The organism is Ruegeria sp. TASC047 (assembly GCF_059612445.1).
The window spans coordinates 281,590-339,260 of record NZ_JBXWQP010000029.1; the positions used below are offsets into that span (position 1 = coordinate 281,590).

Genomic DNA, 57,671 nt, shown 5'->3' on the forward strand with positions numbered 1-57,671 from the left:
GTCAGCGTCATCAAAGCGACATCGATATCACCATCAGAAAGTTTTTTCTTGAGATCCGACGCGCTTGCTTCATTGACTGACAACTCCAAGCCGCTGTGGTTTTTCTCGAATTGAGCCAGAAACCGTGCAAGGCGAACGTGCCCAATTGTTGAAAGGACACCTAAGCGCAACGGCACCTTTTCGAGCAAACGAAAATTCTGAGCCAGCGCTTGTGTAGCTTCTGCTTCGTCAACGATGTGCTGTAGATGCGGCAGCATTGACTTTCCAAAGTCGCTGACCAAAATTTTCCGGCCCTCCCGATGAAAAACCTGTGCGCCAAGTTCGGTCTCTAGTGACTTGACGCCCTTGGTAAGCGCTGGTTGGCTTACATTGCATTCTGCGGCAGCTTTGGTGAAATTCAGATGCTTTGCGGCAGATAAGACATATCTAATCTGAGACATCTCCATATTGGGGCACCTCGTCACTGATGGCGAAAGACAATCACAACGCAGGATACACCGTTTTATCCAAACCTGGAGTTATTAAGTCATAAGGTATCGATAGTTCCCCGAGCCGAAGCTCCATAGTGTAATAGATGCACTGGTTTTGATTGTTCGGAAAGGGAACGAGATGTCTGTTTTTATGGTCGAAAGAAACCTCAAGGGTATCACCATGGATGACTTGGGTGCTGCTCAAAAAGCCGCGATAGCAACAGCACAGAAAATGACAGCAGATGGCGACAAAATCAGCTATGTTCGTTCAACATTTGCTCCCGAAGACGGGCGCTGCATGTGCTTGTTTGATGGTGAAAGTGCCGATCAAGTTCGTCGATTGAATGATACCGCCGGACTTCCTTACGACAAGGTCGTGGCGGCAATGGATCTTACCCCGTGACGACTTCTGAGCTTTGGAGTTGAGATTGGGCCCTGAGTATATGCTCTAGGGCCCTCAGCAATGGTTGAACAGTTTGCAGAGAAATGCAGGTTCGTCCGCAGACCGTGAGTTCGATCATCTCCAGATTTTGCACGCGCGGTGAATGGCCTGTCTGGCGAGCCGCGGCGCAGCATCCAGACCAGACGGCCAAGGGCAGCAAAGGGCCGTCCTTGCGTCTCATAGCGACCCCTATCAAGAACGTGCTGCACCGCATCCGAGTTCAGTCTCGAGCCTTATCCACCATTTAATTGACCAGTAATCTTGTAGACGATTGTCAGTGTTCCATGGAAAACACTATGATGATCGCAATGACTTGGTGGCCGGCCTCCTGACAGGGTGGCCGGATAACTGAGCCTCCTCAACAGAACCGGCTGGACAGCGTGCGTTGATAAAAAAACCCAAAGCGGAAGTTTCGATGCCGCAAAAAGTTCAGCACTGATTAGTGCAGCTCAATGAATGTGACATCAACTGAAAACACCAACGGCTCAGTGTTGTCAGATCATTGCGTTATTCAAATAGCCTGAAAATTAGACACTTCTTCCCAAGGCAGCATCCAACCAAGCCTGAATGACTTGAAAATTCTGATTTATGCGTGAAACTCAAAGCATGAGTGAGTATTTTGATGAAATGTTCAACGGCGATGGATCGCTCAGAGGTCCATATGAAGAGATCGGCCGCTGGTTCAATGCTGAAGACGCATCAAGACTGCGGGCGAAACAGCGCGAAGCCGAAGAAGTTTTCAGGCTGACAGGGATCACTTTTAACGTTTACGGCAAAGCCGAGGCCGAGGAACGGTTGATACCGTTTGATATTGTGCCACGAGTGATTTCAGCGCGGGAATGGCAGCGGCTGGAACGCGGCATCGAACAGCGGGTCCGCGCAATCAATGCTTTTCTCCACGACATCTACCATCGTCAGGAAATTGTCCGTGCCGGGCGTGTGCCGGCTGAGATGATTGCCGGAAACGAAGCGTTCCTGCCGCAGATGCTTGGTGTCTCACCACCCGGTCAGGTTTATACGCACATTGTTGGTGTCGATTTGGTGCGTACCGGTCCGGATGAGTTTTTTGTGCTGGAAGACAATGCCCGCACGCCGTCAGGGGTGAGCTACATGCTCGAGAACCGGGAAACGATGCTGAAAATGTTTCCCGAACTCTTTGGCGCCACAAACGTTCGGAACGTTTCCGACTACCCGCGCAGTCTAAGGCGGTCTTTGGCGGCCTGCGCTCCAACCTGCGCAGAGGGTGAACCCACTGTCGCTGTCCTGACACCCGGCATATACAACTCGGCCTATTACGAGCACGCGTTTCTCGCGGATCAGATGGCTGTCGAGTTGGTCGAAGGGCATGATCTGCGAGTTGTAGACGGGCGCGTCTGTATGCGCACTACGAAAGGCTATAAGCCCATCGACGTTCTCTATCGAAGGGTGGATGACGACTTCTTAGATCCGCTGAATTTCAACCCGGACAGCGCGTTGGGCGTGCCGGGCATTCTGGACGTCTATCGCGCTGGCGGCATCACGATTGCAAACGCGCCCGGAACAGGCATTGCCGATGACAAGGCGATCTATTCATACATGCCTGAAATCGTTGAATTCTACACCGGCGAGAAGCCCCTGCTTCAAAATGTTCCCACGTGGCGTTGCAGCGATCCCGAGTCTCTATCCTATGTTCTCGACAATCTGTCCGAGCTTGTTGTGAAAGAAGTACACGGATCTGGCGGCTACGGAATGTTGATCGGACCGACCGCCAGCAAGAAAGAGATTTCGGCGTTCCGCGACAAGCTCAAATCGCGGCCCGGGAACTACATTGCTCAGCCGACTCTGTCGCTTTCGACGGTTCCGATCTTTGCGCGCTCGGGACTTGCGCCCAGACATGTTGACCTAAGGCCGTTCGTTTTGGTGTCACCCGAAGGGATCAAGATCACGGCTGGCGGTTTGACCCGCGTGGCGCTTAAGAAGGGATCTCTAGTCGTGAACTCAAGTCAGGGTGGCGGGACCAAAGACACCTGGGTTCTGGAGGACTGACCATGCTTGGAAAAACTGCTGGCGGGTTGTTCTGGATGTCCCGGTATCTTGAGCGAGCGGAAAACACGGCCAGGCTGCTTGAAACAGGTCAGCGGATGGCGTTGACCCGTACTAAGAATTCTGCCGAGGAATGGGGTTCAGTTCTGAAAACGGCCGGGGTTCTGGATGGGTACCACGCCAAGTACGATGAGATTTCAAAAGACAATGCGGTCGATTGGGTGTTGCGTGACGCTGAAAACCCATCCTCGATCAAGTCGGTCATCAAGCACGCCCGAGACAACGCGCGCCTTGTTCGGACGGCGCTGACCCATGATGTTTGGAGCGCGGTGAACTCCACCTGGATGCAGATCGATGAGGTGATGAAACGACGCGTGAATGAGCGGGACTTACCTGCAACGTTGGAACTCATTCGACAACAGGCGGCTCTGGTCCGTGGTGCCACTTTGGGGACCATGCTGCGCAACGACATTTTCGATTTCACCCGCATTGGGACGTTTGTCGAAAGGGCCGACAATACCGGGCGCATTCTAGACGTGAAATATTATGTTCTTCTGCCCACAGCCTTCTCGGTCGGCTCGTCACTGGACAACATCCAATGGGAAAGCATCCTGCGCTCTGTCGGCGCTGGCGGCGGGTATCGAATGACCCATGGGGAGAAAACGCGTCCGTCTGACATCGCGCAGTTTTTGATCCTGGATCAGCGGATGCCCCGCAGTTTGCACTTCTGCTGCAGAAAGATTCAGGAAAACCTGTCCTACTTAAAAAAAGACTACGGCTTTGCCGGGCCTTCGTGCGAGGCATCAAATGCTCTCTACGAGAAATATCTGGATCAGAAAATTTCCGATATCTTTGAATTCGGCCTGCATGAGTACATTCAGGATTTTCTGACCGATCTCGGCAACTTAAGCCGTCAGATCGAGATTGATTACCGGTTCTACGAGTAAATAATGAAACTGCACATTCGACACGAGACACGATACGATTTCGACGCACCAGTTTCCTTCGGGTTGCAACAACTGAGGAAGACACCAAAGTCATTTCGCAATCAAAGAATTGAAAGTTGGAACACCAAAATCAACGGCGGGCGCAAAGAGCTGACATTTGAAGACTACCATCGCAACACCGTGGAATTGATCAGTTTCGACGCGAACACCCAAAGTATCTCGTTGATCTCCGAAGGTGTTGTTGAGGTGGAAGACACCCACGGCGTCTTGGGGCGTCACGAAGGGTCGACACCTTTGTGGCTGTTCAAAAGGGGCACCGCGCAGACAACGCCGGGGAAAGGGGTTGCTGAACTGATAGGCGCGTTGCCCAAAGGCGAACCACTGGAACAGATGCATTCTCTATCCGAAAGAATTCGTACTCAGGTCGCGTACGAGATCGGAAGCTCGCACCCGGGCTGGAGCGCAGAAGATGCACTCAAAGCTGGGTGCGGAGTGTGTCAGGACCATACTCATATCTTCATTACCTGTGCACGACAGATTGGAGTGCCAGCACGCTATGTATCGGGTTACTTGATGATGAACGAAACGGAACTTCAGGATGCGACCCATGCCTGGGCCGAAGTGCATTTGGACGGGCTTGGCTGGGTAGGGTTTGACATCTCAAATGGGATTTCATCTGACGATCGATACGTACGCGTCGCAACCGGGCTGGACTATGCCCAAGCCGCACCGGTAATAGGGAATAGAATTGGGACAGCGGGCGAGCGATTGACAGTGCAATTGCAAGTCGCACAGCAGTAACGGAGAATTTGATGACCTATGCTGTGGGCATGCGGCTGAATCGCGGGCTGGTGTTCATGTCCGATACGCGCACGAATGCTGGCGTGGACAATGTTTCGACCTTCAACAAGATGTTCAACTGGACAGTCGAAGGGGACCGGTCAATCACAATCCTAACGGCCGGAAACCTGGCCACTACTCAGGCCACGATAAGCCTTCTGGAAGAACGAACAAAAGCGCTGGCAGATCGCTCGCCATCGATCTTAGAGGCACCGACGATGTTTCAAGTTGCGCAACTGGTCGCGGCTACGCTGAACGACGTCATCGAGGAGCATGCCCGGTCTGGTCAGCAAGCTGACAGCGCCTTTCACGCGACGCTCATTCTGGGTGGTCAGATCAAAGGCGGCCCGTCTCGCCTGTTTCTGATCTACCCCGAAGGCAACTTTATCGAGGCTGGCGATGATACCCCGTTCTTTCAGATCGGTGAGACAAAATATGGTCGCCCAATTCTGGTGCGGGCCTATGATCCGGAAATGAGTTTTTCGGAAACCGTAAAACTCCTGCTGGTCAGCTTCGACTCCACGATTAAGGCCAATCTGTCTGTCGGGGCTCCACTTGACCTACTTTTCTACGAAGAAGACAGCTTTGAAGGCGGTACGCGGTCAAGATTTGAACCCGACGATCAGTACTTTCGCATTGTTTCCAATAGATGGGGTGACGCGTTGAAATCGGCCTTGGCCAAACTTCCAGAATACAAATTGGGGCGAAAATCAAACGATTGAGCGTCCGCTTCCGTTCGCAGACTGTGATTTCGCAGCGGCAACGAAAGCCCGGTTCGGCGAAGCTGCAATGCAGCGTGGTCACTTCGATGACTGTCTCTTGTGGTTCGTCCTTCCATCGCATAGCGACCCCGATCACGAAAGTGCTGCACCGCATCCGACTTCAGTCTCGAGCCTTTTCCACCATTTGATTGACCAGTAATCTTGAAGCCGATAGTCAGTGTTCCATGGAAAACACTATGATGATCGCAACGACTTGGTGGCTGGCCTCCTGATAGGGTGGCCGGATGACCAAATGTATTCCGAGGCCGCCGCATGGGCGGCCTGTTGTTTTCCGAGCTTCCCGATGCGCTGCCTCCCGTTTCATGAGAAGACACAAATGAACAGACCGACCATTCTGACAGGTGACCGCACTACGGGGCCGCTTCACATCGGGCACTATGCAGGCTCGCTTGCAAACCGGCTGCGCTATCAGGACAGCCATGAACAATTTCTGCTGCTGGCGGATACTCAGGCCCTAACTGACAACGCCGATGACCCGCAGAAGGTGCGGCGCAGCGTGATGGAGGTCGCGCTGGATTATTTGGCCGTAGGCATTGATCCTTGTCGCACCACCATCTGCCTGCAATCGCATCTTCCGGCGTTGGCGGAGCTGTCGATGCTCTACCTGAACTTCGTCACGGTCGCGCGGCTCGAACGGAACCCGACGATCAAGGACGAAATTCGCGTGCGCGGGTTCGGACGTGATATTCCCGCCGGATTCCTGTGTTATCCGGCGGCGCAGGCGGCGGACATAACAGCTTTCAAGGCGACGGTCGTGCCGGTCGGCGAGGATCAGGCCCCGCTGATTGAGCAAACGAACGAGATCGTGCGGCGCATCAACGCAACCGCAGGTCACGCCGTCTTGCCCAAGGCACGGGCGATCATTCCACGGGCGGGCCGGTTGCCCGGTATAGACGGCAAAGCCAAAATGTCGAAATCCGGCGGCAACGCCATTGCACTTTCCGCGGCACCTGAGGAGATCCGAAATGCAGTCAGGGCGATGTTCACCGATCCGAACCACCTTCGCGCCGAAGACCCCGGCTGCATCGAGGGCAATGTCGTCTTTACGTATCTCGACGCCTTCGACCCGGACCAGGACGGGCTTGCCGAGCTCAAGGCCCAGTATCAGAGAGGCGGACTTGGCGACAGCAAGATCAAGGCGCGTCTGGAAGCTATCCTTCAGGAGCTCATCGCCCCAATTCGCGAGCGTAGGGCACAGCTCTCCGAGGACCGGGGACACGTCCTTGAGGTAATCAAAGAGGGCACGGAACGGGCGCGAGAGCGCACCGAGGCGACAAGGCGGGATGTTATGAGTGCCTTGGGTCTGTTCCAGTTGTAGGTGACCAGAGGCGGGCGAGCCGGATGAAGGACCGTTTCGCCCGCGACCATGCGTTCGACGGGCCTTCGTTTTTGCGTTTGCAGCGAATGGCCGGAGTGCGGGCTGCAGTGCAGTGACATTGACCAAGGTCGAACGGCAGGAATGCGACGCCCCAGAACGAAACTGATGCGGAAATTCGATCCGTTGCAGTTATTCCGGCACACCGGATTTCCTTAGTCCAGAGACATAAATCTCCATTGCTTCATGTACAAATGGGAGGTGATCGACGACGGAGTTACTGATGGAAAAATTCGGATCGATTTCAAGCAGTTTCGCGACCACCCGATCTGCATTTTCCTGTTCGCCGAGTTCAGCATAGGATGGAGCGAGATACATATAGCAGGACCGGCGTCGAGGTGAGCGTGTACGGCATAGTTCTAGCTCTGCAGCAGCTTGCTCATACCTGCCAGAAAAATACAAAGCCCTGCCGTAGTACATATTCTCCAAGGAAGGATAAAAGGGATTGAGACGCATGGCTGTTTTCATGATTTCGACGGCTTCTGCAGGGTGGTTCGAGAACGTCATAGCATCGGCCAAGCTCGCGTAGTGCTGAGACTCGTTCGGGTTGAGTTCAATCGCCTTGCGGATTTCCTCAATGGCTTCGCGATGCCGGTTCCTTCGCAAAAGCACCCGTCCAAGCAGTTCGTGTCCGGCAGATAACAGTGGATCGAGTTCTATTGATTTCCGCGCAGCCGCCTCGGCCAGGTCCAGCGAGTCCGCACCTCCCCATTGGCGGATATAGTCGTTGTTGAGAGTATTTCCGAGCATTGCATACGCGCGCGCGTAATTTGGATCGATGGCGATGGCTTGTTCAGCAAGCGCTCTGGCCTGCAACTGGGCCTTGCGTCCGCCCTCGTCGTAGAACTTGCGCGCCCGCAGCACATACTCGTAGGCTGTCAGATCATCGGGTCGCTTCAGAGCCGCCCCGGCCAGAACCGCCTTGCTGATATTTGCAAGCAGCGTCCCCGCGATTTCCCGGCTCAACTCGTCCTGAACATCGAACACACTTGCTGCTGGGCGGTCATAGCGCTTTGCCCAGATGTGGGCGCCGTTTCCCGCGTCGATCAACTGGGCTGTGATCCGGATATTGTCTCCAATGCGCCGTACAGAGCCTTCAAGAACATATCGGACACCCAGCTCCTCGGCGACTTTCGTGACGCTCACGGCCTGCCCTTTGTAGGTGAAGGTAGAGTTGCGGGAGATCACAAACAGTTCCCGAGATTGAGCGATATTCGTTATCAGATCCTCAGTGAAACCGTCCGCAAAATATTCCTGATCCCGATCTTCGGAAAGGTTCGCAAATGGCAGCACAGCAATCGACGGTTTATCCGGCAAGCTGTAGGCTGCTTTGTCCAAATCGGCCGGTTCTATGTCTCTACCAAGCGACCACCACCACGTACCGCCCCCGACAGTTATGGCCAACAGTAGAGCGACCACGATTGCATATCCAGAAATATGGAAGCGCCCCGAAAGCGTTTCGCCGATGACTTTTCCTGCCAGTTCGGGGTCGGTCAAAATTCGGTAAGCCCGCACGGGGTTCTGGATATTCTTGACCTTGATATGACCCAGAGATTCATAACCGACAGCCACATTCGACTTGAGCTGGTCATAAGCCGTACCCGAAATGAGAATACCGCCGGGTTTCGCCATTTGCTCCAGTCGCGCGGCTATGTTTACGCCATCCCCAAAAATGTCTTCGTTTTCGGTTATAATATCGCCAAGATTGATACCAATGCGGTAGCGGATTCGCTTGCCTTGTTCACTTGCTGCCTCTCGCTCTTCTATTCCCTTTTGAAGGGCAACAGCGCATTGCACGGCGTCTATGACGCTGGGAAACTCGGCAAGAACGCCATCCCCCATTTCTTTTACAATGCGTCCTCGAAAATCACGGAACTTCGGATCGAAGAGTTCAAGGCGATGGGCTTTCTGTCGTTGAAGTGTCCCAATCTCGTCAGCTTCGATCAGTCGACTGTAGCCGACCATATCGGCAGCAAGTATCGCACTCAGACGCCGTTCCAAAGCCGCTCTCCCAATGTTCCTCAAGCATAACAGAACTCTTTGCCCAAGCAACGATAGTCCTTTAGTTGCAACACCATTCACTTCAAGCGTACCGAAGGCGCGCCAACTGTCGGTTTTTGTCCGCAGACTGTGAGTTTGGTCATCTCCAAATTTTGCATGCGCGGCGAACGACCGCTAGGCGGGCTGCGATCGCAGAAATTTGGCTCTAGGCTCAGAGTCCGCTCTGGGCCGCCCTCATCGTTGGCCTGGCTTGATCGCAAGGAGATGCCGCGCCGCATCCTAGGTCGGGTGTGAGCCCAAACCGACACTTTAGGTTCAGTGATTTAGAGGTCATTGCGATGCACCTTTCCATCCTTCATGACAAAACGAATGACCGACGGGAATAACCTAGATTCGGTTAGGATTTACACACTCCAGAATTTTCTGAGCAGCTAACTGAACCGACTTTTTCAACTGCATGATCTCTGAGTTCGCAGCCAGCCGGGCCTTCATCTCCGCGTCCCCAAGGAGTTGGTTAATCGAATTATCCAACTGCTCCGGTGTCCAATCCCATCGATTTACTCTGAGTCCTACACTGGTCTCAACTGCCCGCTGGGCGTTATCGTGTCCGTCCCAGCAATAGGGAAGGATCAGCGACGGGACCCCGAAATACAGCGCTTCGCAAAAGCTGTTGTTGCCGCCGTGGTGAATAAACAGATCGCATTGTTCAACCACGGAAGGCTGCGGGAACCATTCCTGCAGATGAACATTGTCTGGGACTCTGGAATAGGCATCGATTTGGGCCCCGACATTGACCAGAAACCTCATGTCCATTGTCTTGAATACGTCGAACAGGCTCTCAAAGAATGGGACATCCATGGCACCCAGACTGCCAAAACTCACGTACACCAGAGGCCCGTCGTTGCGGGGCATTTGAGGTACACGGTAAGGACCTTCCTGGCGAACGCAGCCTTCGAGAAAGGTGAATTGGCCAGAGTCCAGCACCTGATCACGATCATGGCGAATGATAGATGGCGCTAAAAGAAGGTTTTGATGCGGTGATGTTTCTAGGAACTCACCTTCAGGCAATAGCTCAAGCCCCTTATCTTGGCGAAATTTGTTGTAGCGAGCATGAATTGGGCCAAGGGTCTCCAGGTACTGGTCTCGGAATGCCGCACACCCGGCAGCGTCAGATGCCGGCAGACCGGACAGGTACGGCGGTAGGCAGTTGTCTGGCAACTCGGTTTCCGCGCAAGAAATAACCCTGACCCATGGGCACTCGGATCGTACGATGGCCGGGAACATGATGACGTTGTCGAGGACGACGACATCTGGGTTGATCCGCTCTAGCGCCGTTTCCAACCCCTGTTCGACCGATTCCGCTGTCTCGACGATTGCGTTCCAAACGGGCTCTACATAGGTGGTCAGTTGGTCAGTTGGATGCATGTTAAAATGCGGCAGATGATGGCTCAGGAATTCCTGCCAGTAGGTCTGGGTTTCCTCTTCTGTCAACTCTGACTGAACAGGGACGGCGAACTCGTCAAAACCGTAATCCGCGAATACGCCACCAAAGCCACCGTGGGTGACGAAAACGGGGTGTGCACCCATTGCGCGAAGTTCCTGAGCGATCCCCACACAATTCAGTGCAGCCCCAAAACTAGCTTCGGGGAAAAACGCGATTACGGGTGCTTCCTTGCGGTTCATTATTTACTCACCGGATTGACCCGCGGGTTGCTTGGACTAGCGCCGGAGCGCCACGATTGGCGACGCTGGGCCTTTGGTGCATTGAAAGCCGCAAGTGCACCCTCATCTGATCCGCCGCAAGATCGAAATGATCCTGTTCGATGAAATCAAGTATACGCAGATGTTCATCGAGCGCCTGCCTCATCCGAAAGTCGATCATACCGAATGATCCGCCTGGCAGGTGGCGCAACCCATGATGGGCCATGAGAGCAGAAGCTAGATACTGGTTTCCGGACGATCGAGCGATGAGCTTGTGAAAGGCAAGATCCGCGTCTTGGAAATCCTGGCTATTGAAAGAGTTTTCCGCCTGCGCCAGAAGCGCTTCGGTCTGGCTCCGGACCAGATCGGCGCGCTTGGTGTCCAACTTGAAACCGTCGGACAGAATGGCCTGCGGTTCCAGTATCAGACGAAATTCGTAGCTCTCTATTCGTCCGGAGCGGTCTCCCGGCATGCGCGTGAAAACCCAGGATTGACCTTCGGCTTTCTGAATCACGCCTTGGGCCAGGAGGGCTTCGAGCGCACGCTGTGCAGCGCTGCGGGAAACCGAATATCTGCGGATCAGGTCTGTGACATTGATGGCACCGTCCAGGCGTCGGGCGCCGCGATCTCGTAGGATGGCACCAGCGAGATCCACACCTGCTCCGACCGCATGCTGGTTTAGTATCGAATGCCCCTTTTCGGGTTCGCATTCTAGGACATACCCGCCTTCTGCCGCTTTGCGTGCCATCCCCTCCTTTTCCAGCAGCCTCAATGCGGATCTAACCGGAGTGCGAGAGACGCTGCACGAATCAGCAAGGGTTTTTTCCACCAGTCTGTCGCCCTGATGCAAATCGAGATCCATCGCAACATCCAGTATTTTTTGAGCAAGTTTCAAGTATTTGCTTGGTGGCATAAGAAGACGGCTTTCGTCATACCCAGTTAATATACAATAAAAACGGTATCTTAAATGGCTTCTCCGGGCCATACATAAATGATTCAAAAAGTTGTTGAGTTTTATTTCATCAAAAAATACCGTGATTGCATCATATATCTCGCCCCAGAAGCGAGCGCGGATGTCAAGGGAGGAAGACATGACCAACAAGTTCACCAATTCGTTCCGTTTGCCATTTGCTTGGCTCACCGCCGGGGCGGCCTGCGCACTCAGCGTATTCGCCGGAGCGGCCCAAGCAGAAAAAATCGTGATCTCGAACTGGGACGGCTACATGCCGCCGGACCTGCTGGAGAATTTCACCAAGGAAACCGGTATCGAGGCCGAGCTCTCGGTGCATGGCACTAACGAAGAAATCATGGGCAAGGTCGTAGCCGGTGGAGGCAAGGGCTACGACGTTCTTTTTGTCTCGTCGCCTTTTGCCGAGGCGTTAAACAACCTGGGGCTGGTGGCTGCAATCGACCACGACAAGGTTCCGAATGCCTCTAACCTGTATGACGAAGCTAAAGAACTAGCCCATGATCCGGGCAACAACTATTCAATGCCATACGCTTGGGGCACGACGGGCTTATGCTACCGGTCAGACTTGATGGCAGAGCCAACTTCGTGGAACGATCTGCTCAAACCCTCTGACGACCTTAAGGGCAAAGTGACAATGCTTTCGACTGATCGTTGGCTGATGGGGGCTGCCGCGCTGGCCCTCGGAAAGTCGCTGAACGATACGTCGGATGAGACGTTGGCGGCTGCAAAGGACCTGCTGGTTGGGGCGAAGCAGGATCTGCTGGCCTACGACGACGCAACTTTTTATCTGAAGTTGGTATCGGGCGAGGCAACGATGGTTCACGCCTGGGATGGCTGGTGCAACTACGGCATCGGTGAAAACGCGGACATCAAGTACACGATACCATCAGAAGGATCGGATCTGTGGGTAGATGCGCTAGTCATCGCGGATGCATCTGAAAACAAAGATGCGGCGCATGCCTTTGTGAACTATGTCTTGGGCGCGGACGTCGGTGTCTGGGTTGCCAGCAATATCCTTTACAAAACGCCGAACAGGGCTGCGATGGAGGCGCTGGACCCGTCCTTGATCGAAACCTTCCCGAACATGGGAATGTCGCCTGCAGACCTTACCAAGTACGAGCAATTGCGCGATCTCGGCAATGGCCAGAAACCCTTTGCACGGACCGTGACCGAAATCATGGCCGCACAGTAAGTGATCAAACCCTGAGCAAAACCCGACCCGAACAAAGGGTCGGGCCTGTACGACATCACTCCACAGATTGCCAAGTATATGACCAATCGACTGAAATCGGTGATCTTGCTGGGGCCGGGCCTGGGCTGGCTTGCGCTTCTTATGGTGGTGCCGTGTGGCCTTATTTTTACCTATGCGTTCTTTGAACGCGGTATCTATGGCGGCATCGACCACGTCTTTACGTTTGAAAATTTTGTGCGGGCCGCCGATCCTCTTTACCTCGGGATCTTCTTACGCTCGGCCAAGATCGCATTTCTGGCCACGATAATCGCGATCCTGATCGCCTATCCGGCGGCCTATGCCATCACGCTGGCGCCGCGCCGTTGGCAGACCGGCTTGCTGATCTTGGTGCTCCTGCCGTTCTGGTCCAACTACCTAATCCGCACTTACGCCTGGATCGTGATGCTGAACCGCGAGGGGTTGGTCAACAATACCCTGCAGGGGGCAGGCTTGATCGATGAGCCGCTGTCTCTGCTTTATAACAATTTCGCGGTGATCGTTGGGCTTGTCTATAACTACACCCCCTTTGTGGTTCTGGCGATCTATTCATCGCTAAACCGGATAAATGTCGAAACCATAGAAGCCTCGGAAGATCTTGGAGCGCCCGCTTGGACCACTTTCTGCCGGGTGATACTGCCACAGACCGTTCCCGGTGTCGCGGCAGGTGGTGTTTTTGTGTTTGTGCTGTCGATCGGCAATTTCATTACGCCCGATTTGCTTGGTGGCGGGCGACTTCAGATGGTTGGAAACCTGATCTATGACCAGTTCCTGAGCGCCCGCGACTGGCCATTCGGAGCAACGCTTTCGATGTTCCTGATTGCGATTATGATGGGGCTTTTGTTCGCACAGGCGGTATTGGCCAATCGCGCAGCGGGACAGAGAGGGCAGGACTGATGCGGGACCGATCCAACATGGGCCTGAAGCTGCACCTGGTTTTGTTTTACACCTTTCTCTATGTGCCGATCCTTGTGCTCATGGCGCTAAGCTTTAATCGGGCCGGACTTCCAACTGTATGGACCGGGTTTTCGTTGGAATGGTACGGCAAGTTGTTTACCGCGGATCCAATACTGTCGGCGGCGCGCAACACGCTCATCGTGGCCTTAATCTCGACCGTTCTGGCGACAATAATAGGCACGCTTTTGGCGGTCGGTGTCGAGACACGGCGTAATTCTTCAGTTCTAGACGCGGTTCTGTTCGCACCGATGATCATCCCCGACATAGTTCTGGCCATCGCGCTCTTGTCCTTTTTCACCCTACTCAACATGACGCTGGGGCTTCATTCGATCATCCTCAGCCATGTCGTATTTAACATAGCCTTTGTTGTCGCCGTGGTGCGTACGCGGATGCGCAATTTCGACCATTCGATACTTGAGGCCAGTGCCGACCTTGGGGCCAGCGAATTCACCACCTTTCGCCGCATCCTGCTGCCCGCCATCGCGCCGGGGGTTATCGCCGGGGCGTTGTTGTCTTTCACCCTGTCTGTGGACGAATTCATTATTGCCTTCTTTACCGCCGGTGCTGGGCAATCCTCGACCACGTTGCCGATGCAGATTTACGCAATGATCCGATTTGGCGTCACACCGGAAATCAATGCGATGGCTACCATCGTCATGTTCGTTTCGTTCACGCTGGTCTTCTTCGCGCAGCGTGCCGACAAAGAGGTTTTCAGCCGATGAGCCAAGGGGTTCAACTCAGGAAAATAACCAAGCGATACGGGTTGGTTACTGCGATCGACAACGTTTCACTGGATATTCGCGACAACGAGTTCTTTGCACTTCTGGGCCCATCAGGCTGCGGCAAGACCACACTGTTGCGAACGCTGGCGGGATTCGAAACACCACAGGAAGGACAGGTAATCGTTGCCGGGCAGGACGTGACAAACATACGTCCCAGCAGGCGGCCCCTGAACCTGATGTTCCAATCCTATGCCTTGTTTCCGCACATGAGCGTCGAAAAAAACATCGCCTATGGGTTAGAAATGGAGAAATTGCCTAAGGACGAAATTGCCACGAGAGTGGCCGAGGTTCTGGAAAGTGCGAAACTTTCGGGATTTGCCGGGCGCAAGCCGGATCAGCTTTCTGGTGGGCAGCGACAGCGGGTTGCTTTGGCGCGCGCGCTGGTCAAAAGGCCAAAAGTCCTGTTGCTGGATGAGCCCCTTTCAGCTCTGGACAAGAAACTACGAGAAGAGATGCAGCTGGAGCTCAAACGGTTGCAGCACGAGGTGGGGATTACATTTCTTATTGTGACCCATGATCAGGAAGAGGCCCTCGTCATGGCCGACCGGATCGCGGTCTTGCATGATGGCAAGCTGGCGCAGGTCGGTACTCCTCACGAGCTCTACGAACACCCCGGATCGCGCTTTGTTGCAGATTTTATCGGCGTGATGAACTTTCTGGATGGTAACGCCGTCGACGGCGGTGTCGATGTCGAAGGGGCGGGAGTGCTGAGGGGCGTTTCCGAGCTGCGCGGTGCTGCCACTATTGCTGTGCGCCCGGAACGGGTCAGCCTGATGCAGACCGCCCCTCAAGATGGGCGCAATTGCCTTCCCGGCACTGTCGAGGAAGTCGCCTATCACGGATCAGACCTGGGTGTGCATGTGCGCGTTCGCGGTGGGAGGAGCACCCTTTCCGCCCGCGTTCCTGCCAGCCAAGCCGACCGTGAAAATATCCAGCCGGGTCAGGATGTCCACTGCGTATGGGACGCGAAACATTCCCGCATCCTTCCCAACTGCTAAGCCAAATCTAACCGGAGACCTACAATGTCACAGAAAACCATCGCCTTCTTCCCCGAAGCTGCCTTTGGCCCTGCGCTGAATTCGGTTGGCATCGCGCAGGCCTGCGAGAAACTGGGCCATAAGGCTGTATTTCTAAGCGATCCCGGCTTTGTCGAGGTATATGAAGGTTATGGGTTTGAGGCGCATCCTGTTGCCCTGTCCGAGCCGATGGAACCCGAGGCGATGGCAAAGTTCTGGGAGGATTTCATCAACGGTCACATCCCAAATTTTCGCAAAGCTCCGATTGACCAGATCGATAACTACGTCAAGGATTGTTGGGAGGCGATTGTCGACAGCGCAAAATGGGCGCAAAAAGATCTGCCCGAGGTATTGGCAAAAATCAAACCAGATATGATCTGCGTGGATAATGTCATTATGTTTCCAGCCATCAAGCAGTTCGGCGTACCGTGGGTGCGGATCATCTCATGTTCCGAAAATGAAATCCCTGACCCGATTGTGCCGCCACACTTATCGGGCTGCCGGGTGGATGACCGCGAGGGCATGGAGGCCTATGAGGCAAAGTTCCACGAGGTGATCAAGCCGATCCACGACGACTACAATGCGTTCCTGGCCAGATGCAACGAAGACGCCTATCCGATTGGAGAGTTTTTCGAAGCGTCGCCCACAATGAACTTTCTGCTTTATCCCGAGCCGGCAAAGTACGAACGGCAGAACCCACTGGACCCAAACCGGTTTCAGTATCTTGAAGGTTGCGTGCGCGAAGAAGAACCCTTTGAGGTGCCAACGTTTAAGTCCAACAATGACAAACCACTTCTCTATGTATCTTTCGGGTCGCTTGGCGCAGGCGACACCGACCTGCTAAAGAGGATCATTTCGACCATTTCTAGGTTGCCCTACCGGGCGCTCGTAAATGTCGGGGATTACATTGACGACTACACAGACATTCCCGACAACGTGCACATACAGAGTTGGTATCCCCAGCCTTCGGTAATTCCGCAGGTTGACGCGGTGATACATCATGGCGGTAACAACTCGTTCACAGAGTGCCTTTATTTCGGCAAAGCTGCAATCATTATGCCCTATGTCTGGGACGGCCACGATAACGCCACCCGTGTTCAGGAAACCGGCCACGGGTTCGGGTTTCACCGATACGACTGGACCGATGATGAATTGGCTATTGCCCTCGACAAATGTATCAACGATCCAGGAATGCAGGCGAAGATGGCGGCAACATCTGCTCACATGCAGTCACGGCATGGCCCGACCAAGGCAGCTGGCATTCTCGACGAAATCCTGAAAGCCGCGGAATGAGCAGCGCCCCGCATCTTTCGGAAATCTCGACCCGCACCGACCTCACGGACTGGGGGCTACAACCGGACATGATTGAAGGCCAGTCGCATTCATCGGGTATGCTGGTTCACAAGGGTCCTAACAACCGGCCGGAGATCGGCGCATGGGTCTGTACTCCAGGCCGCTGGCGCCTAACGATACCGCGTGACGAGTTCTGCTATTTTGTGCAGGGCCGCGCGGTCTATCGGTCGGATGCAGGCGAAAGCATCGAAGTTACGTCCGGAACGGCCGTACTATTCCTCGCCGGTTGGGTAGGGGAATGCACGGTCGAGGAAACATTGCGCAACACCTACTACCTAACGGATCGCGAACCTGAAACATGACCACGCCACGTATGCAAAACCCGCTCCAGCAGACTGATCTTGTCGATTGGGGGGTAATCCCGACGATGATTGAAGGGCAATCCCGCACCTCGGGAAAGCTGATCCACAAGGGGCCTGACGGCCAGTCCGAATGCGGCCTTTGGGTCTGCACTCCCGGTAAGTGGGAATGCCACGTCACCAAGGACGAGTTCTGCCACTTTCTGGAAGGCCGCTGTACTTATGTCCATGAAAGCGGCGAGGTAATTGAGATTGCGTCCGATACGGTGGCCTTTTTTCCGCAGGACTGGAAAGGCGTTTGCACTGTCCACGAGACGGTTAAGAAAGTGTACATGATCCGCTAACGGCGCAATGCCTGTCAAACAAGGGGGCTGCCCAATGCGTGACCCGTTCAAATCTACCTACTACCTCAACCCCAAGCATGTGCCATTGGAGGGTGGTGGGACCACTCTGGTCAACCCGTCTACCTTGCAGCCCGTCGGGGTTTTTGGTGAGCCGTCGCCGCAGATCGTGAACCAGGTCCTGGACCGGGTCAATGCGGCGCAAAGGAGGTGGTCTGCGATGGACTGCAAATCTCGCGCGCGGGTATTGCACCAGATCGCCAACGACATCGAAAGCGGCGACATGACTGAGATCGCCCGCTTGATGACATTGGAAACGGGCAAACCTTACCCTGAATCGATCGGCGAGATTGCGAACATCCCGCCGATTTTCCGCTACTATGCCGAGATGGCGCGCAATGACGCGGGCAAGATCGCCGGCACGATGCAAACTGGATCTTTTCAGTATCAGACATACGAGCCCTACGGCGTGTCCGTGCATGTGGTTCCGTACAATTTCCCCCTCATTCTTGGCTGCTGGTCGATGGCCGCATCACTTGCGGCAGGTAACGGTGTAGTGTTGAAAGCTTCACCCGCTGGAACTTTGTGCACGATGGCGTTCATGGAGTTTTTTCGGGCGTTACCCCAAGACCTGATTGCTTGCCTGCCGGGTGGTGCAGACGTGGGCAAACAGCTGATTGCCAGCCCCAAAACCCATGTGGTCGCTTTTACAGGGTCCGTGCCGACAGGTCGTGCAGTCGCAGTGGCCGCAGCGGAGAACCTGAAACCTGCAGTGATCGAGGCTGGGGGAAGCGATCCACTGATCGTCAGTAAACACGCCGACATCTCGGTCGCTGCTGCCGGGGCGGTTACCGCTGCATTTTTGCAGTCGGGCCAGGTTTGCACATCGTCTGAACGGATTTTTGTAGTGGATGACGTGTACGACGATTTTGTCGATGAGTTCGTGACCCGAACCCGGAAACTGCGCATCGGCGACGGAATGGGGGTGGCGGAAATCGGACCTTTGGCCTCCAAGGAGGCACGCGACAAGGTCGAGCGTCTGGTGCGCGATGCAACTGAGAAAGGCGCGGTGGTTGAGGTAGGAGGCGGTACCCCGGATCACGCCGGGCCGGGTTGGTTTTTCGAACCAACGATCCTGACCGGCGTGACGACGGACATGGCGCTAACTCAGGAAGAGGTTTTTGGGCCAGTCGCCTCGGTCATTCGGGTGAGCGACTTTGACCAAGCGCTTGAACTGGCAAACGCGTCACAGTTCGGTCTTGGCGGATGCCTGTTTACCGGCGACTTGGAGGAGGCATTTCAAGGGGTGAACAAGCTACAGGTGGGGATGGTCTGGGTCAACAACCCGCTCGTGGACAACGATGCCTTGCCTTTTGGCGGCGTCAAGAATTCTGGGCTTGGGCGCACACTAGGCCTTCAAGGCCTCGAGGCTTTCAGACGACCCAAGATGGTCGTGATTGATCCAAAGGCGAAGGAGGCGGACTGGTGGTATCCATATCCCGACGACTGGTTCTATTCAGATGACGTACAGGGCGGGAGAAAGCACACCGGCTAGGGTGATCGGTGCGACCTGATCGACTCTACAACTGAAGATGAGCTAACGGCAGGATTGTCCGCAAGGTCTTGTCAGAAGAACTTGTCTTGAGGCGGGCAGGGGTGTTGCGTAGCTTTTGCCCATGACCAAACCTGCCTCCTTCAAGTACTTCAAATCCAGCCCCGAGATCATCCACTTTGCGGTGATGCTGTGCATCCGATTCCCGCTCTCGCTTCGGAATGTCGAAGACTTGTTGCACGAGCGAGGCATCGACGTGAGTCACGAAACTGTCCGGTATTGGTGGAACAGGTTTGGCCCAATGTTTGCTGCTGAATTCCGAAGAAAGCGTGTTCAGCAGCTGCGCGCATTCTCGAATTGGAAGTGGCGCGTGGACGAGGTTTTTGTGAAGGTGAATGGCAAACGCCACTATCTATGGCGTGCGGTCGATCACGAAGGCGAGGTACTGGAAGCCGTTGTTACCAAACGCCGAAACAAAGCCGCAGCGCTGAAATTCCTAAAGAAATTGATGAAGCGATACGGTAAAGCGGAAACCGTCGTCACAGATCGCTTCGCCTCATACAGAGCCGCGCTCAGAGAGCTTGGCGCGCTCGAAAAACAACAGACGGGCAGGTGGGTCAACAATCGCGTCGAGAATTCGCACCTGCCGTTTCGACGACGCGAACGCGCGATGCAACGTTTCAGGCGCATGCAAGTTTGCAGAAGTTCGCCGCCGTCCATTCCTCCGTATACAACCACTTCAATCAGGAAAGATCGCCGACCCGCAGAGATACATTCAAGCTAACACGCGACGCCGCTCTCGCAGAGTGGTGTCAACTTTGTTCTGGATAGGTTCGCGGTTTCCGCGGCACACTGAGACCGGTTCGAATTCGTCTGACAGCACCGCCACTCATACCGTCTTTGTTCAGCGGTTTTTGCAGAGAATTGAACTGCCGTTCCGGTCAGATGCCGACAGCTTCCCGAGCAAAGATGACGCGATGCACGCGGGGTCCCAGTTATCCACTCAGTCCACGTGAAGTTCGGGTATGTTGGCCTGACTTCACCTTCAGTAAAACACATGGTCAGTGAAAACACATGGTCAGTGAAAACAAACAGAAATTGCAAATAAGTTATATTGCGCCTAGAGCTTTTGCCGGAGGCACGCATGAAACTGACATCCTATTCCAACTATGCGCTGCGATCTTTGCAGCTGGCAGCGCTCAAGGCTCCGGACCGCATTCGCGTTGACGATGTCGTGCGGGTGCACGGTCTTGCCCGGCCGCATATCGTAAAAATCGTGCACGAGTTGGGTCGGGCCGGGTATCTGGAAACAGCACGCGGCAGAGGCGGTGGTTTCCGGTTGGCTAAACCCGCGGAACAGATAAAGATCGGCGATGTAATTCGACTGACCGAAGGGCCCCTGGATGTGGTCGAATGCTTTAACCCTGAAAAAAACACCTGCCCTCTGATCGGCATATGTAAATTGTCCCAAGCGATCCAAAAAGCGACCGGGGCATTCATGGCTGTGCTTGATGATCTGACGCTGGCTGACATTGCCTCAAACAGAAACGAGTTGTTAAACCGTATCGCGCTGATTGAAGAGGGCATCTTGGCACCCATGCGCAACGTAAGATGACAATTTTGGACTGGACTGAGCGATTTCACGGGACAAGTCGCCTTCCGAAAGCTGTGCGTGAAAGGTTGCGTACAGCGGCCCGTATCGTGCGGTGCCCAAAAGGCGCTCAGGTATTCGGCCCTGACAACGTTCCCGACAGCCTATTGTTCTTGTACGACGGACGAATTCGCGTTTCTCAAAGTTCGGATTCGGGCCGCGAGATCGTGCTCTATCGGGTCGAGGCGGGGGAAAGCTGTGTACTGACGACGGCCTGTATGCTGGCAGAAGAAGCATATAACGCTGAAGGTATTGCCGAAACCGACGTAACGGCGGTGACCTTGCCGAAACATGCCTTCGATCGTCTGGTCTCGGAAGAAGACGCATTTCGCGAGTTTGTATTTGAGGCCTACTCGCGCCGGCTGATTGATCTGTTGCGGGTGGTCGATGACGTGGCATTCGGGCACCTGGATATTCGCCTTGCCGAACGTCTTCTGGTTCTGGCCGGGGGGCGGGAAGACATTCAGGCAACGCATCAGCAACTTGCCAGCGAACTGGGCACCGCGCGTGAAGTTGTCTCGCGGATTCTGCAGGACTTTCAAAAGCGCGAGATGATTACCCAATCGCGGGGGCGCATTACGATAACCGACAAGGCGGCATTGGAACGCTTGGCGCAAAGCACTTGACCATTTCGGGAAATTTTCCGGTTTCGTGACTTTGTCACTGAAGTCAGGATTTCAAAGTTATATCTACTCCTCAACTTTTCATGCCGCCAAGGTGATTGCAGGTCTCACGCGAAGGCCGGATATGGGCTGGCAGAAACGGAGGAGACAAAGATGGATGACCGCAAACACGCCCGGACGTTCGGCGGCATTGCCATTGCGTTGCTTGTTGCTGCTTTGGTCGGCGCGGCTGGCAGCTACATCTTTCTGATGTCTAGGCACGGGCATCGCCAGGGCATGGCCGGTGAACGGGCAGAGCATCGTCACGGTGCGGATGGGCAAGGCCACGACGAGGTCAACATGCCGGGGCTGCGGGGCGAGAACGCGACGCCCGAGGAAAGCGCCGAGCTGGCTGTGATGTTCCGCAATTTCGATACGATCACGCGCGAGGTTGAAAACCTTCCCAACGGTATTCGCACTGTCACACGATCTTCCGACCCGGATGTCATGGATGCTCTGATCTCCCATGTTGCCGGGATGATCGATCGGGTGGGCCGCAAGGATGATCCAATGATCATTATTCAGAGTCCGACCCTCGACATATTTTTTGACCATGGCGACAAGATCACCTCGGACATCGAAGTGACATCCGAAGGGATCGTAGTGATGCAAACATCCGACGATCCGGAAATAGCCAAAGCCATGCATATCCATGCGGCCGAAGTGAGCGCGATGGCGGATCGCGGCATGGACGCCGTCCACGAAATGATGATGACACGCGGCGGAAACGGGTAACGGATCCGCGCCAGTTAGGAGGCAAGATCATGAATGATCAGAAGTCTATCGAGATACACAACCAAAAGATGGCCGACGCGATAGCGACGCCGATTGACAGCTACCCGGTGGATCTGAGCGTGAAGCCCGATGTCCAGGGTTTTTACGACGAGGCGACCGCGACAATCAGTTATATCGTTGCAGACCCGACCTCGAATGCCTGTGCGATTATCGACAGTGTCATGGACATCGATTATGCCGCTGGCCGCATTACGTTTGGCCATGCCGACATGCTGATTGCCGAGGTTGAAAAGAGGGGGCTCAAGCTGGAATGGATCATTGAGACCCACGCCCATGCCGACCACCTGTCAGCCGCGCCTTACATCCAGCAAAAGCTGGGCGGTAAGATCGGCATCGGTGAAAACATTAAGATCGTGCAAGACGTGTTTGGCAAAATCTTCAATGAAGGCACCGAATTTCAGCGGGATGGCAGCCAGTTTGATGCCCTGTTCGTCGATGGCATGACCTATAAGATCGGCAACATGACCGCCTTTACCATGCATACACCGGGCCACACACCCGCCTGCATGGTTCATGTTGTCGGGGATGCAGCCTTTGTGGGCGACACGTTGTTCATGCCTGATGGTGGCTCGGCGCGGGCCGATTTCCCCGGTGGCGACGCGGGGACATTATTTGACTCGATCCACAAGGTGCTCAGCCTGCCGGACGAAACCCGGCTGTTCATGTGTCACGATTATGGTCCCAACGGGCGTGACATCCAGTGGGAAACCACGGTGGCCGAGGAGAAGGCCCACAACATTCACGTGGGCGGTGGCAAGACTAGGGACGAGTTCATCAAGATGCGGTCCGAGCGCGACGCGACGCTGGCGATGCCGACGCTGATCGTACCCTCTATTCAGGTCAATATCCGGGCGGGCGGCATTCCAACGGACCAGGATGGGAACCAGATGCTCAAAGTCCCAGTCAACAAGCTCTGAACGCAAGAGGCACCCATGGACATCAGAAAGATATCAGGCGCAGTTTCGGTGTCGCCGCAGGTTACGCCAAATGACATTGAGGCGATAAAAGGCGCGGGCTTTCGTGCCATCATTTGCAACCGCCCCGATGGAGAAGGTGCCGATCAGCCGACATTCGAGGAAATCGAAGTAGCAGCAGAGAAACTGGGTCTCGAGGTACGCTATGTTCCAGTGCAAACCGGGATCGTCAGGGACGAAGACGCCGAGGCCTTTGGCCACGCGCTGACCGAGTTGCCGGGTCCGGTTCTGGCCTATTGCCGGACCGGCACGCGTTCGGCCACTCTGTGGTCGCTAAACGAGGCGGCGCACAAGCGTCCGGTGACCGAGATCCTGTCAGCCACCAAGGTCGCCGGTTATGACATGAGCGGCGTTGCCCGCCGCATTGCCAATGGTGGGAAAACGCCGACCGACACGGGCGACGCATCTTTTGATGTGGTTATCGTGGGCGGTGGGGCTGGCGGTATTGCCACTGCGGCCAGCCTGCACGCGCGCAAATCCGACCTGTCGATCGCCATCATTGATCCGTCTGACGTGCATTATTATCAGCCCGGCTGGACGTTGGTGGGCGGGGGCGTCTTCTCGGCAGAACAGACCGCCAAGACGATGGGATCCCTGATTCCGCGCGGTGTTAAGTGGATCAAGGCGGCAGTTGCGGCCTTCGAGCCGCAAAACAACGCCGTCATTCTGGATGGCTGTCGCGTGGTGAAATACGACCGTCTTGTCGTGTCTCCGGGGCTCAAGCTGGATTGGGGCGCGGTCGAAGGGCTGGAAGAAACCTTGGGCCGCAACGGGGTGACCTCGAACTACCGCTATGATCTGGCGCCCTACACCTGGCAGCTTGTCGAAGGGCTTAAGGAAGGCCGGGCGCTGTTCACGCAGCCGCCGATGCCAATCAAATGCGCGGGTGCGCCACAAAAAGCGCTGTACCTGTCGGGTGATGCATGGTTCCGGCGCGGCGTTCTGAAGGATATCGACATCCAGTTCATGAACGCGGGCGGAGTGCTGTTCGGGGTCAAGGACTATGTCCCGGCGCTGATGGAATACGTCACAAAATACGACGCCTCACTGAATTTCTTTCACAATCTGGTGTCGGTAGATGGGGCGGCGAAAAAAGCGACCTTTAAGGTTGCAATGCCGGACGCCGAGCCCGAGTTGGTCACAGTCGAGTTTGACATGATGCATGTCTGCCCACCACAGGTCGCGCCGGACTTTATTCGCGTGTCGCCGCTGGCGGATGCGGGTGGCTGGGTCGATGTTGATCAGGCGACGCTGCGCCACAAGAGCTTTGACAATATCTGGTCGCTGGGCGACGTGATGAACGCGCCCAACGCCAAAACCGCAGCGGCGGCGCGTAAACAGGCACCGACCGTGGCCGATAATATTGTGGCCGATATTCAGGGCCGCGGCCCGGTTGCCGCCTATGACGGCTACGGTTCGTGCCCGTTGACGGTCGAGCGCGGCAAGATCGTGCTGGCCGAGTTCGCCTATGGTGGGGTGATGACGCCCAGTTTCCCGAAATTCCTGATCGACGGAACCAAACCCAGCCGGTTGGCGTGGCTGTTGAAGGAGAAGCTGCTGCCGCCGATCTACTGGTCTGCGATGCTGAAGGGCAAAGAGTGGTTGGCCAAGCCCGAACCATTGAAGGTGGCGACCGATTAACTCCTCTCGAAACTGACACCGGAAGAACCGGCGTAAGTTCTGGCCTGTCCCGCCTTCACCAAAAGTGCGACCGGCCAAGGTATGGCGGTCAGAGCCTCCCGCGCTCTGGCCGCCGCTTTTCTCAGGACGTGAACCCATGCAGAGCCTTTTACGTTTCCTTCCTATTCTTGACTGGGGTCGCCAGTATAGCCGTGCGTCGCTGTCGAATGATCTAATCGCGGCTGTAATCGTCACGATCATGCTGATCCCACAGTCCTTGGCCTATGCCTTGCTGGCAGGGCTGCCGCCCGAGGCCGGGATCTATGCTTCGATATTGCCGATCGTCCTTTATGCGGTTTTTGGCACCAGTCGGGCGTTGGCGGTGGGGCCTGTCGCGGTAGTGTCACTGCTGACAGCCAGCGCCGTGGGGCAGGTGGCCGAGCAGGGCACGGCCGGATACATGGTGGCGGCACTGACGCTGGCTTTCCTGTCAGGTGGGTTTCTGGTGCTGCTGGGCGTTTTTCGACTGGGCTTTCTGGCCAATTTCCTCAGCCATCCTGTCATCGCAGGTTTCATTACCGCATCGGGCATCCTGATCGCGACCAGCCAGTTAAAGCACATTCTGGGTGTCAGCGCCCATGGGCATACCCTGCCAGGGATGCTGGGCTCAATCTTCGAAAACCTCGGGCAAATCAGTTGGCTGACGATAATCATCGGCGTGCTGGCCACTGCGTTCCTGTTCTGGGTGCGCAAGAACCTCAAGCCAGCGTTGCGGCGCATGGGGGTACCGCCCCTGTTGGCTGACGTGCTGACCAAGGCCGGACCAGTTGCCGCCGTGGTGGTGACCACGGTTGTCGTCTGGGGCTTCGGGCTGGATGCGCAGGGCGTCAAGATCGTCGGCGAAGTGCCTCAGAACCTTCCGCCTCTGACTTTGCCGGGGCTGTTCCCGGACCTCATCGGTGCATTGCTGGTGCCAGCGATCCTGATCTCGATCATCGGTTTCGTCGAAAGCATCTCGGTTGCGCAGACGCTGGCTGCCAAGAAACGCCAGCGCGTGGACCCCGATCAGGAGTTGATCGGTCTGGGCGCAGCCAACCTGGGCGCGGCATTTACCGGCGGCTTTCCGGTCACCGGCGGGTTCTCACGCTCGGTCGTGAACTTCGATGCGGGGGCGGAAACCCCGGCGGCAGGCATCTATACCGCTGGTGGTCTGGCGATCGCCGCACTGTTCCTGACACCGCTGGTGTACTTTTTGCCCAAGGCCACGCTGGCCGCGACGATCATTGTTGCGGTGCTGAGCCTTGTGGACCTGTCGATCCTGAAAAAGACCTGGGGATATTCGCGCGCCGATTTTACAGCCGTGGCCGCCACCATCGTCCTGACTTTGTTGGCCGGGGTCGAAACCGGCGTGGCCAGCGGCGTGGCAATTTCGATCCTTTTGCATCTCTACAAAACCTCGCGCCCACATGTGGCCGAGGTCGGGCTTGTGCCGGGTACGCAACACTTCCGCAACATCAATCGCCACAAGGTCGACACCGAGCCGTCACTGGTGACGCTGCGGGTGGATGAAAGCCTGTATTTCGTGAACGCCCGTTTCCTCGAAGACCTGATTCAGGCGCGTGTGACCGAGGGCTGCGAAATCCGCAACGTGGTTTTGATGTTCTCAGCGGTGAACGAAGTCGACTTTTCGGCCCTCGAAAGCCTTGAGGCCATCAACCACCGCCTGCGTGACATGGGCGTTGGTCTGCACCTGTCCGAAGTCAAAGGCCCTGTTATGGACCGCCTGAAACAGTCGCATTTCCTCGACGACCTCAACGGGCAAATCTTTCTGGCCCAGTACGACGCTTGGCAGCGGTTGACCGCGCCGGAGAGGGTGAGAACGGCGGCAGAGTAACAGGAGCCGCCGCATTCAGATAAGCGCCCCTTGGGTTATGCTGATCGTGGTGCAGATCACCTCAGCGCATAACAAAGGGGTTCGACATCGGCTTGTCCGATGTATTCAGCCAAACGGTCTTGGTCCGCGTGTAATCGTGAATGGCCTCTATTCCCGCTTCCCTGCCATAACCGGATTGATTGAAGCCGCCAAAGGGCGCGATGGGTGAGACCGCGCGGTAGGTGTTGATCCAGCAGATGCCCGATTTCAGGCGGGATGAAACACGGTGAGCACGGGCGACATTTTCGGTGAAGATACCCGAGCCAAGCCCGAACGGTGTGTCATTGGCCAGTGCGATTGCCTCTTCCTCGGTGTCGAAGGGCAACAATGACATGACGGGGCCGAACATTTCGACTTTCAGGGTCTCTGTCTCGGCACTGGCGCATTCCACCAGCGTTGGGGCCATGAAATGACCTGACCGATCCAGTGGCGCGCCCCCGAAACGAATACGGGCACCCTGTTCCCTGGCCTTGGCCAGTGTCGCCTGAATTCTAACAATCTGGGCATTGGTGCACAGCGGGCCAATATGGGTTTCAGGTTCCAATGGATCGCCGATGACAATGCCCGTCATCTTTTCTTCGATTTTGGCGATAAGAGATTCCATAAGAGGACGATGGATCAGCCCGCGCGATCCTGCGACGCAGCTTTGACCCGAAGCGCCGAAATTGCCCGCGATCAGTCCGTTGGCCGCACCATCCAGATCGGCATCATCGAATACTATGATCGGGGATTTTCCACCCAATTCCAACGTGGTTACGGCAAAGTTCTCAGCCGAGTTGCGCACCACATGACGCGCCGTTTCCGGGCCGCCAGTGAATGCGATCCGGTCTACGTCAGGATGTCGGGTGAGAGGGATCGCACAGTTTTCTGCGTCCCCGGTAATGACGGAAACGACGCCGGGTGGGAATCCCGCTTTGTCGATCAAGCGGGCAAATTCCAGCATTGGGGCGGGCGCAATCTCTGACGCCTTCAGCACAACAGAGCACCCCGCGGCCAGAGCTGGCCCAAGTTTGGTAGCCGTGAGAAACATCTGCGCGTTCCAGGGGACAATTGCGACCACCACGCCAATGGGCTCGCGTCGCGTAAAGACATGCATGTCCGGTTTGTCGATCGGCAGGACCGCGCCTTCGATTTTGTCCGCCAACCCCGCATAGTAGCGGTAATAATCGCCGACATATGCCGTTTGGGTCGCGGTTTCCGCCAGTAGCTTACCACTGTCCTTCGTCTCGATCTCGCCAAGGCGTCCTGCGTTCTGTTCGATCAGTTCTCCAAGCCGGAACAACAGTTTGCCACGTGCAGTTTGCGTCATGTCCCGCCACGCCGGATCATCAAGTGACCGGCGCGCTGCAGAAACGGCGCGCTCTACGTCTTCGGCTGCAGCACAGGCGAAACTGGCCCATTCCTCGCCCGTTGCCGGGTTCAACGAGGCCACCACTTGCCCACGTGCGCCTTCGGTCCAAGTGCCGTCGATAAATAGCTGGTAATGTGGCTTCTGGTGCATTGCGGCCCCTCACTGAAACTTTGGCATTACATCGTCGATGAAACGGGCAAGTGATGCGCGTTTGCGTTCGAAGCTCATGCCGCTGTCGATCCAAAACGAATATTCATCATATCCAAGGTCTTCATAGCGTTTCAGACGTTCTGTTACCCCGTCCGCCGTGCCGATTGTCAGATCGCGTGCAAGGTTTTCGGGTGCCATCATTGCGTTGGCTGCCATTTCTTCTTCGGTTAGCGCCTGAATCAATCCCTGTCGGACTGGTCGCTTATTTTGGAACCACGCGCCGAAATAGTTGTAAAACCGGGACAAATCCCGCGCAGCCTGATCCAGTTCAGTGTCATCGCGCCCGACATAGGTGTGGTGAAGCAGCATGATCTTGGGGCGCGCTCCGCCGTGATTGGCGCAGGCGGTCTCAAAGCGAGTCATCAGTGTCTCAATTTCTTCGATACCTTGCCACAGCGGGGTGACCTGAATGTTGAACCCGTTCTGAACGCCGAACTCGTGGCTGTTCGGATCCCGCGCGGCAATCCAGATGGGCGGGCCGCCGGGTTGCACCGGCTTTGGGGCCGAACTGGTGGCGGGAAACTGAAAGAACTCTCCGTCATGCGCGCAGTCGCCTTCCCACAATTTGGGCAGCAGAGGAGCGATCTCTCGCATTCGCTGACCGGCGGTCCATGCGTCCAGACCGGGCATAAGCCGCTCGTATTCATAAGAGTAGGCACCGCGCGCAATGCCCAGCTCGATCCGGCCTCCGGTCATGATATCCGCTGCGGCTGCTTCGCCCGCCAGTTTGATCGGATGCCAGAACGGCGCGATCACAGTGCCGGTGCCAAGGCGCACGTTTTTGGTATGATGCGCGATATCCACCAGCGACATCAGCGGGTTGGGTGCGATGGTGAAATCCATCCCGTGATGTTCGCCAGTCCAGACCGCACGCATCCCTGCCTGATCAGCCATCTTGCACAGCTCAATGAACTCTTCATACAATTTCTCATGCGGCTCTTCGGGGCCCAGCCGTTCCATATGGGCAAAAAGGGAAAACTCCATTCTTCAGGTCCTTTCCGACAGGCTGTGCACATCGCCCCGCTGGGCGTCACCCAGATAAAGCGAGAAATTGCGGGTTCGGCTTTCCAGCGCAAAACGAGCCATCATTGTGGCGATGGGTGCTGACGCGTATGGCAGGGTCGCCAGGTCTTTGGTCGCGATCGCCTGAAGCGTGCCATGCCGGGGCAGGGACGGCGCAGACGCAAGAATGTAAACATGATGCGTGTTGGCATCGTCATAGACGGAATATGCAACCCCAAGGCGCGCATCGACACCTTTAGCCGTCAGGTTTTGCACAAGGCTGTTTCGCAAATCTTGCCGATCTGACAGCGTGACTTGCGGCGGACGGAAACCGGTTTCTGTTTTCTCCAGCAAGACGTGCCCGTCCTGTTCGATGATTGCGCCGCAGACCACGTTTCGCCCGGATGGTTCCAGCGCGCCACGTTCCAGCCCGAGGCTGAAATACTGCCCGTTCGCATAGCCAAGCCCGGGGGCATCGTCCTGAGAATACGTTTTGACCTGACCGATCAAAACGCAATGGTCGCCGGCTTCGACAACCTGATGAGTACGGCAGGAAAACGTTGCGACTGCCCCTCTGATCAAAGGGACGTCGTGCGTATCAAAGCAGTGATCGACTTTGGCAAATCGATCACCTTTGAACCCGGCAAACGTGTTGGATACATCTTCCTGCCCCTCGGCCAGAATGTTCACCGCGAAACGGCCGCAGGTTGCGAATTCGTGATAAGAAGACAGGTTTTTTCCCGGACAAACCAAAAGCAGCGGCGGGTCGAGAGAAACCGAAGTGAAGGAATTGGCCGTAAAGCCGAGTGGATTGCCTGCGTCATCGCGCGCCGTCACAACCGTCACACCGGTCATGAACCGTCCAAAGGCACGACGAAGGTCACGAGGATCACGAGCGGTCATTGGCGCAGCTCACTCAGAAAGCTGGAAATGGCGGCGTTGACCTGAGGTGCGTGCGTCATTGGCATCATATGTGCAGCGCCTTCAATGATTTGCGCGCGCCCGTTCATCGCGGTGTCCGCCATGGCGCGTGACATCTCCGGGGTCGAATTGGGTTCAAGACTGCCGGTTAGAAAAAGCGCTGGGCAGCTTAGTTTTTCCAACGCATCGCGTCGGGGGCACTGGCTGTGGGCGAAGACGGAGTAGGCCGTTTTATACGCAGCCGGGTCCATCGCCGTCAGCCATCTACCGCAGGCATCGCGCTCGGCCGAAGCGACGTCTCCGAACCATCGATGCAATGTGCTGGTGGGATCAGCGATCGTCTTGCCATCCAGCTGCGCCGCACGGTCGCGCACGGCCTGTGCCGCATTCGCGTCTCTCTCAAAAACCGCGTTCAATGCGACGACCCCACAAACCCGGTCTGACGCTTTGGCGGCAAGATCCAGCGCGATCATGGACCCCATCGAGTGGCCCACCAAAACGACCGGACCAGTCAGGCAGTCCAGAACACCCCGTGCCGCTTCGGTGTACGCCGACAGCCCCATGCTCAGGTCAGCCAAAGGGCTGTTTCCATGACCGGGCATGTCCGGAGCGGTTATGCAACCTTCAGAAGCCAGCCCGTCCAATTGTGCGCCCCAGGCTTCAGCCCGCAAGCCAACACCATGCAACAGAAGTATATTCTGACCCGAACCAGTCTGGATTGCCGCCAGCCCGCCGATCTCAGACCGCGGCCGGGTTGTCCAGGTCATGGCCCAAATCCTTAAGATCCTGATAGCGGTCACCGATACGGTGGTGCGGTCTGCCCGAGGTTGCTGCGCCCAATACGACCACAACTTCGTCATCGCGCGGTGCGTCGGAAATCGAGAACTGAATTGTCAGGTAGTGCGACCTCCGCCCAGCGTCGTTCTTATCCATCAACGGCACCATGATCGGCGCATTTGCCGGACCACGTGTGTTGGTGAACGCCAGATAGGATTTCGCGCCGACGGCCTCTCGGTAGTGATTACCAAATCGCAAGGTGTGAATAAGGCCCGAAGCGTGCTCGACCTCACCATTCAGCCCGACCACAGCGGCTTTGCCATAGGCTTCGATTGCCTCACCACTCCCGGCCAGTTTGATCATGCGTTTCGTCATCATCTCACCCAGAACAGGGCCATAGGCTTGTATTTCGGGTTTAAGGTCTTCCACAAACCGTCCTGCCCAGGGGTTGTGAACCACTGCGGCCACGGCAAACATGCGCCATGGGGTTTTGGCGGTTCGGAAGCCCTCGACAAGGACCTCCTCATCATAGGTGACAATCTTACGTATTTCCGGTTGCATCAAAGCTCTCCTGTCGCGCTCGCAAACGTTAAAAACGGACAGGGTTTTTGACAAATGATTGAATTATGTGCTTTGCCATTAAAAAGACTAATGGACAGCTTGACCAAATGGGTAAATCTCTTCCACCACTGACCTGGTTCCGATCCTTCGAGGCGGCTGCACGAACGCTTAGCTTTACGGCGGCTGCCGAAGAGATTGGGTTGACGCAATCGGCGGTCAGTCAGCAGGTGAAATCGCTCGAAATGCGTTTGGGAACAGCTCTTTTTGTGAGGCACCCCAGAAGCTTGGCGCTGACGGATGCGGGGCGTAAACTATTGCCCGAGGTTGGCAGCGCGCTTGAAGCGCTTGCCGCGGCTGCCGGGCGCGTGGACGCCAGTGCCTCCGGAGACATCTTGACTGTCGCCATGTCTGTTAGCATCGCCCATTGGGTTATTGCCCCATATCTGTCAGATTTTACCAGACGCCATCCTGAAGTTCGCGTTCGGCTTCTCAGTGCGATCTGGCCCGATGATTTCCACGCGTCTCACGCTGATGTTCAGGTTCGGTTCGGGTCAAAGAAACAGGTAGGGCATGGCGCGGTCCGACTGATACCTGACCGGCTGGTTGCTGTGAAATCCCCGGCAGTCGCAGGAGACGTGTTTGACCTGCCGCTGATCGAGGCTGTCGGGACATCAAGTGGGTGGGGCACATGGTTTGAAAAACAGGGCTTGCGCCGCCAACCCGGTGTTTTTGTCGATACATTTGGGATGGCCCTGCAACTGGCCGTTCATGGTAGCGGTGTCGCCTTGGTCAGCGAATTACTGACGACCCATGCGATTGCCGCGGGTCTGGTCGTACGCGTGCATGAATGTTCGGTGGACAGCAACGAAGGGTACTACCTTTCGTCCAACGCTGCCAATCCGGCTGCCCGGTTGTTTCACGACTGGCTGTTGGCGTTGGTTGCAGAACAGGCCTCGAATACCGTCAACGTCCCTGATTGACGTCAGACGTTGGTTGACAGTGTTCCACCGATGGGATCACGTCAACGGGCCTAAACTCAGGGGAGAAGTATGCAGGTCATCACCAATCCACATCGGGCGGGCCAAAAGCTTGCACCGTCTGCGCCGTATCCTTCTACAAACGCTGCCCGTGTTGCAGATTTGCTTTCTCAGTGCCCTGTCGCGAAAGAAACGCCGTTGGTGGATGTTGGGAAACTGGCCTCTGTAGCCCAGCTTTGGGTGAAGGATGAGCGGGCGCGGATGAACCTTGGTTCGTTCAAAGCTTTAGGGGCGGCCTATGTAATTGCGCGTCATGCGGCCGAGAGGACAGGTGAGCCGGGTGAACAAACTCTGGCAGGCGCAACCTATGTGACCGCCAGCGCCGGGAACCACGGCATGAGTGTAGCGGCGGGTGCCAGAATTTTCGGTGCGAAGGCCGTCGTCTACATTGCTGAAACTGTGCCCGAAACCTTTTCGGAACGTCTGAAAGGCCAAAAAGCCGAAGTTGTTCGAAGTGGTGCTGACTATGCCGCCAGCATGGAGGCCGCGAGAATGGCTGCCGACGAAAACGGTTGGATATTGCTATCGGACAGTTCGTGGGAAGGATATTATGACCTGCCATGGACGCTTATGGAAGGCTATCTGCAAATGGCGGCAGAGGCTGTCAGGCAGTGTCCCGATGTTCCGACGCACATTCTGTTGCAGGCAGGCGTGGGCGGGCTGGCCGGTGCCGTTGCTGCCTATGCACGACACATCTGGGGCGACGCACCGAAGATCGTTGTGGTTGAACCCGAAGCGGCACCCGCGTTGCAGGCCAGCATAGCCGCCGGAAAATGTGTTTTTGCGGATGGCCCAGACAGCATCATGGGGCGTCTGGACTGCAAGGAACCATCGTTGATCGCGTTAAACGGATTGGCTCGCGACGCAGACCTGTTCCTGACCCTGTCGGACGACGATGTGGCGGCAAAGCTTGACGCGATGGCAAAGGCCGGGCTGGCCACCACGGCGTCCGGCGGGGCAGGCCTTGCGGCAGTGATGAACGAAACCGCGCGGAAAGCCATAGGGATCGACGAACACTCACGCGTTTTGTGCTTTCTGTCGGAGATCGCGGAATGAGGGGGTTCGATCAGGCAGAATTCGAGGCGCGTACCAAACGCGCGCAGGAGCTGATGCGAGCCGCGGATTTATCGGCGCTGCTGCTGACGACAGAAACTGATGTGCGCTACTTTACCGGCTATCTGACCCGATTTTGGGAAAGCCCAACCCGGCCATGGTTTCTGGTCGTGCCTGCCACGGGCAAACCGGTGGCCGTGATCCCTTCGATCGGGGCCGCGCTCATGGGGCAGACCTGGATCGATGACATCCGAACCTGGAGTGCGCCCGACTTGCAGGACGACGGTATCTCGCTTCTGGCCGACGTCCTGGCCGAACTGACACCCGTTTCGGGCAATATCGGGGTGCCGGATGGTCATGAGACACATGTGCGGATGCCTATGGCGGACATTGAACGCTTGCGCGGCGCTCTCGGTTCGCGTCGCATTACCGGTGATCAGGGAATCCTGCGCCGGTTGCGCATGATCAAATCCGAGGCTGAAATTGCGAAGATCCAAACAGCCTGCGATATCGCTGGACGCGCGTTCGCCCGCGTGCCCGAGGTTGCCCGCGCAGGAGTGCCTTTGGACATGGTTTTTCGCCGGTTCCAGATGCTCTGCCTTGAGGAAGGGGCCGATTGGGTGCCGTATCTTGCAGGCGGGGCAGAGCAGGGCGGCTACAGTGATGTAATATCACCTGCAACTTCGGCGCCGTTGGAACCTGGCGACGTACTTATGCTGGATACAGGTCTGGTTTGGGATGGCTACTTCTGTGATTTTGATCGCAATTGGTCCGTCGGCCCAGCCCGACCCGAGGTGAGATCAGCGCACGCCAGACTGGTAGAAGCCTCGGATGCCGCGCTCGAGATCGCACGGCCCGGTGCTACTGCCTCGGATTTGTTTCATGCCATGAACACGGTTCTGACCAAAGAGGCCGAAGGCACAGATGCGGGGCGGTTGGGTCATGGGTTGGGGATGTCACTGACAGAGTGGCCGTCCCTTATCCCGGCAGACCAGACCGTGCTGGAACCCGGCATGGTTTTGACGTTGGAGCCGGGCATCGCCGTTGGTACAAAAATACTTGTCCATGAAGAAAACATTGTCATCACCGAGGGCACCCCACGTTTTCTAAGCCCACGCATTGGGCCAGAGGTGATCGAGATATGACCCGGATCCATTGCGCTCTTGATGAAGACGATCCCAAGGCCACCCCGCTTGGTCTGATCGTGTTGCAGACAGATGAAACGTTGGAGCCCGAATTCAGCTCGTATTTTTCGGACCGCAAGTATCCAATCTACGTGACGCGAATTCCCAGCGGGATCGAGGTGACGACGGAAAGCCTTGCGGAAATGGAGAAGGCGCTGCCGGCCGCCGCCGGATTGCTGCCCAGCGCGCGACCTTATCGCGTTGTCGGGTACGGGTGCACGTCTGCAAGCTCGGTTATCGGGTCCGACCGCGTGGCAGAACTTGTCAAACTGACATGCCAGACCGCCGAGGTTACAAACCCTTTGCGTGCGGCAACGGCCTGTGCGCGACACTTGGGCGTTTCGAAATTCGCGCTGCTGTCGCCCTATATTGAAGAGGTAAACCTTCCCCTGCGCCGGGCCTTTGCCCAAGGCGGAGTGGAGATGGATGTTTTTGGGACATTCGGGGAATCAGAAGAGGCCAAAGTTGTTCGGATTTCGGTGCAATCCGTCATTGACGCTGCCACAAAACTGGGCTCGGACCCGTCGGTTGATGCGGTTTTTCTAAGTTGCACAAACCTTCGCACGCAACAGGCTATTCCCGAGATTTGCGCGCGTATCGGCAAGCCGGTTCTGTCCAGTAATCAAAGTCTTGCGTGGCATATGCGTGCTCTGAACGAAGCCGGGTGAGCGGTTAAATCCCGATATTGTGTAACAAAATCAGGATTCACTGTTGCAATGTGAACATAGCTTGGTCTTAACTAACGGCTACAGATCAATGAAATCCGCAGAAGACGGATAATCATTTGACGTAACAGGGGGTCTTGTGGCCGATACAATGAACGACGCCGCGTTTGTCGAATTCCAACGCGTACAGAAGTCTTATGACGGCGAGAACCTCGTCGTAAAAGACCTAAACCTTGCAATGCCCAAAGGTGAGTTTCTAACAATGCTTGGGCCGTCAGGCTCGGGCAAGACGACTTGCCTTATGATGCTCGCCGGATTTGAAACCGCCACGCATGGTGAAATCCTCTTGGGCGGCAAGCCCATCAACAATATCCCGCCGCACAAGCGCGGTATTGGCATGGTTTTTCAGAACTACGCTTTGTTCCCGCATATGACGGTGGCCGAAAACCTGTCGTTTCCACTGGAAGTCCGTAAGTTGGGCAAGTCGGAGCGGGATGAAAAGGTCAAGCGCGCACTAGATATGGTTCAGATGGGCGCCTTTGGTGGCCGACGTCCTGCTCAGCTGTCGGGCGGGCAGCAACAGCGGATTGCTTTGGCTCGTGCCTTGGTATTCGAACCCGAACTGGTCTTGATGGATGAGCCATTGGGGGCATTGGACAAGCAGCTGCGTGAACATATGCAGTTCGAAATCACGCGTCTGGCCCATGAGCTTGGGATCACAACAGTCTACGTGACCCACGACCAGACCGAAGCGCTGACCATGTCAGATCGGGTGGCTGTATTTGATGACGGCCGCATTCAACAGCTGGCGCCGCCTGATCAGCTTTACGAAGAGCCGGAAAACAGTTTTGTCGCGCAATTCATCGGTGAAAACAACACTTTGGAAGGTGTTGTTAAATCAATTGACGGCGACACTTGCGTCGTGCGTCTGGATGATGGCTCGGAAATCGACGCGGTTCCGATCAACGTCCACAACGCAGGCGATCGGACCAAAGTTTCGATCCGCCCTGAACGTGTGGAGTTCAACAAAGACCGACTGCATGCTGACGCGCATACTTTGAAAGCAAGGGTCGAAGAGTTTATTTACATGGGCGACGTATTCCGGTTCCGCATGTCCGTTGCCGGAAACAACGAATTCATCGCCAAAACTCGAAATGCACCTGACGCCGTACGCCTGACCCCGGGTCAAGAGATTGAGATCGGCTGGCTGGCACAGGATTGCCGTGCGCTCGACGCATAGACCAAACCGCGCGGGACAAGTGCGGTTAAGCTGAGGGACCGGCCGGTGAAAACCCGTGCATCGGCTGACCACCACATAAAACGGGATGAACTGGGAGTAACACATGAAACCAACCAAGATCATGCTCACTGCGGCTGCAATTGCGACGGCTGCGGGCACTGTTTCAGCCGAGGAGATGACTATCGTTTCCTGGGGCGGTGCCTATTCAAAGTCGCAGTTGAAGGCGTATCACGAGCCCTATTCGGAAAAGACCGGCATCACCATACTGAACGATGACAGCTCCGCCGAAGCCGTTGCCAAACTGCGCGCAATGAACGAAGCGGGCAACATCACATGGGATGTGGTAGATGTCGTGGCAGCTGACGCGATCCGTCTTTGCGACGAAGGTCTGGCGCTTGAGATCGATTTCGATAGCCAATTGGCCGCAGCTCCGGATGGCACACCAGCTTCAGAAGACTTCGGCGACCTGTTGGTCAGTGACTGCTTTATCCCGCAGATCGTCTATTCGACCACATTCGGCTATCGCACCGATCTGGTAGGTGACACCCCTCCAACCGACATCTGCGCGGTGTTCGATCTGGAAACCTATCCGGGTAAACGCTCGCTGGAGAAGCGTCCGATCAACAACATGGAATGGGCGCTGCTATGTGATGGTGTCGCCAAGGATGATGTCTATGACGTTCTGGCGACGTCGGAAGGTCAGGATCAGGCCCTGGCCAAGCTGGACACCATCAAAGACAGCGTTGTCTGGTGGTCTGCCGGTGCGGACACGCCACAACTGCTAGCTGATGGCGAAGTCATCATGGGTTCGACCTATAATGGTCGTCTGTTCAGCGTGATCGAAGAGCAGAAACAGCCGGTCGCAATGCTGTGGGACGCGCAGGTGTTCGATCTGGACGGCTGGATCATTCCTGCCGGTCTGAGCGATGAGCGCAAGCAGCGCGCGCTGGACTATATCATGTTCGCAACCGACACTCAGCGTCTGGCGGATCAGGCCAAGTACATCTCGTACGGTCCGGCCCGCGCCTCGTCAGCTCCGCTGGTGGGTCAGCACGCCGATCTGGGGATCGACATGGCCCCGCATATGCCGACCGACCCGGCAAATGCCAAGAACACGTTCTTATATAACTACGAGTTCTGGGCGGATTACCGGGATGACATCGACGCCAAATTCCAGGCGTGGCTGGCGCAATAAGCGTCTGATTTCATGACGCAGTCGGGGGCGGTGCGCCGCCCCTGAACCAAGACAGATCCAAGGGGCTCCAATGACTGACGCAAGCCAAAACGCCGGACCAATGCTGGCAGCGGATGGAACACCGCTCAAGCTATCGCTGGCACGCTCGCTGCGGCGGCAAAAGCTGCGTGCCTTGCTGTTGATCGCTCCTTTGCTTCTGTTCGTTCTGTTTTCCTTTATTGTTCCTATAGCTGCGATGCTATTCCGTTCAGTAGAAAACAACATCGTCTCTGACACTCTACCTCTTACCGTCGAGGCGCTTCAAAACTGGGATGAACAGTCTGGGGAATTGCCGGGCGAGGGCGTGTATGACGCTTTTGTGCGGGATATGATTGTTGCGATTGACAACAAAGAACACACACGGCTTGGTTCGCGTTTGAACTACGAAGAAACCGGTATGTCTTCGATGTTCCGCAAGTCAGGTCGTCAGATCAGGAAACTGGATCCTGAAACGGATGGTCCGTTCAAAGAACAACTAATAGATATTCACGACGGATGGGGCGATCCACAAACGTGGCGCGTGATCAAAACCCATTCGCCGAAGATCACCAACGGGTATTTTCTTAATGCGGTAGATATGCGCAGAACCCCCGACGGAGCGCAGGCACAACCCGAAGACAAGCAAATCCTTGTTAAGCTGTTCGGTCGAACGCTGTTTATGTCTCTGGTAATAACGGGTGCCTGTATCCTGTTGGCTTATCCGGTCAGCTATTTGCTGGCGACGTTGCCGATGCGTGTCTCAAATCTGCTGATGATCCTTGTGCTTCTGCCGTTCTGGACGTCACTGTTGGTGCGGACGTCGGCTTGGAAGGTGATGTTGCAACAGCAAGGCGTGATCAACGAAACGCTGGTCTGGCTGGGGTTGGTGGCTGACGATGCACGACTGGTGATCATCAATAACCAGATCGGTACGATCACCGCGATGACACATATCCTGCTGCCATTCATGATCCTGCCCATGTATTCGGTGATGCAGACCATTCCGGAATCTTACACACGTGCCGCTAAATCCATGGGTGCGACGAACTGGACAACGTTCTGGCGCATCTACTTCCCGCAATCCATTCCGGGTATCGGCGCGGGTTCAATCCTCGTGTTCATTTTGGCGATTGGCTACTACATCACGCCTGAAATTGTGGGTGGTACCAAAGGTGTCTTCATCTCGAACCGGATCGCCTATCACATCTCGTCCTCGCTGAACTGGGGACTGGCGGCGGCGCTGGGAACGATACTTCTGGCGGTCGTTCTGCTGCTCTACTGGGTCTACGACAAGATCGTGGGCATTGATAACGTGAAGCTGGGATAATCGACATGGCCGCACTTACTCCGATATCCCGTAAACCAATGTCTATGGTTCTGCCAAGTGTCGCGCTGGCAGGCGCCTGCGCCGGTGTCTTTGTCGGCGCGGGTAATGGCTCGGTTCTTTTGGGCATCATTGGCGGCGCTGTTCTGATTTCTGCGCTCGCTTGGGTCTACACCACCGTTCTGAAGAACGAGAAGATGGCCCGCTGGATCAACATCGTTGGTTTTGGCATCGCGGGCTTTTTGATGTCCGGCCCAATGGGGGGAGTGCTTGGCCTGCTGGGGGGCTGGTTCTTCGCCTGGTTTACTTATTGGTTGTACGAAGGGCGATACCGGCGCAAGCTGTTGCCGTACCTGACCGCGCAGCAGGTGTTTTACCACTACCTGTTCCGGGTGATCTGCGGTGCGATCTTCGTCTTCCTGATCACACCGATCCTTGTGGTCTTGCCGCTGTCGTTCAACGCACAGGACTTTTTTACCTTCACGCCCGAGATGTTGCGGCTTGACCCAGAAGGGTATTCGCTGAAGCATTACCGTGATTTCTTTACCAACAATGAATGGCAACGCAGCTTCAAGAACTCGCTGATCATTGCCCCGATTGCCACAATCATCTCGGTTTCGCTTGGTACTCTGGCGGCCATTGGTCTCAGTCAGAGCCACGTCCCCGGTCGCCGTGCTATCATGGGAATCCTGATTTCGCCGATGATCGTTCCGCTGATCATCTCGGCCACTGGCATGTTCTTCTTCTACAGCGATATCGGTCGGTTCCTTGAAGGCACGCTGGGCATGAACAAGAACTTTGTCGGCTATCTGAAAGTCATCCTGGCGCACGCCGTTCTGGGTATCCCGTTCGTGATTATCACTGTGACCGCCACGCTTGTGAGCTTTGATCGTTCGCTGACGCGTGCGGCTGCGAACATGGGGGCAGGGCCGGTGCGCACCTTTTTCAAGATTCAGATGCCGCTGATTCTGCCGGGTGTAATCTCGGGGGGGCTGTTCGCCTTCATCACCTCTTTCGACGAAGTTGTGGTGGTCCTGTTTGTGGGCTCAGCCAGTCAGAAGACTTTGCCGTGGCAGATGTTCACCGGCCTGCGGGAACAGATCAGCCCGACCATTCTGGCGGTTGCGACGATCCTTGTGGTTCTGTCGATTGCGTTGCTGACCACGGTCGAGTTGCTGCGTCGTCGGTCCGAACGTTTGCGGGGGCTTTCACCCGCTTGACGGAGCATTCTGTCTGATCTAACGATTCACGCGTTCATCTCCGCTGCGATGGCGTCGCGGCGTTTAAGGGGATGATCGGCTCTCGGACCCCGAGACCGCCTGTCCTGAACGCCGGGACATGTGGCCGGGATTTGTCGCCCGGCAAAGATGAGAGACCAAGTGATGACCGACACAACAAAACGCCCCGAATTCTTTACCTGTCACAATGGTGACAAAGCGCCTTTGCCGTTCAGCAAGGGTGAGTATGATCGCCGTCTCAGCAGGCTTCGCAGCATTATGGCCGCACGTGATATTCCTGCGGTTCTGCTGACATCAATGCAAAATATCGCCTACTACTCGGGCTTTCTGTATTGTTCCTTTGGCCGTCCGTATGGCTGCGTGGTCACCCAAGAGGCCTGCACCACCGTTTCGGCCAACATCGACGCCGGGCAACCGTGGCGCCGGTCAGTCGAAGACAACGTGATTTATACTGACTGGAAGCGCGACAACTATTGGCGTGCGGTTGCAAGTCTGATCGGCAACGCCAAGCGGATCGGCATTGAAGGCGACCACATGACGCTGGCCGCCCGCGACACCGCCCTGCGGATGCTGGGTACCCCCGAGCTGGTTGACATCGCGCCGGATACAATGACCGCGCGCATGGTCAAATCCGCTGAAGAGATTGAATTGATCAAGGGTGGGGCTCGCACCGCGGATGTTGGCGGGGCGGCGATCCATGCCGCCATCCGTGAAGGCGCAACTGAGATCGAGATTGCCATGGCGGGCCGTGACGCAATGGAAGAGGAAATCGCGCGCGCTTATCCAGACGCCGAATATCGCGACACCTGGGTTTGGTTCCAGTCCGGGCTGAACACCGATGGCGCACATAACCCGGTTACAAAACGCGCTCTGCAAAAAGGCGATATCCTGTCGCTGAACACTTTCCCGATGATCTCGGGCTATTACACCGCGCTGGAACGTACCCTGTTTCTGGGCGAGCCGGACACTGACAGCCTGCGCCTTTGGAAGGCCAATGTGGCGGCCCATGAACTGGGCCTGAGCCTGATCAAACCCGGTGCGACCTGTTCAGGCATCACCGCCGAGATCAACCGTTTCTTTGCCGATGAGGGGCTGCTGCAATACCGCTCGTTCGGGTATGGCCACTCGTTCGGCATTCTCAGCCACTATTACGGGCGTGAGGCGGGTCTGGAACTGCGCGAGGATATCGACACCGTGCTGGAACCTGGAATGGTCGTTTCAATCGAGCCCATGCTGTGGATCCCCGAAGGGCAACCCGGTGCAGGGGGCTACCGCGAGCATGATATTCTGGTGGTGGGCGAAGACGGGGCCGAGAACATCACCGGCTTCCCATATGGGCCCGGCCACAACATCATCGGTGCCTGATACAAAGAAGGGGGAGCAAACGCTCCCCCTTCATTTTTCGCGACCGGCGCGTTCGTGAAAGATAAAACCCAGGAAATTCAACAATAGCTGCGCGGCCAAAATCTGCGTGCTTTCGCTGGGGTCATAGGCTGGTGCCACTTCGACAAGGTCGATGCCGACGACATTGCCGCGTTTAGCGAGGCCCTGAAGGATTTCCAGAACGTCATAATACAAAAATCCCCCATGGCTTGGCGTCCCAGTCCCCGCCGCGATAGAGGGGCAAAAGGCGTCGATATCTATTGTCACATAGTACCGAGCACCTTCAGGAATGCGTTCAAGAACGCCCCCGGTTCCCAGCTTTCTCACCTGACGCACGGACAGGATGTCTGATCCACGTGCGCGTGCGTCCTCGTATCCTTCCTTGGCGGTTGACGAGACGTTCCGAATGCCCAACTGGGTCATCCCCGAGACATAGTCTTTCTCGATCGCCCGTCGCATGGGGTTGCCGTGGCCATTGGTGACACCGTGACGCTCGTCCACGAAATCCAGATGCGCATCGATTTGAACCACGTGGATCGGGCCATTTTGTGCACAATCATATTCAAACGCGGAAATGCAGGGAATGTTGACAGAGTGATCGCCGCCGATCACAAGCGGCAGCGCCCCGGCGAACAGAATTTTGCGAACACCATAGGCGATGTTTTCGTGGCTGACCTCGGTCTTTGTGTGGACGATATCCGCATCCCCCAAATCCACGATACGCACGGAACTGTCCAGATAGGTTGCATCGTCTTCGTGGTCATATGCTCCAGCATGTCCAAAACTGAACAGGGTCGAAGCTTCGCGCACGGCCCGAGGGCCGAACCTTGCCCCGGCGCGCCATTGCGTGCCGAAATCAAAGGGGGCACCTAGGACACAAACATCCGCATCAATATTATCCCAATCCTCGACATACGGAGATTTTCCAAAGGTCGATATTCCAACGAAAGGTAGGTTCAGTCGTCCTGACGCATATCCATGATCCTGCATATTCAATCCTTTCAATGGCCCTGTCGCCTTGCGTGCAATTGAACATGAGAAGGCGGTGCAATGAAATTAATTTCCTTCAATCAAACCATGTCTGGCGTTCAGACAGGTTTGATCCGGTGCATTCTTTCCGTTTAGCTGTTGGTCGTTTCGCCACAAACGAAAATTCAGAGAGGCAAGCTGGGGTACCGCAAAATCGTTCACGGCAGCGCGTGATTTTGCGGGCGATACACAGGTCCGGCGAAGCGGTGTTTTCATGGGTGCAGATGTTCAATCCCCGAAGGCTTTTACATCATGCCTGCCGCACAAGTTGCGAGCCGGGCGCAATCGTTGGCGGTGCGCTGTTCAGGGCGTCACGCGCGAAACCGGCGGCAGCTTTGTATTTGGCCATGAAACTGGCCCTTTCAGCCAAGGAAATGACCGTTTCAATATTGTCGAACACACCGGCGCAGCGGTCGTTGACCAAATTCAACAGGCCAAAAGGCCCGGCACCCCGATTGCGAAGGACAAGGTCTGACACCGGACCGCACAGCGTGTCATCATAAGCCACCAGCGCGGTTGAACCCACGCCATGCTTGAGCAAGCTGGCCCCCAAAACGCGGGCGTCCATGATCGCCTGGCTGGCCCCATTCGAACCGGTGGGGTACATCGGATGGGCGGCGTCTCCGATCAAGGCAACCGGCCCGTCAACCCACGTTTCAACCGGATCGCGGTCGATCATCGGGTTTTCGTATGTCACACCCGCACCGCGGATCAGAGCTGGAACATCCAGCCAGTCATAGGTCCATCCGTCAAAATGGTGCGCAAAATCCTTGGCCTCAACCTGCCGGAACCATCCGGTTGCCGCATGCGCGGCCGGGTCATCGTGGGTGACTTCGGCAATCCAGTTTATCAGCGCCAAGCCGGTTTCGGGGTCGGGGTGCGAGATCGGGTAGATCACCATTCGTTTCTTATGCGTACCCAGTCCGACAAAGGAGGAACCCGTGCGCACGGGCTTTGCCAGTGTTGTGCCGCGCCACATGACGGCGCCTCCCCAGTGGATCGGAGGTTGGCTTGGATGCATTTGGGCGCGGATGGCTGAATGGATACCGTCGGCGCCGATCAGAATGGCACCGGTTTCGCGGATAGCCCCCTCGTCAGTTTGCAGCCGCACTGTAACCGTCTCATCCGCATTTATCTGGTACCCAGTGGCCCGAGCACCAAGGCGTACGGCATCCGGGCCTGCGCGTTCAACAAACCGCTTGTAAAGCGCCATGTGAAACGCGCCGCGATGCACCGCGTATTGCGGCCAGTTGTAACCGGCAAAAGTTCCGCGCGGTTCCGAATAAATCTCATGCCCATTCAAACCAACAAGCGCCCATTCCCGCGCTGGGACGCCAAACCCGTCCAAGTCCCGAACCGTGAAACCCAGATCGTACAACTCACGCACGGCGTTGGGTTGCAGGTTTATCCCGACACCCAGGGGGCGCGGGTGCCTAACGCTTTCAAAGACGGTGCAGTCGATGCCAATCTGATGCATTGTCAGCGCCAGCGACAACCCGGCAATACCACCGCCCGCGATCAGCACTTTTGGATCTGTCATGTTGCCTGCCTTTCTGTCCGACTGGCGATGGGTATTGGTTGTCGATAATCGGCGCGTGTGGATCAAGCCTCAACCGCAAATGCGTTTGATCCGTTCCGGGGATGGGTGGAGGCTCGCGGCGTTGCGCAGCCGCGCCCGCAAGCAGATCAGAGCGGTATCAATCGTCGTTTGCATGAACCCATGCGCCATCGCCGCGCTGTCACCCTGCTTCAGCTTTCTGCGAGCGGATTGCCAAGTGTCCAGTGCGTCCGAAATCGCATTGCATGTCCAATGCTCGGCTTCTTGTGCAACAAATTCGGCGAAGGCGTCACCCGCAGGCCCTGCGGCCAGACGTGTTGCCAGCATACGCGCGTGTATGCCGTTGGCCCCTTCGTAAATCGAGGTAATACGGGCATCACGATAGGTCTGCTCCAGCCGGTATTCGCGCAAATAGCCATAGCCGCCCAGAACCTGCATACCCAATTCGGCGGCCTTGATACCGGCGTCGGAGCAATAGACCTTGGCAACCGGGGTCAGAAAATCGACCAGGTCAGGCGATGTGCCCCGTTCCATTGTGACAAATGCAAGATGTGCAAGACTGCGGCTACTGACCGCCAGCCAATCGATTTGATCCAGCATGCGGCGGATGTCGGCATGTTGATCCAGTGTTGCCGGTTGACCGTCGGGATTGCGTCCCTGCACCCTTTCACTGGCATAAGTACTGGCAATGTCATAAGCCCGCGCGGCGTGCGCGACGCCCTGTAGGGCGACATCAAGCCGGGCGTGGTTCATCATGGTGAACATGGCCAGCAGGCCTTCACCCTCGACCCCGATCAATTCAGCTTTGGCCCCATCAAATGCCAGCTGGCACGTGGGCGAGGCATGCAGGCCCATCTTTTCCTCGATGCGCGTTACGGTAGCGTGGTTGCGGCTGCCGTCAGTGCAGGAGCTGGGGCATAGAAACAGCGATAAACCTCTGACGCCGTCATCGGACGTGCGCGCAAGCACAAGATGCAGGATGTGATCGCTCATGTCCTGGTCACCGCCAGAGACAAAGATCTTTTCGCCCGTGATCCTCCAGCCATCCTCGGCAGGTTCCGCCCGGCAGCGCACGCGTGAAAGGTCAGATCCGGCCCCGGGTTCGGTCAGGCACATGGTGGCCAGTGTTTCACCCGAGGCCAGAGACGGAATGTACCGGTATTGCTGATCCTTTGTGCCAAAGTGCAACAAGGTACGCACCGCGCCCGGAACCAACCCCGTAACCATCTGAAGGCTGTGGTTTGCGCCCGAAAACACCTCGGAGGTGATTGCCAGCATCAGGGCACCAAGCCCTTGACCGCCATATTCTTCAGGCACGGTGAGCGAGGGCCAGCCCTGTTCCGAATACGTGGCGTAAACTAGGGCAAAGCCAGCCGGCATGGATACGCGACCGTTTTCCAGCGTGCATCCCTGCCTGTCTCCCGGCTCGTCCAGCGGGGCAATTTCACCTTGTGCGAAGGCGGCAAAATGTTCGCCGATCTCACCAGCCAGGTCAGCGTCCCAGTCTGGAAGCTCGGTAGCCCGGGCTACGTGGTTCAACGTGAATAAGATGTCCGCAAGCGGGGCTTCGAATGGCTTCATGGTCATATCACCCGACAGTTAGCGATTCCGACGGCCACGACGCGGCCCGGTTCTGGCGGTTCGGAACAGTCGAAGTTCAAAGTGACTGGGTAGGGTAGCATCACGCAGTCAGTCCCAGCAGGCGCGCGGCATTGCCTTTGATGATGTCCGGGCGCAGTTCGTCCTTGATATTGATCTTCTCGAAATCCGACAGCCAGCGTTCAGGAGTGATCATTGGCCAGTCGGACCCAAACAGAACCTTTTTCCTGAGGATCGAGTTGCAGTATTTCACCAGGATCTCGGGGAAGTACTTTGGTGACCAACCGGACAGGTCGATATAGACGTTGGGCTTGTGCTGTGCCACGGACAGAGCCTCTTCCTGCCAGGGAAACGACGGATGTGCGAGGATGATCTTCATATCCGGAAAATCGACGGCGACGTCATCCATGAACATCGGATTCGAGTATTTAAGCCGCATTCCGTTACCGCCGCGCATGCCCGAACCGACACCGGTCTGGCCTGTGTGAAACAGGGCGATGCAGCCTTCCTCGGCGATTGCCTCGTATAGTTCATAAGCCATACGGTCATTGGGGTAGAACCCCTGCATCGTCGGATGAAACTTGAACCCTTTGATACCAAATTCGCGGATCAGGCGGCGCGCCTCGCGTGCGCCCATCTTGCCCTTGTGCGGATCGATTGACGCAAACGGGACGAGCACGTCGTCATTTTCCGCCGCCAATGCGGCAACTTCTTCGTTCTTGTAGCGCCGATAGCCGGTCTCCCGCTCGGCATCGACCGGGAAGATCACCGCGGCTATGTTTTGCTCGCGATAGTGCTGTGCAGTTTCGGGAACCGTAGGCGGGTGGCTCCACGGAGCGCCAAAGTAGTTGGCCATGGTTGCCTGCAGGTCGTCATAGCCATCATCCGAGTGGCACCCGCAGGGTTCTTCAGCGTGGGTGTGAATGTCGATTGCGCGAACCTTGGAGATATCGACCATCTGTTCGTTCCTTTCTCAGATCTTTACGATTGCCGGGTCGACGTCGTCATAAAGACGCTCAAGTAAATTTTGCCGGCGTGTCAGTATCTTGCGGAAATTGAGGTTCCCCTTGGCGGTCATTTCGCCCTCGGGCATTGAGGCGGGCTCGCTAAGGACAATGGCGCGCCCGACCCGTGTGGAACTGCCCGATAACTCGCGGGCGCGCTCTGCCAGGCGGCGGTGAATTTCGCCTTGCAGCAATTTGCAGCAGTAGGCGCCACTGTCGTCGTTCAGGTCAAATCCTTCCCGCTTCAGCTCGGCAACATCGGGAAAGACCATGACGCCGATCTCATTTCTGTCGGCACCTGTAATGACCAGATCTGAGGCAAGAGGCGCAAGACAGGTCAACAAGTCCATCCGCAATTGCGCGGCACGCACCCATGTACCGGTCAGCAACTTGAAATCTTCAGAAATCCGGCCATCGAATTTCATACCTTTGTTTACGTCCTGCGGGTCGATGAACCGCATGGCGTCGCCGGTAATGAAAAACCCTTCTTCATCGAAAACACTGGCCGTCTTTTCGGGTTCGTTAAAATAACCTGGCATCACGTTTGGCCCTTTGATGCGCACTTCGCACCGCATGTCTTCATCCGGTATCAGCTTGAGTGTCACGCCGTTCATCGGAACGCCAACAACCCCGGAACGATCAATGGGCTCGGACTGCATCATTGTGGCGGGCGCTGTCTCGGTCAGTCCCCAGGACGAGGTCATCAGCGGTATCTCACCTTTGACATCCAGCGCCATCTGTTCAAATCCAGACCAGATGTCCTGTGGCAGTGAAGCGCCCGCATAAAAGATCAGATCAAGTTCTTCGAAGAACCGCCGACGCAAATCGCCATCCCGCTGCAATGCGCCCAGCAGCATGCCGTAACCTACGGGAACATTGAAGCTGAGCGTGCCGGTGACCATGGACAGGTTTTCCAGCGTCCGCTCAAACAGACCAGCTACCGGTTTGCCGTCGTCGATGTAGAAGCTTCCGCCGTTGGCGAGCATCATGTTGAAGTTATGTGATCCGCCAAAGACGTGGTTCCATGGCAGCCAATCGACCACACGGGGCGGACGCGTGCGCAGAAATGGCAACGCGTCGGCCAGCATGGTCTGGTTCACACACATCATGCGTTGGGTCGTGATGACCCCCTTCGGGGCCGAGGTTGAACCGCTGGTCATCAGGATCTTGGCGACGGAATCGGGGCCAACCAGTTCATAAGCGGCCCCAAGATCGACACTGACATCCCCTTTGAGAAGTTCGTCGAACGCTGTGACCTGGCTGTTCCCGCCCTTTCGGCTGGCCACGATTTCGATCCCTTGAAGCGCATCCAGTTCCAGCGCCTCTCGGTATTTATCCGCATCGACGACATAGGCCATCTTCGGGCGCACCAGTTCGATGGCATGGCGCAGGCGGCCGTGCGCGCCATGGATCAACGCGTACTGCTCAGCCACGGGGGCTGTTGGTATGCCGATATACTGAGCAGCCAGACTCAGAAGGCCATGATCCAAGCTGTTACCGCTCATGATCAGGATCGGCGTGTCTGGCCCCATCCCACGCCCCAATAGCGAGCTTGCGATGGCTCGCACCTTTTCAAGCGTGGTCGCATAGCTTTCCTTGCGCCATCCCGCGCCGCTGCGTTCAGCAATGAACGTGCGGTCAGGCGCGTCCGAGGCCCAGGCGTGCAGCCAGACACCGGTTTTGTCGACGACAGGACCAAGAGTGTGGTTCGATTTTAGCAGGATGGAGCCGTCGGCCCGATCTTCGCGCGAAACAGAATGCACCAGGTATTCCGATGTGCGTTGCATGATCAGCCCCTTTTCCTCGCTTTTTCGATCGTCCTGAGGGCATCGAAAACGGTGGTGATGGTTGCGTCATCCAAACCGGCCATCAGCTTGCCTTCGTGGGCGGTAACCGCGGCGACGGCCTTTTCATATAATTGCCTTCCCGCCAGTGTCGTCCTGAGGGCATAGGCGCGCCGGTCGGTGGGTACCCGGTCGCGGACGATCAGTTCCCTGCGTTCCAGTTCATCAATGATAACAACAAGGTTCGGGCGCTCGATATCCATTGCGTCAGCCAGTTGGGACTGCCGCAAACCGGGGTTGTCGACGATGAGAACCAGTGCCGTATACGTCAGCATTCGCAGATCAAAGGGGCGCAGAGTTGTCGTCAGATCTTCCTGCACCACATTGAAGGCCCGTTTCATGCGATACCCGACAAACCCCCGCAGCGTAGCATCGCTAATCGTGTTTGGTGCGCCGTCTTCTGGCGTGTGTTCATGTTTCCTTTTCATGTGTTCACCTGAAGTTCGGGGCGCGCTTTTCAAGAAAGGCCCGCAGCCCCTCCTGCGCATCGGGTGTTGTTTGCGACAGGGCCGCAGCCAGAGATTCAGTAAACAGCCCGTCGTTTTGCGACATTTCATTGATCCGCGCGACCGCCTGAATCATCAGATAGTTGGACAGTGGCGCGTTTCGGGAAATCTTACCTGCCAGCGTTTGGGCCAGCGCCAAACCCTCGCCTTCACCAACGCTATAATGTGCCAGCCCCAGCGATACCCCTTCATCGGCACCATATTTGCGGCCGGTCAGCATCATCTCGGTCATCCGATCGGCCCCCAGCAGGCGACCGACCCGCGCGGTCGCACCGCCGCCGACAAATATTCCGCGGCGGCCTTCGGGAAGCTGAAAGATCGTCGAAGGTTCAGCGATGCGAACATGTGTTGCCGCTGCAAGCTCCAGCCCGCCGCCGATCACGGCACCAAACATGGCCGAGACAACCGCAAGCCCACCAAACTGGATCTTGTCCATGACACTGTGCCAGTGGCGGGAATGATGCAGGTTTTCCTCGGCTGTACGAAGAACATGCTCGGACAGGTCCAATCCGGAACAATAGTGCCCTTCAGTTCCGGTCAGGATCACCACACGCACGTTCTTGGGTGGTGCAGAAAAGAAATCATCCAGCGCTCCCAACAGTTCCTCGCACATCGCGTTTCGCTTGTCGGGGCGGTTCATGGTCAGGGTCGCGATGGATCCGTTGACCTCAATGTTCAGGATTTGGCTGTCCATGGGGAACTCCTTACCGGGGCGGCAGACGAACGGCGCCGTCAAGTCGAATAGTGGTGCCATTCAAAAACGGGTTTTCAACGATCTGTTCGGCGAGCATTGCGAACTCGCGCGCTTCGCCAAGGCGGGCAGGGAAAGGAATGTTCGCAGTGATCTTGGCAGTGACCTCTTCCGGCAAGCCTTCCATCATTGGCGTGTGGAACAGGCCGGGTGCGATAGCCATCACCCGAATACCCGACTGTGCGAGTTCCCGAGCGGCAGGCAGGCACATCGACGCGATTGCCCCTTTGGACGCGGCATATGCCGCTTGACCCAATTGACCGTCCTGCCACGCAACCGACGCCGTGTTGATGATCACACCGCGTTCACCGTCAGCCAACGGGTCCAGCTCGGCCATGAGTCTCGCCGCGTGGCTCATCACGTTGTAGGTGCCAAAAAGGTTCACGCGCAGAGTTTTCTCGAACACGTCGAATGACAGCTTGCCTTCGCGCCCAACGATCCTGGCCGCCATGCCGACGCCTGCACAACTGACGGCGATTCTGGGCGCCGACCCGAAATGGGATACTGCCGTCTCAAACGCGGCACTGACGGCGGCCTCGTCACTGACATCGGCTTGCAGGGCAAGACCACCAATTTCGTCAGCGACTGCCTTCGCACCTGCAGCATTGAAATCCAAAACGGCAACCTTTGCTCCGCTGGCGGCGAAATGCCTTGCCGTTGCAGCGCCCAGTCCGCTTCCACCGCCGGTGACCAGGGCGATACATCCACTTAACTGCATGGTGCTCTCTCCAATTTAGTATGCTCAATCATTGTTGTATCTCATACCTATTTTCGTATGGGCCTGCTCCGGACCGCTGTTGGTGTCTAAGCTAGGGGATCAGGAACAGGGTAATGGCTGGAAACAGCACCAGGATCATGACCCGAATGATGTCAGAGGTGACGAACCACATGACTGCCTTGTAAGTTTGGGTCATCGGGGTTGAACGATCCATGGCGTTGATAATGAACAGATTCATTCCGACCGGAGGGGTGATCAGCCCGACCTCGACAACGATCAGAACTAGAATACCGAACCAGATGGCCACATGTTCGGGGCTCATGCCGAAATCCAGTGCGCTGATGACCGGAAAGAAGATCGGGATTGTCAGCAGGATCATTGACAGGCTGTCCATAAGACATCCGAAGATCAGATAGAACACCAGGATCAGGCACAACACCATCCACGGGCTGAGCCCAAGTCCAACGACCCAGCCAGACAGTTCCTGCGGTACCTGAGTGAGCGCTAGGAAACTGTTATACAGCCCTGCGCCCAACACGATGAAGAAGATCATCGCCGTGCTTGAGGCCGTGGCAATGATGCTTTCGACGAAGACCTGCCAGTTCAGATTGCCCGAGATCAGAGCGATCAACCCGGTTCCCGCCGCCCCCACGGCTGCGCCTTCGGTTGGGGTGAACCAGCCAACATAGATGCCACCAACAACAAGGCCAAAAACCAGCAGGACAGGCCAGACATCCAGCAGTGCCCGTACGCGTTCAGGATAAGGGATCGCTTCGCGGGTGCCCGCGGCGTCAGGATACATGCGCACATAGATCGAAATCGTGATGATATAGCCGAGCGCTGCCAGAATGCCGGGGACAAAGGCAGCGAGAAACAGCTTGGCGATATTCTGTTCCGTCAGGATTGCATAGATCACAAGGATCACCGAAGGCGGGATCAGAATGCCCAATGTGCCGCCAGCAGCAAGCGTTGCGGTCGAAAACCCGCCGGAATAGCCGTAGCGGCGCAGTTCGGGCAGCGCGACACGGCTCATCGTCGCGGCGGTGGCCAGGGAGGACCCGCAGATTGCGCCAAATCCGGCACAAGCGCCAACTGCCGCCATGGCGACGCCCCCTTTACGGTGGCCCAACCAGCTTTCGGCCGCTTTGAACAAGGCCGAAGACATGCCCGATAATGTCGCGAACTGCCCCATCAGCAGGAACATCGGAATGATCGTCAGCGAATAGCTGGAGAAGGTAGAGTAGGTTTCGGTTTTGAGCTTGGCCATGAACATGCTGGTGCCACCCATGGCAAAATACAGCCCGCCAATCCCGCACAGCAACATGGCAAGGCCAATCGGTGCGCGCAGGAAAATCATTATAAGAAGTACGGGAAAGGACACGTAGCCCAGTTCGAGCATGGTCAATGTGCGGCCTCCCCGCGATAGGGCAGGATATGACGCCCGGTGACAAGCTCGATGACCTGCGCGACGGCGCAATAGACAGCAACAAGTGATGCGACAAGGGCGGCAACAAAGCTTAGCCCATAGGCCCACCAAACAGGAAATTGCAGCAGAAAGGTCGTTTCACCATAGTCCAGCTTGTTTTGCATGCCGACAAACAGGCGCCACGTAATCAAAAGGATGACAAGCGACAGGACGATTTCCCAGAACGTGATGATCACCTTGTTCACCTTAGCCGGAAGGGCGTTTGTGAATACATCGACCGTGGCGTGAGAGCCGTAGAGCTGGCAGATCGGCAGGAACGAGAATATGGCGAATGCAACGCCGGCTTCGACCAGTTCAAAATCGCCATTCACCGGCCCGACGCCCGATGCAATCAGCGCATTTGCCGCTGCTTCCGACAGTGACGTCAGAATGTCCGAGTGACCCAGCGTGTTCAAGCCGCGCCCCAGCACGCTGACACACGTCAGCAGGACCAGCGCAGTCAGAACCACACCGCCGAGAACGGCCATGAAGCGCGCGATACGCTCAACCAGTTTCTGCATGATCAACTCCAAAGGGATTGCTCTCCCAGCGGGAAATAGCGCCGGAAGAGCGACCGGATCAGTTGCCGGAGTATTGCGAAATCAGTTCGAGCGCGCGGGCGCGCAAGCCGGTTCCGTCCAGACCTTTTTCATCCATTTCGGCGATCCAGGCGTCAGTGGTCGGCTGTGATGCTGCCTTCCATTCCGCAACCTGTTCCGGGCTCAGCGTGATGATGTTGTTGCCGCGTTCCATCGCCTGCTTGTGTGGTCCGTCATCATCGGCCTGCATCTGCTTGCCTGCGAAGGCCGAGAATTCAGCGCCCGAGTTGGCGTCGATGACGGCCTTCAGATCGTCCGGCAGCGCATCCCAGCGGTCCATGTTCATCGCGAAGATGAAGGTGGTGGTATATAGCGTGTCATCGCCAAAGGTCGTGTGGTTTCCGACCAGTTCGTTGACCTTCAGGGCGCCGGTCACTTCCCAGGGAATCACAGTTGCGTCGATCACGCCTTTAGACAGCGCTTCAGGTACCGCGGGAACAGGCATGCCAACCGGGGTTGCCCCAAGCGAGCTGAAAAGGCCGTTCGTTACGCGTGTCGGTGCGCGCAGCTTTACACCGTTCAGATCCTCGATGCTTTCGATCGGCTCCTTTGAATGGATTAGACCGGGCCCGTGCACCCAGAGCCCGAGAACTTTGAATTGCTTGAAGTCATCGTCCATCATGGTTTCTTCGGCCAGATCCCAATAGGCGCGTGAGACGGCTTCTGCATTCGTCATGGTGAACGGCAGTTCGAACACTTCGGTCCGGGGAAAGCGGCCCGGCGTATATCCGGACACCGTCCAGACAATGTCGGCCACACCATCAATGGCCTGGTCGATCAGTTCGGGGGGTTTGCCCCCAAGCTGCATGGACGGAAACCTTTGAATTTCGATCCGGCCATCCGAATCCGCTTCGACCTTGTCGGCCCAGACATCCAGAACGTTCTTGGGTACGTTGGCTTGTGCTGGCAGGAATTGGTGCATCCGCAGTGTCACTTCGGCCGCAATGGCAGTGGTTGACATGGCGCCAAAAGCAATCGCCGCCACTGCAGATTTGAGTATGGTTCTGCGCAAGTTGGTCATGGTCTCCTCCCTAGATGACCTATGAGTATCATCCCTGTTCATGATTGCTCATATTAGTTATGATTTATAACGATTTTGATCCACTTTCTTAGTGTTTGGTTTCAGGTCCTTTTCGGAAAACAGAATGCTCACACATGTGAACCTTTTCGTCGAAACGTTACGCAACAGACAGGTTATGCGCGGACGCCAAGTTATCCTCTCAGGATTACATTGCCCTCGGTTGGCTCAAAGGTAAATTGAGATTTCTTAGATTTTAGTTTCTGTTTTCGGAAACTAAAGTGCGAAAACGGTTGATTTGCTTTCCCTGTTTCAATTGAACCAGCGCCCGCGGTGGAATTCAAGACCGTGTGTTATCGTTGGTGACAGCTTCAACTGCCTTGCCTGCGAGCTTCAGGAAAGTTTCGCGTTCATTCGGAGTTAGCCCTTCGAGGATCTCATTTTGCAGGTCAATTACGACTGGCGCAGCTGCCGCTAGGATGTCTTTTCCTTTTTCGGATAAGGTGACCTCTCGCGCGCGTCTGTCACGTTGACTGACCGCGCGCTTGACGTAGTTTTTCTGCTCCAGCCGGTCGATAACCCCGCCGATTGTTGCGCGGTCATAGGCGATTTTCGCCGCGATTGTGGCCTGATCAATGCCGGGTTCGGCGCGAATTGTTTCAAGTGCTGCGTACTGAACGGATGTAAGGTCGATCCCGGCCTCCTGCATCCGGACCGAGAACACGTGGGTTGAAATCTGATTGAGCCTGCGGATGAGGTGACCCGCCATTCCGTAAATACTCATTCAAAACCTCCGAAATCACTTTACGCCGTCACTTTTTCAGAACTACCGCGGCAATTAGTGAGTGTACATATCTTTGTTGACAAGAAATAGTAAGTATAGTTATTAAAATTGCATGAACCTGCGGAGGAGGGGACAATGCAATATTACGTTGATGGATTTCGTCCGGGTGATCCGGATATCAAACCGGCTGCGTTCGGTCACCACAACCACCCCACAACCTTCCCCGAAAAGGTTGATGTTCTGATCGCGGGTTGTGGACCGGCCGGGCTTTGCCTTGCGGCGCAACTGGCCGGGTTCGCCGAAATTTCGACAATGATCGTGGATCAAAAGCCGGGTCCGATGGAGAAAGGCCAGGCGGACGGTGTCAACGTCCGTTCGATGGAGATGTTTCAGGCGTTTGGTTTCGCTGAGAAAGTGAAGCGCGAAGCGTATTGGGTCAACCAAACGGCATTCTGGACGCCCGATCCCGCAAACCCGGACCACATCCGCCGGGCGGGCACGGTGCAGGACGTGGCCGACGATCAATCCGAGATGCCACATACCTTGATGAATCAGGCCCGGATTCATGAGCTGTTTCTGGAGGTGATGAGAAATGCTCCAACGCGGTTGCAACCCCATTACGGGCTTCGTGTCAGCGATTTGACGATTGATACCGGTTCCACGGATCACCCTGTCACGGCCGAGCTTGAACGCCTGGGCGATGATGGTGACGTGGTTAAACGGCTTACAGTACGTGCGAACTATGTCGTAGGCTGTGACGGTGCACGCAGCAATGTGCGCAGGGCTATCGGGGGTAAGCTGCAAGGCGACGCCGCACACCAGGCGTGGGGCGTTATGGACATATTGGCGAATTCCGATTTCCCCGACTTGCGGCGGAAATGCCTTGTTCAATCGGCTTCGGAAGGAAACGTTCTGATCCTTCCACGCGAAGGCGGATACCTGTTCCGAATGTATGTCGAGCTTGACAAGCTGAACCCGGATGAGCGGGTCGCCAACCGCAATCTGACGGCTGACCATATCATCGCTGCCGCGAACCGGATCATGCGTCCTTATTCCATCGACGTAAAAGAAGTCGTTTGGTGGTCGGTCTACGAGATCGGCCACAGGTTGACCGACAAGTTCGACGATGTCCCGCAGCATGAAATTGCAACACGTACCCCGCGCGTGTTCACGGCGGGCGACGCCTGCCACACCCATAGCCCCAAGGCGGGTCAGGGGATGAACGTGTCGATGGGCGATACATTCAACCTGGGTTGGAAACTGGTGCATGTGCTGACAGGAAGGTCAATGCCTGACCTTCTTCACAGCTACTCGGCCGAGCGTTTGCAAGAGGCCAAAAGACTGGTCGAAACCGACCATAAATGGGCCCGGATCATGAGTGCGCCACCGGGCGATTCAGAGCTTGACGGCACCGACATGCCCCGATTTCAAAAACAGTTTATTGAAAATCTGGAATTCACTGGCGGGCTTTCGGTTCACTATGGGCCTTCGGACTTGGTCGCCGAACCGGTTCACCAGCATCTGGCGCGTGGGCTGGTCATAGGCAAGCGATTTCATTCCGCACCAGTTGTCCGGCTTGCGGATGCTATGCCTATGCAATTGGGACATGTGGCCGAAGCGGATGCGCGCTGGAGGCTCTATGCCTTCGCAGAACAGGGAGACGCAGGTACGCAAGACGGATCGATCCATCACCTTTGCGAGGCTTTGCAAAGCGATCCGAGCTCTCCTCTGCGACGGTTTGCGCGCCCTGACGAAGACATCGACGGTTTGATAGATCTACGGGCCATCTTCCCGCAGGATTTCAATTCGCTGGCCTATGAGGATATGCCGTCTCTTTTGAAACCCGAGAAGGGCAGGTATGGCCTGCGCGACTTCGAGAAGGTTTTTTGCGTTGATCACAAGAGGCGCGAAGACATCTACGAAATGCGCGGAATTGATCGGACAAAGGGCTGTATGGTCGTCGTCAGACCGGACCAATATGTGGCGCATGTTTTGCCTCTGGAGTGTCACGCTGACCTGTTTGACTTCTTCTCCAGACTATTTGTTTCGGGCGGCGGTCGATAAGTACGACGTCTCAGGTCACAACGGACCGCCGTTCCGAGGGGAGAATGGTTTGTCGCATCCGTGCTTGGTTCTGCAGGATTGCCGCCTGGGCAAATCTGGATTGGCGCTTGAAGCCGCCCGTGTCGCAGGAAGGCTCTCTAGCCAGGAAGCTAAGCGCGGGTATTTCAGGACGCGTTTAACGCGGCCAGAACCTCGGTGCTGACCACAACACCGTCAGCCTCGGCTGCCGCCCGTTTGGCCAGACGCCCGTCACCCGGAACACGGGCTTCCCCATTGCCGACAATTTCTGCGCAAATGCGCGTGATAAATTGATTGAAGGCCGCGTTGCCGAACCGCGTCGGATCAATCGCAATCAGTGTTGCACCGCCTTTGATGTTCAGGGCCCCGAACGCCTCGCGTTCCTGATTGTCTACGGAAAGGGTTCCACCTGCCAGGGCGGCACCCAACACTTCAACCATGAAAGCGATTGCGGCGCCCTTGTGCTCGCCAAAAGGTAACAGGCTGCGGGTTTCCAGGATGGCGTTCGGGTCCGTACTGGGCGCGCCGTCAGGGTCCAGCCCGGCAGGGCGGGGCAGGTCGTGCCCTTCGGCTGCGGCCATGCGGATATCCATCAAAGCAACCATTGAAGACGCCTGATCCCAGACTATCGGCGCACCGTCCTCGCGTGGGCAGGCAAAAGACATCGGGTTGGTGCCAAATACCGGGCGCACCCCACCTTGCGGCACCACCATGGACAATGAGTTGACCACGGCAAACGCCACCAGACCCGCTTCGGCCAGCGGTTCGGTGTCAAACCGCAACGCGCCCAGATGGTGGCAATTTACGCAGGTGAAAGCGGCAATGCCGTTTTCCCGCGCCAT

53 protein-coding genes and 1 pseudogene (2 of these 54 only partly in view) are annotated in these 57,671 nt (G+C 56.3%); 31 read left to right on the forward strand and 23 right to left on the reverse strand.

Going from position 1 to position 57,671, the window contains the following annotated elements:
* A protein-coding gene (locus AC2FLO_RS09200) for a LysR family transcriptional regulator (protein ID WP_480583304.1) crosses the window boundary here: on the reverse strand, window positions 1-446 show its 5' portion. The gene continues 433 nt to the left of window position 1, outside the view; only the first 446 of its 879 coding nucleotides appear in the window; its start codon is at window positions 444-446; its stop codon lies off the left edge, out of view.
* A 163-nt stretch (window positions 447-609) separates the two neighbouring features.
* Here AC2FLO_RS09200 and AC2FLO_RS09205 point away from each other — a divergent pair, with 163 nt between their 5' ends.
* The 6 genes from AC2FLO_RS09205 to trpS all read left to right on the forward strand — a co-directional run bounded on the left by AC2FLO_RS09205 (window position 610) and on the right by trpS (window position 6,821).
* Window positions 610-873 carry a DUF4242 domain-containing protein gene (locus tag AC2FLO_RS09205; protein ID WP_209504391.1) on the forward strand — a complete coding sequence of 88 codons (264 nt, stop codon included), beginning with the start codon at window positions 610-612 and terminating at the stop codon, window positions 871-873.
* Between the two features lie 645 nt (window positions 874-1,518).
* Complete coding sequence (locus AC2FLO_RS09210; protein ID WP_480583307.1) at window positions 1,519-2,937, forward strand: circularly permuted type 2 ATP-grasp protein; 1,419 nt, start codon at window positions 1,519-1,521, stop codon at window positions 2,935-2,937.
* Between the two features lie 2 nt (window positions 2,938-2,939).
* Window positions 2,940-3,881 carry an alpha-E domain-containing protein gene (locus tag AC2FLO_RS09215; protein WP_496752538.1) on the forward strand — a complete coding sequence of 314 codons (942 nt, stop codon included), beginning with the start codon at window positions 2,940-2,942 and terminating at the stop codon, window positions 3,879-3,881.
* Between the two features lie 3 nt (window positions 3,882-3,884).
* Window positions 3,885-4,682 (forward strand): transglutaminase family protein, encoded by a 798-nt coding sequence (locus AC2FLO_RS09220; protein ID WP_496752536.1) that lies wholly within the window; start codon window positions 3,885-3,887, stop codon window positions 4,680-4,682.
* Window positions 4,683-4,693: 11 nt separating this feature from the next.
* Window positions 4,694-5,443 (forward strand): proteasome-type protease, encoded by a 750-nt coding sequence (locus tag AC2FLO_RS09225; protein ID WP_480583316.1) that lies wholly within the window; start codon window positions 4,694-4,696, stop codon window positions 5,441-5,443.
* Between the two features lie 376 nt (window positions 5,444-5,819).
* Window positions 5,820-6,821: a tryptophan--tRNA ligase gene (trpS, locus tag AC2FLO_RS09230; RefSeq protein ID WP_496752534.1), complete on the forward strand. Its 1,002-nt coding sequence runs from the start codon at window positions 5,820-5,822 to the stop codon at window positions 6,819-6,821.
* 189 nt (window positions 6,822-7,010) lie between these two features.
* On the opposite strand, the gene AC2FLO_RS09235 is transcribed toward trpS, so the two are convergent.
* The 3 genes from AC2FLO_RS09235 to AC2FLO_RS09245 all read right to left on the reverse strand — a co-directional run bounded on the left by AC2FLO_RS09235 (window position 7,011) and on the right by AC2FLO_RS09245 (window position 11,688).
* Window positions 7,011-8,879, reverse strand: coding sequence for a tetratricopeptide repeat protein (locus AC2FLO_RS09235; RefSeq protein ID WP_496752532.1), 1,869 nt, complete (start codon window positions 8,877-8,879; stop codon window positions 7,011-7,013).
* 387 nt (window positions 8,880-9,266) lie between these two features.
* A complete protein-coding gene (locus AC2FLO_RS09240; RefSeq protein ID WP_496752530.1) occupies window positions 9,267-10,562 on the reverse strand; it encodes a nucleotide disphospho-sugar-binding domain-containing protein in 1,296 nt (431 codons plus the stop codon).
* A 7-nt stretch (window positions 10,563-10,569) separates the two neighbouring features.
* Window positions 10,570-11,688, reverse strand: coding sequence for a GntR family transcriptional regulator (locus AC2FLO_RS09245; protein WP_496806600.1), 1,119 nt, complete (start codon window positions 11,686-11,688; stop codon window positions 10,570-10,572).
* Between AC2FLO_RS09245 and AC2FLO_RS09250 the strand changes: the two genes are divergently transcribed.
* The 8 genes from AC2FLO_RS09250 (at window position 11,672) to AC2FLO_RS09285 (ending at window position 19,081) form a co-directional block, all read left to right on the forward strand.
* On the forward strand, window positions 11,672-12,742 hold the full coding sequence (locus tag AC2FLO_RS09250) for a polyamine ABC transporter substrate-binding protein (RefSeq protein ID WP_480583330.1): 1,071 nt from the start codon (window positions 11,672-11,674) through the stop codon (window positions 12,740-12,742). The genes AC2FLO_RS09245 and AC2FLO_RS09250 overlap by 17 nt on opposite strands.
* 78 nt (window positions 12,743-12,820) lie before the next feature.
* Window positions 12,821-13,675 carry an ABC transporter permease gene (locus AC2FLO_RS09255; protein WP_480583333.1) on the forward strand — a complete coding sequence of 285 codons (855 nt, stop codon included), beginning with the start codon at window positions 12,821-12,823 and terminating at the stop codon, window positions 13,673-13,675.
* Window positions 13,675-14,457: an ABC transporter permease gene (locus tag AC2FLO_RS09260; protein WP_170486028.1), complete on the forward strand. Its 783-nt coding sequence runs from the start codon at window positions 13,675-13,677 to the stop codon at window positions 14,455-14,457. Before AC2FLO_RS09255 ends, AC2FLO_RS09260 begins: the two co-directional genes overlap by 1 nt.
* Window positions 14,454-15,515 (forward strand): ABC transporter ATP-binding protein, encoded by a 1,062-nt coding sequence (locus tag AC2FLO_RS09265; protein ID WP_480583339.1) that lies wholly within the window; start codon window positions 14,454-14,456, stop codon window positions 15,513-15,515. Before AC2FLO_RS09260 ends, AC2FLO_RS09265 begins: the two co-directional genes overlap by 4 nt.
* Window positions 15,516-15,539: 24 nt before the next feature.
* Window positions 15,540-16,826, forward strand: coding sequence for a nucleotide disphospho-sugar-binding domain-containing protein (locus AC2FLO_RS09270; protein ID WP_496752524.1), 1,287 nt, complete (start codon window positions 15,540-15,542; stop codon window positions 16,824-16,826).
* On the forward strand, window positions 16,823-17,188 hold the full coding sequence (locus AC2FLO_RS09275) for a cupin domain-containing protein (protein ID WP_496752522.1): 366 nt from the start codon (window positions 16,823-16,825) through the stop codon (window positions 17,186-17,188). Before AC2FLO_RS09270 ends, AC2FLO_RS09275 begins: the two co-directional genes overlap by 4 nt.
* Complete coding sequence (locus tag AC2FLO_RS09280) at window positions 17,185-17,529, forward strand: cupin domain-containing protein (RefSeq protein ID WP_496752520.1); 345 nt, start codon at window positions 17,185-17,187, stop codon at window positions 17,527-17,529. Before AC2FLO_RS09275 ends, AC2FLO_RS09280 begins: the two co-directional genes overlap by 4 nt.
* A 34-nt stretch (window positions 17,530-17,563) precedes the next feature.
* Entirely contained in the window at window positions 17,564-19,081 is a 1,518-nt protein-coding gene (locus AC2FLO_RS09285) for an aldehyde dehydrogenase family protein (protein ID WP_496752519.1), read from the forward strand.
* Window positions 19,082-19,106: 25 nt separating this feature from the next.
* On the opposite strand, the gene AC2FLO_RS09290 is transcribed toward AC2FLO_RS09285, so the two are convergent.
* The gene (locus tag AC2FLO_RS09290) at window positions 19,107-19,343 is read right to left on the reverse strand and encodes a hypothetical protein (RefSeq protein ID WP_496804449.1); all 237 of its coding nucleotides are present in this window, start codon (window positions 19,341-19,343) and stop codon (window positions 19,107-19,109) included.
* Here AC2FLO_RS09290 and AC2FLO_RS09295 point away from each other — a divergent pair.
* From AC2FLO_RS09295 to AC2FLO_RS09325, 7 genes and pseudogenes are all read left to right on the forward strand, one after another.
* Window positions 19,263-19,909 (forward strand): annotated as a pseudogene (locus AC2FLO_RS09295) (IS6 family transposase). The gene AC2FLO_RS09290 and the pseudogene AC2FLO_RS09295 sit on opposite strands and share 81 nt — an antisense overlap.
* Before the next feature lie 313 nt (window positions 19,910-20,222).
* Entirely contained in the window at window positions 20,223-20,693 is a 471-nt protein-coding gene (locus AC2FLO_RS09300) for an Rrf2 family transcriptional regulator (RefSeq protein WP_480583355.1), read from the forward strand.
* Window positions 20,690-21,355, forward strand: coding sequence for a Crp/Fnr family transcriptional regulator (locus tag AC2FLO_RS09305; protein ID WP_480557426.1), 666 nt, complete (start codon window positions 20,690-20,692; stop codon window positions 21,353-21,355). Before AC2FLO_RS09300 ends, AC2FLO_RS09305 begins: the two co-directional genes overlap by 4 nt.
* 150 nt (window positions 21,356-21,505) lie before the next feature.
* Window positions 21,506-22,126 carry a hypothetical protein gene (locus AC2FLO_RS09310; protein WP_496752517.1) on the forward strand — a complete coding sequence of 207 codons (621 nt, stop codon included), beginning with the start codon at window positions 21,506-21,508 and terminating at the stop codon, window positions 22,124-22,126.
* 92 nt (window positions 22,127-22,218) lie between these two features.
* On the forward strand, window positions 22,219-23,103 hold the full coding sequence (locus AC2FLO_RS09315) for an MBL fold metallo-hydrolase (RefSeq protein ID WP_480486479.1): 885 nt from the start codon (window positions 22,219-22,221) through the stop codon (window positions 23,101-23,103).
* 15 nt (window positions 23,104-23,118) lie between these two features.
* Complete coding sequence (locus AC2FLO_RS09320; RefSeq protein ID WP_496752515.1) at window positions 23,119-24,801, forward strand: bifunctional protein tyrosine phosphatase family protein/NAD(P)/FAD-dependent oxidoreductase; 1,683 nt, start codon at window positions 23,119-23,121, stop codon at window positions 24,799-24,801.
* 136 nt (window positions 24,802-24,937) lie between these two features.
* Window positions 24,938-26,674: a SulP family inorganic anion transporter gene (locus AC2FLO_RS09325; protein ID WP_496752514.1), complete on the forward strand. Its 1,737-nt coding sequence runs from the start codon at window positions 24,938-24,940 to the stop codon at window positions 26,672-26,674.
* 61 nt (window positions 26,675-26,735) lie between these two features.
* Here AC2FLO_RS09325 and AC2FLO_RS09330 read toward each other — a convergent pair whose 3' ends face one another.
* From AC2FLO_RS09330 to AC2FLO_RS09350, 5 genes are read right to left on the reverse strand one after another with little or no spacing between them, the layout of a single operon-like run.
* A complete protein-coding gene (locus AC2FLO_RS09330; protein ID WP_496752512.1) occupies window positions 26,736-28,214 on the reverse strand; it encodes an aldehyde dehydrogenase in 1,479 nt (492 codons plus the stop codon).
* Window positions 28,215-28,223: 9 nt separating this feature from the next.
* Window positions 28,224-29,258, reverse strand: a complete 1,035-nt coding sequence (locus AC2FLO_RS09335; RefSeq protein WP_480773523.1) for an LLM class flavin-dependent oxidoreductase — start codon at window positions 29,256-29,258, stop codon at window positions 28,224-28,226.
* Between the two features lie 3 nt (window positions 29,259-29,261).
* Complete coding sequence (locus tag AC2FLO_RS09340) at window positions 29,262-30,179, reverse strand: flavin reductase family protein (protein ID WP_496752510.1); 918 nt, start codon at window positions 30,177-30,179, stop codon at window positions 29,262-29,264.
* Window positions 30,176-30,964, reverse strand: coding sequence for an alpha/beta fold hydrolase (locus AC2FLO_RS09345; protein WP_496752508.1), 789 nt, complete (start codon window positions 30,962-30,964; stop codon window positions 30,176-30,178). Before AC2FLO_RS09345 ends, AC2FLO_RS09340 begins: the two co-directional genes overlap by 4 nt.
* A complete protein-coding gene (locus tag AC2FLO_RS09350) occupies window positions 30,936-31,535 on the reverse strand; it encodes an amino acid synthesis family protein (RefSeq protein ID WP_496752506.1) in 600 nt (199 codons plus the stop codon). The genes AC2FLO_RS09345 and AC2FLO_RS09350 overlap by 29 nt, the downstream gene beginning before the upstream one ends.
* A 107-nt stretch (window positions 31,536-31,642) precedes the next feature.
* Between AC2FLO_RS09350 and AC2FLO_RS09355 the strand changes: the two genes are divergently transcribed.
* From AC2FLO_RS09355 to AC2FLO_RS09395, 9 genes are all read left to right on the forward strand, one after another.
* Window positions 31,643-32,515 carry a LysR family transcriptional regulator gene (locus tag AC2FLO_RS09355; protein WP_496752503.1) on the forward strand — a complete coding sequence of 291 codons (873 nt, stop codon included), beginning with the start codon at window positions 31,643-31,645 and terminating at the stop codon, window positions 32,513-32,515.
* 69 nt (window positions 32,516-32,584) lie between these two features.
* On the forward strand, window positions 32,585-33,628 hold the full coding sequence (locus AC2FLO_RS09360; protein ID WP_496752501.1) for a pyridoxal-phosphate dependent enzyme: 1,044 nt from the start codon (window positions 32,585-32,587) through the stop codon (window positions 33,626-33,628).
* Complete coding sequence (locus tag AC2FLO_RS09365) at window positions 33,625-34,770, forward strand: M24 family metallopeptidase (RefSeq protein WP_496752500.1); 1,146 nt, start codon at window positions 33,625-33,627, stop codon at window positions 34,768-34,770. Before AC2FLO_RS09360 ends, AC2FLO_RS09365 begins: the two co-directional genes overlap by 4 nt.
* A complete protein-coding gene (locus tag AC2FLO_RS09370; protein WP_496752499.1) occupies window positions 34,767-35,477 on the forward strand; it encodes a maleate cis-trans isomerase family protein in 711 nt (236 codons plus the stop codon). The genes AC2FLO_RS09365 and AC2FLO_RS09370 overlap by 4 nt, the downstream gene beginning before the upstream one ends.
* 136 nt (window positions 35,478-35,613) lie before the next feature.
* Window positions 35,614-36,714, forward strand: coding sequence for an ABC transporter ATP-binding protein (locus tag AC2FLO_RS09375; protein ID WP_480557407.1), 1,101 nt, complete (start codon window positions 35,614-35,616; stop codon window positions 36,712-36,714).
* A 103-nt stretch (window positions 36,715-36,817) separates the two neighbouring features.
* Window positions 36,818-37,909 (forward strand): extracellular solute-binding protein, encoded by a 1,092-nt coding sequence (locus AC2FLO_RS09380; protein ID WP_496752496.1) that lies wholly within the window; start codon window positions 36,818-36,820, stop codon window positions 37,907-37,909.
* Between the two features lie 70 nt (window positions 37,910-37,979).
* Window positions 37,980-39,254: an ABC transporter permease gene (locus AC2FLO_RS09385; RefSeq protein WP_496752495.1), complete on the forward strand. Its 1,275-nt coding sequence runs from the start codon at window positions 37,980-37,982 to the stop codon at window positions 39,252-39,254.
* A 5-nt stretch (window positions 39,255-39,259) separates the two neighbouring features.
* On the forward strand, window positions 39,260-40,471 hold the full coding sequence (locus AC2FLO_RS09390) for an ABC transporter permease (protein ID WP_496752493.1): 1,212 nt from the start codon (window positions 39,260-39,262) through the stop codon (window positions 40,469-40,471).
* 162 nt (window positions 40,472-40,633) lie between these two features.
* The gene (locus tag AC2FLO_RS09395) at window positions 40,634-41,854 is read left to right on the forward strand and encodes an aminopeptidase P family protein (protein ID WP_496752491.1); all 1,221 of its coding nucleotides are present in this window, start codon (window positions 40,634-40,636) and stop codon (window positions 41,852-41,854) included.
* A gap of 30 nt (window positions 41,855-41,884) precedes the next feature.
* Here AC2FLO_RS09395 and speB read toward each other — a convergent pair whose 3' ends face one another.
* From speB to AC2FLO_RS09455, 12 genes are all read right to left on the reverse strand, one after another.
* Entirely contained in the window at window positions 41,885-42,862 is a 978-nt protein-coding gene (gene speB / locus AC2FLO_RS09400) for an agmatinase (protein ID WP_480583398.1), read from the reverse strand.
* A gap of 289 nt (window positions 42,863-43,151) precedes the next feature.
* Window positions 43,152-44,441, reverse strand: a complete 1,290-nt coding sequence (locus AC2FLO_RS09405; protein ID WP_496752488.1) for a flavin-dependent oxidoreductase — start codon at window positions 44,439-44,441, stop codon at window positions 43,152-43,154.
* A gap of 69 nt (window positions 44,442-44,510) precedes the next feature.
* Entirely contained in the window at window positions 44,511-46,040 is a 1,530-nt protein-coding gene (locus AC2FLO_RS09410; RefSeq protein WP_496804424.1) for an acyl-CoA dehydrogenase family protein, read from the reverse strand.
* A gap of 100 nt (window positions 46,041-46,140) precedes the next feature.
* Window positions 46,141-47,016 carry an amidohydrolase family protein gene (locus AC2FLO_RS09415; protein WP_496752485.1) on the reverse strand — a complete coding sequence of 292 codons (876 nt, stop codon included), beginning with the start codon at window positions 47,014-47,016 and terminating at the stop codon, window positions 46,141-46,143.
* 15 nt (window positions 47,017-47,031) lie between these two features.
* A complete protein-coding gene (locus tag AC2FLO_RS09420; protein ID WP_496752483.1) occupies window positions 47,032-48,849 on the reverse strand; it encodes a feruloyl-CoA synthase in 1,818 nt (605 codons plus the stop codon).
* A gap of 2 nt (window positions 48,850-48,851) precedes the next feature.
* Window positions 48,852-49,334 carry a MarR family winged helix-turn-helix transcriptional regulator gene (locus tag AC2FLO_RS09425; RefSeq protein WP_480583409.1) on the reverse strand — a complete coding sequence of 161 codons (483 nt, stop codon included), beginning with the start codon at window positions 49,332-49,334 and terminating at the stop codon, window positions 48,852-48,854.
* Between the two features lie 4 nt (window positions 49,335-49,338).
* Window positions 49,339-50,106, reverse strand: coding sequence for a crotonase/enoyl-CoA hydratase family protein (locus AC2FLO_RS09430; RefSeq protein ID WP_496752481.1), 768 nt, complete (start codon window positions 50,104-50,106; stop codon window positions 49,339-49,341).
* Window positions 50,107-50,116: 10 nt separating this feature from the next.
* Window positions 50,117-50,881, reverse strand: coding sequence for an SDR family NAD(P)-dependent oxidoreductase (locus AC2FLO_RS09435; protein ID WP_496752479.1), 765 nt, complete (start codon window positions 50,879-50,881; stop codon window positions 50,117-50,119).
* A 91-nt stretch (window positions 50,882-50,972) separates the two neighbouring features.
* Window positions 50,973-52,286 (reverse strand): TRAP transporter large permease, encoded by a 1,314-nt coding sequence (locus AC2FLO_RS09440; RefSeq protein ID WP_496752477.1) that lies wholly within the window; start codon window positions 52,284-52,286, stop codon window positions 50,973-50,975.
* A complete protein-coding gene (locus AC2FLO_RS09445) occupies window positions 52,283-52,867 on the reverse strand; it encodes a TRAP transporter small permease (protein ID WP_480486114.1) in 585 nt (194 codons plus the stop codon). Before AC2FLO_RS09445 ends, AC2FLO_RS09440 begins: the two co-directional genes overlap by 4 nt.
* Before the next feature lie 58 nt (window positions 52,868-52,925).
* Complete coding sequence (locus AC2FLO_RS09450; protein WP_496752475.1) at window positions 52,926-53,966, reverse strand: TRAP transporter substrate-binding protein; 1,041 nt, start codon at window positions 53,964-53,966, stop codon at window positions 52,926-52,928.
* A 337-nt stretch (window positions 53,967-54,303) separates the two neighbouring features.
* A complete protein-coding gene (locus AC2FLO_RS09455; RefSeq protein WP_496752473.1) occupies window positions 54,304-54,747 on the reverse strand; it encodes a MarR family winged helix-turn-helix transcriptional regulator in 444 nt (147 codons plus the stop codon).
* Between the two features lie 135 nt (window positions 54,748-54,882).
* Here AC2FLO_RS09455 and AC2FLO_RS09460 point away from each other — a divergent pair, with 135 nt between their 5' ends.
* Complete coding sequence (locus tag AC2FLO_RS09460) at window positions 54,883-56,811, forward strand: FAD-dependent monooxygenase (protein WP_496752471.1); 1,929 nt, start codon at window positions 54,883-54,885, stop codon at window positions 56,809-56,811.
* 164 nt (window positions 56,812-56,975) lie between these two features.
* Here the strand turns inward: AC2FLO_RS09460 and AC2FLO_RS09465 are convergent, their stop codons facing one another.
* Window positions 56,976-57,671 carry the 3' portion of an Ldh family oxidoreductase gene (locus tag AC2FLO_RS09465; RefSeq protein WP_496752470.1) on the reverse strand. 315 nt of this gene lie beyond the right edge of the window, so 696 of the gene's 1,011 nt are visible here — the last part of the coding sequence; its start codon lies beyond the right edge, outside the window; the stop codon is at window positions 56,976-56,978.

Bases quoted from the DNA above. Each gene is read 5' to 3' on its own strand.
- speB (WP_480583398.1), bottom strand. From the start codon at position 42,862: ATGCAGGATCATGGATATGCGTCAGGACGACTGAACCTACCTTTCGTT.
- AC2FLO_RS09300 (WP_480583355.1), top strand. From the start codon at position 20,223: ATGAAACTGACATCCTATTCCAACTATGCGCTGCGATCTTTGCAGCTG.
- AC2FLO_RS09415 (WP_496752485.1), bottom strand. From the start codon at position 47,016: ATGGTCGATATCTCCAAGGTTCGCGCAATCGACATTCACACCCACGCT.
- AC2FLO_RS09255 (WP_480583333.1), top strand. From the start codon at position 12,821: ATGACCAATCGACTGAAATCGGTGATCTTGCTGGGGCCGGGCCTGGGC.
- AC2FLO_RS09380 (WP_496752496.1), top strand. From the start codon at position 36,818: ATGAAACCAACCAAGATCATGCTCACTGCGGCTGCAATTGCGACGGCT.
- AC2FLO_RS09385 (WP_496752495.1), top strand. From the start codon at position 37,980: ATGACTGACGCAAGCCAAAACGCCGGACCAATGCTGGCAGCGGATGGA.
- AC2FLO_RS09210 (WP_480583307.1), top strand. From the start codon at position 1,519: ATGAGTGAGTATTTTGATGAAATGTTCAACGGCGATGGATCGCTCAGA.
- AC2FLO_RS09405 (WP_496752488.1), bottom strand. From the start codon at position 44,441: ATGACAGATCCAAAAGTGCTGATCGCGGGCGGTGGTATTGCCGGGTTG.
- AC2FLO_RS09320 (WP_496752515.1), top strand. From the start codon at position 23,119: ATGGACATCAGAAAGATATCAGGCGCAGTTTCGGTGTCGCCGCAGGTT.
- AC2FLO_RS09285 (WP_496752519.1), top strand. From the start codon at position 17,564: ATGCGTGACCCGTTCAAATCTACCTACTACCTCAACCCCAAGCATGTG.
- AC2FLO_RS09425 (WP_480583409.1), bottom strand. From the start codon at position 49,334: ATGAAAAGGAAACATGAACACACGCCAGAAGACGGCGCACCAAACACG.
- AC2FLO_RS09310 (WP_496752517.1), top strand. From the start codon at position 21,506: ATGGATGACCGCAAACACGCCCGGACGTTCGGCGGCATTGCCATTGCG.
- AC2FLO_RS09335 (WP_480773523.1), bottom strand. From the start codon at position 29,258: ATGGAGTTTTCCCTTTTTGCCCATATGGAACGGCTGGGCCCCGAAGAG.
- AC2FLO_RS09365 (WP_496752500.1), top strand. From the start codon at position 33,625: ATGAGGGGGTTCGATCAGGCAGAATTCGAGGCGCGTACCAAACGCGCG.
- AC2FLO_RS09370 (WP_496752499.1), top strand. From the start codon at position 34,767: ATGACCCGGATCCATTGCGCTCTTGATGAAGACGATCCCAAGGCCACC.
- AC2FLO_RS09275 (WP_496752522.1), top strand. From the start codon at position 16,823: ATGAGCAGCGCCCCGCATCTTTCGGAAATCTCGACCCGCACCGACCTC.
- AC2FLO_RS09350 (WP_496752506.1), bottom strand. From the start codon at position 31,535: ATGCAACCGGAAATACGTAAGATTGTCACCTATGATGAGGAGGTCCTT.
- AC2FLO_RS09360 (WP_496752501.1), top strand. From the start codon at position 32,585: ATGCAGGTCATCACCAATCCACATCGGGCGGGCCAAAAGCTTGCACCG.
- AC2FLO_RS09260 (WP_170486028.1), top strand. From the start codon at position 13,675: ATGCGGGACCGATCCAACATGGGCCTGAAGCTGCACCTGGTTTTGTTT.
- AC2FLO_RS09225 (WP_480583316.1), top strand. From the start codon at position 4,694: ATGACCTATGCTGTGGGCATGCGGCTGAATCGCGGGCTGGTGTTCATG.
- AC2FLO_RS09270 (WP_496752524.1), top strand. From the start codon at position 15,540: ATGTCACAGAAAACCATCGCCTTCTTCCCCGAAGCTGCCTTTGGCCCT.
- AC2FLO_RS09330 (WP_496752512.1), bottom strand. From the start codon at position 28,214: ATGCACCAGAAGCCACATTACCAGCTATTTATCGACGGCACTTGGACC.
- AC2FLO_RS09265 (WP_480583339.1), top strand. From the start codon at position 14,454: ATGAGCCAAGGGGTTCAACTCAGGAAAATAACCAAGCGATACGGGTTG.
- AC2FLO_RS09430 (WP_496752481.1), bottom strand. From the start codon at position 50,106: ATGGACAGCCAAATCCTGAACATTGAGGTCAACGGATCCATCGCGACC.
- AC2FLO_RS09340 (WP_496752510.1), bottom strand. From the start codon at position 30,179: ATGACCGCTCGTGATCCTCGTGACCTTCGTCGTGCCTTTGGACGGTTC.
- AC2FLO_RS09215 (WP_496752538.1), top strand. From the start codon at position 2,940: ATGCTTGGAAAAACTGCTGGCGGGTTGTTCTGGATGTCCCGGTATCTT.
- AC2FLO_RS09355 (WP_496752503.1), top strand. From the start codon at position 31,643: ATGGGTAAATCTCTTCCACCACTGACCTGGTTCCGATCCTTCGAGGCG.
- AC2FLO_RS09390 (WP_496752493.1), top strand. From the start codon at position 39,260: ATGGCCGCACTTACTCCGATATCCCGTAAACCAATGTCTATGGTTCTG.
- AC2FLO_RS09410 (WP_496804424.1), bottom strand. From the start codon at position 46,040: ATGAAGCCATTCGAAGCCCCGCTTGCGGACATCTTATTCACGTTGAAC.
- AC2FLO_RS09250 (WP_480583330.1), top strand. From the start codon at position 11,672: ATGACCAACAAGTTCACCAATTCGTTCCGTTTGCCATTTGCTTGGCTC.
- AC2FLO_RS09345 (WP_496752508.1), bottom strand. From the start codon at position 30,964: ATGACCTGGACAACCCGGCCGCGGTCTGAGATCGGCGGGCTGGCGGCA.
- AC2FLO_RS09435 (WP_496752479.1), bottom strand. From the start codon at position 50,881: ATGCAGTTAAGTGGATGTATCGCCCTGGTCACCGGCGGTGGAAGCGGA.
- AC2FLO_RS09450 (WP_496752475.1), bottom strand. From the start codon at position 53,966: ATGACCAACTTGCGCAGAACCATACTCAAATCTGCAGTGGCGGCGATT.
- AC2FLO_RS09455 (WP_496752473.1), bottom strand. From the start codon at position 54,747: ATGAGTATTTACGGAATGGCGGGTCACCTCATCCGCAGGCTCAATCAG.
- AC2FLO_RS09240 (WP_496752530.1), bottom strand. From the start codon at position 10,562: ATGAACCGCAAGGAAGCACCCGTAATCGCGTTTTTCCCCGAAGCTAGT.
- trpS (WP_496752534.1), top strand. From the start codon at position 5,820: ATGAACAGACCGACCATTCTGACAGGTGACCGCACTACGGGGCCGCTT.
- AC2FLO_RS09460 (WP_496752471.1), top strand. From the start codon at position 54,883: ATGCAATATTACGTTGATGGATTTCGTCCGGGTGATCCGGATATCAAA.
- AC2FLO_RS09395 (WP_496752491.1), top strand. From the start codon at position 40,634: ATGACCGACACAACAAAACGCCCCGAATTCTTTACCTGTCACAATGGT.
- AC2FLO_RS09205 (WP_209504391.1), top strand. From the start codon at position 610: ATGTCTGTTTTTATGGTCGAAAGAAACCTCAAGGGTATCACCATGGAT.
- AC2FLO_RS09305 (WP_480557426.1), top strand. From the start codon at position 20,690: ATGACAATTTTGGACTGGACTGAGCGATTTCACGGGACAAGTCGCCTT.
- AC2FLO_RS09420 (WP_496752483.1), bottom strand. From the start codon at position 48,849: ATGCAACGCACATCGGAATACCTGGTGCATTCTGTTTCGCGCGAAGAT.
- AC2FLO_RS09220 (WP_496752536.1), top strand. From the start codon at position 3,885: ATGAAACTGCACATTCGACACGAGACACGATACGATTTCGACGCACCA.
- AC2FLO_RS09280 (WP_496752520.1), top strand. From the start codon at position 17,185: ATGACCACGCCACGTATGCAAAACCCGCTCCAGCAGACTGATCTTGTC.
- AC2FLO_RS09445 (WP_480486114.1), bottom strand. From the start codon at position 52,867: ATGCAGAAACTGGTTGAGCGTATCGCGCGCTTCATGGCCGTTCTCGGC.
- AC2FLO_RS09325 (WP_496752514.1), top strand. From the start codon at position 24,938: ATGCAGAGCCTTTTACGTTTCCTTCCTATTCTTGACTGGGGTCGCCAG.